Here is a 57671-nt window from a genome sequence, read left to right as displayed (position 1 = left end):
CGGCCACCGCCGCCAGCACGGGTTCGGACCTGAACGGCAAGGCCGCGCAGGCCGCCGCACGCACCGTGCGCGAGCGGCTGGCGCTGCTTGCCGCCGAAAGGCTGGGTGGGGCCGCGGCGGACGTGCGTTTCGAGGCTGGCCGGGCGCATGTCAATGGCCAGAGCCTGAGCTGGGAGGAGCTGGTTCAGAAGGCTTACCTGGCACGCGTGCAGCTGTGGAGCGACGGCTTCTACGCCACCCCAGGCCTGAGCTGGGACCGCGCCACCCTGCAGGGCCGGCCCTTCTACTACTTCGCCCACGGCGCGGCGGTGGCCGAGGTGCTGGTGGACACGCTGACGGGCGAGCACCGCCTGCTGCGCGCCGACGTGCTGCACGACGTGGGCCGCAGCCTGAACCCGGCCATCGACATCGGCCAGGTGGAGGGCGCCTTCATCCAGGGCATGGGCTGGCTGACGAGCGAGGAGCTGGTCTGGCACCCGGCCGATGGCTCGCCCAAGGGTGGCCTGCTGCTCACGCATGCGCCCAGCACCTACAAGATTCCGACCGCCAACGACTGCCCGCCGGAGTTCCACGTGGCCCTGTTCGACCGGCCCAATGCCAAGGACAGCATCCACCGCAGCAAGGCGGTGGGCGAGCCGCCGCTGCTGCTGCCGTTCTCGGTGTTTTTCGCCATCAAGGACGCCGTGACCGCCGCCACCGGACGCGAGCCGCCGCTGATGGCGCCGGCCACGCCGGAAGCCGTGCTGAAGGCCCTGAACAGCCCATGACCCTGCCGCTGGCGCTGCAAGCCGCTGCCCTGCAGTGGCGGGACCAAGGCCGCGCCGGCATGGTGGTGGAAGTGCAGTCGCATCAGGGCTCGGTGCCGCGCGAGGCCGGCACGCGCATGCTGGTGGCGGCGGATGCCGTGCTGGGCACCATCGGTGGCGGGCATCTGGAGCTGCAGGCCATTGAGCGGGCGCGCGAACTGCTGGCGCAAGGGCAAGGCGGTGAACAACGCCTGGCCCTGGGGCCCAGCTTGGGCCAGTGTTGCGGCGGGGCGCTGGTGCTGAGTTATCAGCCGTTGGCGCAGAGCGCGCCCGAGACCTGGTCGCTGCCCGCGCCGCGCTTCCTGCTCGACCTTTACGGCGCCGGCCATGTGGGGCGTGCCATCGTGCGCCTGCTGGCTGGCATCGATTGCCGGGTGCGCTGGCTGGACGAACGGGAGTCCGAGCTCCCCGCCGAGCCGCTGCCGCCCCACATCACCCCGCTCTGCAGCGAAGGCCTGCCGCACGAGCTGACCGCCACGCCCGCCGGCGCCGGCGTGCTGATCCTGACCCACAGCCATGACCTCGACCTGGCCCTCACCGAGGCGGCGCTGGCCCGTGCCGACCTGCCCTGGGTCGGCCTGATCGGCTCCGCCACCAAGCGCGCGCGCTTCCTGCACCGACTCGAAAGCAAGGGCTTGCGCCCCGAACAGTTGGCGCGGCTGTGCTGCCCCATCGGCCTGCCCGGCATCGCCGGCAAGGAACCCGAGGTGATCGCCGTCGCCGTCGTCGCCCAACTTCTGCAACTCTCGTCCACCGGAGACCTCAATGGACATCTTTGACTACGACAACATCCAGCTGCTGCCGCGTCAGTGCCGGGTGAACAGCCGCAGCGAGTGCGACCCCTCGATCGAGTTCGGGCCGCGCCGCTTCAAGATCCCGGCCGTGCCGGCGAACATGAAGACGGTCATCGACGAGCCGATCGCGCGCTATCTGGCGGCGAACGAGTACTTCTACGTCATGCACCGCTTCGACCTGGACACCGTGGCCTTCGCGCGCCGCATGCGCGAAGCCGGGCTCTACGTCTCCATCAGCCTGGGCGTGCAGAAGGCGGACGACGCCATCGTCGAGCAGCTCGCGGCCGAGGGCCTGGGCGCGGACTACATCACCATCGACATCGCCCACGGCCACAGCGACGCCGTGCAGCGCCAGATCGCCCACATCAAGCAGCGCCTGCCGCAGGCCTTCGTGATTGCCGGCAATGTGGGCACGCCCGAGGCCGTGCTGGACCTGGAGCGCTGGGGCGCGGACGCCACCAAGGTCGGCATCGGCCCCGGCAAGGTGTGCATTACGCGCATGAAGACGGGCTTCGGCACCGGCGGCTGGCAGCTCAGCGCGGTGAAGTGGTGCGCACGCGTGGCCAGCAAGCCCATCGTGGCCGACGGCGGCATCCGCCACCATGGCGACATCGCCAAGAGCATCCGCTTCGGCGCCAGCATGGTGATGATCGGCTCGCTGTTCGCCGGACACGAGGAAAGTCCGGGCGAAACGGTGATCGAGGGCGGCCAGCGCTACAAGGCCTATTTCGGTTCGGCCTCGGACTTCAACAAGGGTGAGCGCCGCCATGTGGAGGGCAAGCGCATCCTCGAACCCATCAAGGGCCACCTGGCCGACACCCTGGTGGAGATGCGCGAGGACCTGCAGAGCTCCATCAGCTACGCCGGTGGCAAGAGCCTGATGGACCTGCGCAAGGTCAATTACGTGATCCTGGGCGGCAACAACGCGGGCGAGCATCTGTTCATGTAGGGCATGCAGGGGGTGTGGGGCTGAGGCACCAGTGGCCCGTTCGAGCCATGGCGGCCGCGGGCGAAGCTGACTAAGCTGCGGCCGTGCGCCTGAGAGGCGCGCTGCCGGAGAACCCCCATGCGTTTGCCCGCCGTGCTTGCGGCCTGCTGGATATTGCTGTGCGCGGCGTCTGGCGCGCCTGCCGCCACCGATGCCCGCCTGGTCGAGGCCGAGCGCCTGCGCCAGGCCGGCGCCCTGATCCAAGCCGAGGGCCTGCTGCGCCAAGCGCTGCCCGCCGAACCCGAACTGCAGCGCCGCTGGCGTCTGAGCCAGGCCCTGGTGGCCTTGCAGCTGCGCCGGACGGACGAGGCCGAGGCCCTGCTCGACCCCTTGCTGACAGACGCCCGTGCCGATGAGCGCGCCTTGTTGCTGCTGGCGCAGGGCCAACTGGCCGAGCAGCGTGGCCAGCGCGAAGCCGCGCTGGCCAGCTACAGCGCGGTGGAACTGATCCCTGGTGCCGGCCTGGCGCTGCAGCAGCGTGCCTGGCTGCACAAGGCACGCCTGAGCGGCAAGAGCGAGGAGGTACTGGATGGGCTGGCGGCGCTGGCGCCGCAGCTCAACGAGCCCGACCTGCAGCTGGAGCTCGGCCGCCTGGCCCAGCGCTTCGGCCTGGAGCCCATGGCCTACCGGGCCTTCGAGCGCAGCCTGATGCAGAGCCAGGACCCTCGGCTGCGCGCCGCGGCGCTGGAGGGCCAGGCTGGCCTGTACGAAGCCGCCGGGCGCCGCGACGAAGCCCGCACCCTGACCCTGCACGCGCTGGAACAGCTCAAGGAACTGGATGCCGCACAGAGCGCGGAGATGGGCGTGCGCCTGCAGTTCCGCCTGGCTCGGCTGAACAAGGAAAACCCCGCGGCCGCCCTGGCCGCCTACCAGCGCGCCGTCAGCCAGCTGGAGGCGCTGCGCGCCGACTGGCCGCTGGAAGAGGCCGACGGGCAGTCCAGCCAGCTCACGCTGTTCCAGCCGCTCTACCTTGGCCTGGTGGACGGCCTGCTGCAGCAGGCCCGCGCGCGCCAGCAAGACCAGGACCTGCTGCGCCGTGCCCGAGACGCGCTGGAACAGCTGCGCCAGGCCGAGATCCAGGACTACCTGGGCGATCGATGCGAGGTCGACGCCCTCAAGGGCGGCCAATCCCAGGCCCTGCCCAGCGGCAGTGCAGCCATCTACCCCGTGCTGCTGGACGACCGCCTGGAGCTGCTGGTGGAAGACAGCCGCGGCCTGGCCCTGTTCCGCAGCACGGTGCCGCCGGGCGAGGTGCGCCAGGCCGCCACCCTGCTGGCGCGCCAGCTGCGGGAACGCACGCCGGGCTTTGAACCCGCGGCGCGCCGGCTCTACCAGGCCCTGCTGCAGCCCCTGGAAGGCTGGCTGGCCGAGCGGGGCGTGGGCAACCTCGTCTGGGTCAGCGACGGACCCTTGCGCCTCATCCCCATGGGGGTTTTGCACGACGGCCAGCGCTTCGCGCTGGAGCGCTGGACGCACGCCAGCACCCTGGGCCTGAGCATGACCAACACCCAGGCGCCGGGGCTGCACACGCGGCCCGGTGCCCTGCTGGCGGGCACGTCCGAGTTCGGGCCGGTGGTGCAGCGCTTGGCCGGTGAGGCCTGGGCGCAATCGATGACGCGCGCCCTGGTGCCCGCCGGCCAGGCCCCGGAAACCGTGTCCCGCGAACTGCAGGAGCGCCGCCTAGCCGACGCGCTGCGCCTGCCTGGTGTGGGTGTGGAGCTGGACCGGCTGGGCGACCTGGTGGGCGGCCGCACGCTGCGCGAAGCCGCCTTCACCGTGCAGGGCTTCGGCACGGCCATGCAGGCCGGCAGCCCGCGCGTGGTGCACCTGGCCTCGCACGGGCTGTTCGGCGGCTCGGCCGCCACCAGCTACCTGCTCGCTTACGACGACCTGCTGACCCTTGGCAACCTGCAGACCCTGCTGCAGGGCGAGAACCAGCGCCGTCAGCCCATCGAGCTGTTGAGCCTTTCGGCCTGCCAGACCGCCGAAGGCAACGAGCGCGCCCCGCTGGGCATTGCCGGCGCGGCCATCAAGGCCCGTGCCCGCGCCGTGCTGGGCAGCCTGTGGCCGGTGGACGACGCCGCCACCGTGCGCCTGATGACGGGTTTCTACGCCGCCTGGCTGCAGAACGGCCAGGGCAAGGCCGCCGCCCTGCGCGAGGCGCAGCTGCAGCTGCTGCGCGACCCCGCCACCCGCCACCCCTTTTACTGGGCCTCGTTCGCCCTGATCGGAAACTGGCTATGACCCGCTGCCCCTTCCGAACCCTGGCGCTCAGCGCCGCCCTGACCCTGGCCTGGCCCGTGGCTGCGCAGGCGCAGGTCGCTCCCATCCGCACCGACGGCAGTGCCGGCCCGGTGGTGGACATCCGTGGCCCGCTGATGCTGATCCCGGAAAGCCTGGGCAAGCTGCAGGGCGCCAACCTGTTCCACAGCTTCCAGCACTTCAACATCCCGACCGGCGAGACGGCGCGCTTCACCGTCCAGAGCCCAGGCGTGGCGCATGTGATCAGCCGTGTCACGGGCGGCCTGCCTTCCTTCCTGGACGGCAGCCTGGAACTCAAGGCCGAGCAGGGCAGCCCGGGCTTCTATTTCATCAACCCCGCCGGCGTGGTGTTCGGCAGCGAGGCCCGCATCGACGTGCCGGCGGGCTTTCATGTCAGCACCGCCCAGCAGTTGCAGCTGGCCGATGGCAGCCAATGGGCCACCACGGGTGGCAGCAGCTTCAGCGCGGCCGCGCCGGAGGCCTTCGGCTTCCTGGGCGGCGATCGGGCCGCACCCATCGTGTTGCTGCCGGGGGCGGTGCTGGCGCCGGCGCGCCAAAGCCCAGCCCAACTGGTGGCGGGTGACATCGACTTTTCGGCCGCGCAACTGGTCGGCACCGGCAATCTGCGCCTGGCCGCGGTGGGTGATGGCGCGGTCGTGCTGCCGCTCTCCGGCGCGCTGCCCGGCGATTTGAAGGGCGACATTCGCTTGGGTGAGGGCAGCTTTGTGTTCGCGGCCTCAATCCGGGACTACGCCACCGGCCCGATTCAGATCGCCGCGGGCAACCTCACTCTGAGCGGGAATTCTGCTGTCACCAGCGCCGTGCTGGAGGGCGGCAGCGGAGCCGCGGGCGACGTCGATGTGCGCCTGCGCAACAAGCTCTGGGTCACAGAGGACAGCTACCTTTCCGTCAACACCGACACGGCCGCCGCCGTTGGCGATCTGCGCATCTCGGCGGCCACGGTGGAAATTGATCAGCTCGGCCGGCTGAACGCCTACACGGCCGGCGGCGGGCGCAGCGGCGCCATCCTGATCGATGCCCGCGAGCAAGTGCTGATCCACGACAACGGCAAAGTCTGGAGCAACGCGATCGCCGCAGGCGACGCCAGCGACATCCAGATCCGCGCGCCGCGCATCACCCTGGCCTCGTTCGGCAGCGTGGCGGCCACCACGCAGGACACCGGCAAGGGCGGCTCGATCCGTCTGGAGGCCAGCGACACCCTTCGCCTGGCGCCCGATGGGCATGTGCAGGCGTACAGCGTGGGCTTGGGCAGTACCGGTGCCATTCTGTTGACTGGCAATGATGTGGTGCTGGAACGCGACAGCAATGTTCTTAGCCAGGCGGTTGGTCTGGGCCGTCAAACCGGCGGCGTCGGTATACAGGGGCGGCGCAGCCTGGTGTTGGACGGTGCACAGATCGCCACGTTTGGCCTCCAGGGTGCGGCCAGCGCCGATGTTTTGCTGGCAGGTACGGACATAACAATCCAAGGAAAGTCCGAGATCACCGCCGGCTCGCTCGATGGCACCGGCAGTGCCGGTACCGTGGCCATACTTGCGGACAACTTGCTCCGTGTCAGTGGTAGCGACACTCGCGTGTCAAGCAACACGCATACCGAGGCGGCTGGCGGCTACATCCTCCTCGCAGCAAGAGAGTTGGTGATCGAGGATCACGCCCTTGTACGAAGTGCAACGCTCAGCACCGGCTCTGGTGGTTACATCGATCTGCGGGCGCAGGAAACGCTGCGCCTGAATAGCGGAGCAAGCGTGACGGCCAGTACCACCGGACCGGGAAATGCGGGACTGGTCAAGGCTGAGGCCAAGCACATCGTGCTGGACGGCGGAGCGCGGATCGTTTCCTCTGCGTACCAGGACGAGGAGACCGGCAGCGTAGCGAGCGGGATGGCCGGAGGGGTGGTGCTTCAGGCGGGTGAATCGGTTCGCATGGTGGGCGGCTCCTTCCTGGACAGCAGTGCTTTCACCCCAACATCGGAGGCCGGTGCCATCCTTGTCACGGCTGGTCGATCCATCGAGTTGAGCAGGTCGAGCATGACCAGCTTTACTTTGGGAGCGGGTGCGGCCGGAAAAATTCTGTTGGCAAGCGAGGGACAGATCGCCCTGAATGAGCAGTCCTTCGTTCTCACGTCGACGGCAGGCAGCGGAGTTGCTGGAGAAATTGGCCTCGCGGGCAGCAACATATCAATCAAGGACAGCCGTGTTGCCAGTTCGGCCGTGGAAGGCTCGCGCGGGAACGCAGCTTCGGTGATCCTGGCGGCGCAGGGTTTGATCCTGCTCGACGGCGGCCACGTGTCCAGCGGCACGGAGGGCATCGGGGCGGGAGGCTCTGTCGACATTGGCGCCGGTCAGTTCCGAATGCAAGGGGCGAGTACCGTTGATTCCGAGGCGGGTGCGCAATCGAGCGGCCAGGCAGGCAATGTGCGCATCCAGGCACTGGAGTCGATTGAATTGCGCGGCCAAAGCCTCATCAGCATCGGTAGCTTCGCAACAGTAGCCAACCCTTCCAGCCTCATTTCCACTCGCTTGGAATTGAGTGCCCCGCGCATCAGTTTGCTGAATAGCGCCGCGTTCTCCGACTCCCCAGGCAATGTCTCGGCCAGTGAAGTTCGCGTGACTGCGCCCTTGGGGATTCGCTTGAGTGAGTCGCAAATCAGCACCCGAGCCATGAATGGAAATGGCGGTCCGCTGAGTTTGAGCACCGATGGACGCTTGGAATTGTTCAAAAGTCAGGCCAGTACATCGGTATTCGGTACCCAAGGGAATGGTGGGGATGTATCCGTGCGCGCCCAGATCCTCTGGCTCGACAACGGCTTCGTGCAAGCCAACAGCGCGGCGCAGGGCGGGCAGGGCGGGGTGGTCAATCTGGATGTGGGCGCGGTGGTGGCCAGCGGCAATCGCGTCACCCTGGGCGGCCAGGTGCCGCTGGCCTTTGCGCAACCGCGCCAGGCCTACAACGCCATCCAGGCCGTGGCGCCGGACGGGGTGAACGGAACGATCCAACTGGCCAACCCCCTGCAGGACCTGAGCGCCAGCCTGGCCCTGCTGGACGCCCGCCTGCCCGACCCGGCCCGCCTGGGCCAAAGCCCCTGCGACCGGCGCAGCGGCAGCAGCCTGGCGCTGAGCGGGCGCGGCGGCCTGGCCGGGCAGGCCCTGCCAGGCGGGCCGCCCGGGCGGCCCGCCCACGTGCTGGCCGGGAGCTGCCCATGAAGGCGCTGCGCATGAGCTGCCTGCTGCTGCCCCTGCTGGCCGCCGCGCAGGAACGCCTGCCACCGGTACCGCCAACGGCGGTGGCGCCCAGCAAGGCACGGCTCATCGAGCGGCTGGAGCTGCAGGGCGTCAAGGCGCTGCCGCTGGCCCTGTTCGAGAGCGCCGCCAAACCCTGGCTCGGGCGGCCGCTGGATGAGGGTGAGATCGAGGCGCTGCGCCAGCGCCTGACACGGGTCTACGTGGAGCACGGCTTCGTCAATTCCGGCCTGCTGCTGCTGCAGGAACAAGGTAGCGGCCCGGTGCTGCGCCTGCAGGCCATTGAAGGGCGGCTGACGCAGGTGCAACTGCGCGGTCTGGCCGGCCTGAACCCTGAGCATGTGAAGGCGCGCCTGGGCGGCACGGAGGGGGCCCTGAACATGGACGCGCTGCGCGAGCGCTTCCAGCTGCTGTTGAACGACCCCCTGCTGGCGCGCGTGCAGGCGCGCCTGCTGCCGGGCGAGCGCCTGGGCGAGGCGGTGCTGGACATCGAGGTGGAGCGCGCGCGCCCCTGGAAGCTCAGCGCCTTTGCCAACAACCATCGCCCGGTGTCGGTGGGCGAGGGGGCGCTGGGCCTGCGCGGGCAGCTCAGCAACCTCAGCGGTCAGGGCGATCAGCTCGATGCGCTGCTGCTGTGGCCGCTGGAAGGGGAGGGCTCACGCAAGGGCCAGCAACGCCTGGACTGGCGCACGCCGCTCACCGCCTGGGGCGCCCCGTTCACGCAGGTGAATGTGGCGGCCGAACGCAGTGATTCGGCCATCGTGGAAGAACCGGTGCGCCAGCTTGACATCCGCAGTGCCACGCGCTGCTGGGAGCTGGGCGTCAGCCAGCTGTGGAGTGAAAGCACCGAGCGGCGCCACAGCAGCGGTCTGCAGGCGCAGGCGCGCCGGCAGCGCAGCACGCTGCTGGGGGAGCCGTATTCCTTCACCGCCGGTGTGCCCGACGGCCGCGTGCGCGAAACCGTCTGGCGGCTGTGGCACGAAACCCAGTGGCGCAGCCCGCAGCAGGTGCTGGTGCTGCGCGCCAACTTCAACTGGGGCCACAACAACGTGCAGCGCGAAGCGGCCGTCCCCGGCCTGGAGGGTGCGCCGGCGCCGAGCTTCGAGTTCGCCACCTTACAGGCGCAGTGGCTGCGCAAGCTGGGCCCTGAGGGCTTGAGCCTGAGCGCACGCCTGCTGGCCCAGGCCAGCCGCGACCGCCTGCTGCCCAGCAGCGGCATCGCCCTGGGCGGGGTGAACAGCGTGCGTGGCCAGCGCGAGAACCAGGCGGTGCGGGATGAAGGCTGGGTCGCCAATCTGGGCCTGCCCTGGGTCTGGAAGGACGGGCAGGGCGGCGGCCTGCGGGTGGAGCTGGAGCCCTTCTACGACCACGGCAGGGTGCGCAACCGCGGGCAGGCCTGGGTGGAGCTGGCCTCCGCCGGCCTGGCGCTGAAGCTGGGCTGGCGCGGCGCCCTGCTGGAGCTTGCTGCCGCCGAGCGGGTGCGCGGTGATGCCGGCTCTGCGCAGAACAACAGCCTGCAGGACCGCGGCGTGCACGCCCAGCTGACCTACAGCTTCTAGGCGTGCAAGACCACCAGCAGCCCCACCGCCAGTTCCGGCCCGGGGTTGCGGATGGCATGGCTTTGGTCGGCCGCATAGCGTGCGGTCTCGCCCAGGCCGAGCAACTGGCGCTGACCGCCGGTTTCCACCACCAACTCGCCGCTCAGCACCGACAAGTGCTCGCGCGAGCCCGGTTCGTGTGCCTGGGAGGCCAGCACGCCGCCGGGCTGGACGATCAGCTCGTACCACTCGTACTGCCCGGCCAGCTCGATCGGACCCAGGATGCGCAGCCGCGCCAGGCCGTCCGGGCTGGCCAGCGAAGGCGTGGCGTGCGCGGGCACGAACTCGATGCCGCTCTGCGCCGGCTTCGCGCCCTCCAGCAGCTCGGAAAGTTCCACGCCCAGCGCGTGCGCCAGGCGCCACACCACGGCCACCGTGGGGTTGGCCTGGTTGCGCTCGATCTGCGACAGCATCGATTTCGACACCCCGGCGCGCTGGCTCAGGGCGTCCAGCGTCAGCTGGCGCTTGGCCCGCAGCGCCGCCAGGGCTTCCCCGAGCTGGGGCGGTTGGGCAAGATCGGTGTCGCTCATGCGAATCCCTTGATTCAGTGAACAACTGTTCGATATAGTGAACGCCGTTCGATAAACCGCATTTTGCGGCAGGAGACTGAACATGGCCAGCAGCGCCGACTTCTACGCCCATATCCGCCAGGAACTGGCGGGCATCGAATCCGCCGGCCTGTTCAAGCGCGAACGCATCATTGCCACGCCGCAAGGCGCCGTGGTCCGCACCACCGACGGGCGTGAGCTCATCAACTTGTGCGCGAACAACTACCTGGGCCTGTCCAGCCACCCGAACGCGATTGCGGCGGCGCACAAAACGCTCGACACGCACGGCTTCGGCCTCTCCTCGGTGCGCTTCATCTGCGGCACGCAGGACATTCACAAGGAGTTGGAGCGCCGCATCGCCGCTTTCGTGGGCTGCGAGGACGCGATCCTTTACGCCGCAGCCTTCGATGCCAACGGCGGCCTGTTCGAGCCCCTGTTGGGCGAGCAGGACGCCATCATTTCGGACGCCCTGAACCACGCCTCCATCATTGACGGCATCCGCCTGTGCAAGGCCGCGCGCTACCGCTACGCCAACAACGACTTGGCCGATCTGGAAAAGCAGCTGCAGGACGCGCGCGCCAAGGGCGCCCGCCATGTGCTGGTGTTCACCGATGGCGTCTTCAGCATGGACGGCACGATCGCCCAGCTGAAGGAGATCCGCGCCCTGTGCGACCAGTACGGCGCGCTGCTGGGCATCGACGAATGCCATGCCAGCGGCTTCCTGGGCAAGACCGGCCGAGGCACGCCCGAGCATTGCGGCGTGTTCGGCCAGATCGACATCATCACCGGCACCTTCGGCAAGGCCCTGGGCGGCGCCAGCGGTGGCTTCACGGCGGCGAAGAAGGAAGTGGTGGAGCTGCTGCGCCAGCGCTCGCGCCCCTATCTGTTCAGCAACACGCTGGCACCGGCCATCGTGGGGGCCTCGCTGGCGGTGCTGGACCTGATCGAAGGCTCCACCGCGCTACGCGACAAGCTGGAAGACAACACCCGCTTCTGGCGCGCTGGCCTGGAGGCCGCCGGCTTCGACATCAAGCCCGGCACCCACCCCATCGTGCCGGTGATGGTCTACGACGCCGTCAAGGCGCAGCAGCTCTCGGCCCGCCTGCTGGAGCTGGGCGTGTACGCCGTGGGCTTCTTCTTCCCGGTGGTGCCGAAGGAGCAGGCGCGTATCCGCACCCAGATGAGCGCGGCGCTGGACCGCCACCACCTGGAAAAGGCGCTGGCTGCCTTCACCCAGGCTGGCCGCGAACTTGGCTTGATCAAGGGCTGAACCATGACGACCAAGATCCTCCTCATCGGCGCGAATGGCCAGATCGGCACCGAGCTGGCCGCCGCCCTGGCCGAGCGCCACGGCAACGAAAACGTCATCACCAGCGACATCTCGCCCCAGGGCCGCTTGCCGCAACTGCGCCACGAGATGCTGGACTGCACCGATGGGGCGGCCGTTACTGCCATCGTCGAGCGGCATCACATCACCCAGGTCTATCTGCTGGCCGCCGCGCTGTCGGCCACCGGCGAGAAGCACCCGCAATGGGCCTGGGACCTGAACATGAAGGGCCTGCTGAACGTGCTGGAGCTGGCGCGCACACACAAGCTGGAGCGGGTGTTCTGGCCCAGCAGCATCGCCGCCTTCGGCCCCAGCACCCCACAGGACCACACGCCGCAATCCACCGTGATGGACCCGACGACGGTGTACGGCATCAGCAAGCAGGCCGGCGAGCGCTGGTGCGCCTGGTACCACCGCATGCATGGCGTGGACGTGCGCAGCCTGCGCTATCCGGGCCTGATCAGCTGGAAGACCCCGCCCGGCGGCGGCACCACCGACTACGCCGTGGACATCTTTCACCAGGCGCTCAAGGCCGGCCATTACAAGTGCTTCCTGCAGGCCGACCAGCGCCTGCCCATGATGTACATGCCCGACGCCATCCGCGCCACGCTGGAGCTGATGGAAGCGCCCGCCGCGGCCATCCAGGAGCGCGGCAGCTACAACCTGGCCGGCTGCAGCTTCACGCCGGAAGAAATCGCCGCCGAAATCCGCCAGCACCTGCCGGGCTTCGAGATGGTGTGCGAGCCCGATTTCCGCCAGCAGATCGCCGCCAGCTGGCCGCGTTCCATCGACGACTCGGTGGCGCGCGCGCACTGGGGCTGGAAGGCCGAGTTCGGCCTGAGCGAGATGGTGGCCGACATGCTGGCCAATCTGCGCGGGCGGGTTTGAAGCGCAGCAGGTAGGCTTCGGCCATGCGCCGCCTCCTACCTGCCCTCCTGTTGCCCCTGCTCGCCAGCCCGGTGCTGGCGCAAGAAGTCGAGCTCTTCTCCGGAGCCAAGCTGTCGCTGATCGGCCTGCGGGTCGGCAATTCCCCGGTCTATCTGGGCCAGAGGGACCGGGGCTTCGACCTGCGCCCCGTGGTTGCCCTGCGCTGGGGGCGGGTGCGCATCAGCAATTCGGGCGGCAGCTCGCTGCTGAGCGAACGCGGTACCGGCGGAGCGAGCACCGATCTGCTCGACGACGACGACTGGCGCCTGACGGTCGGCCTGCGCTTCGACCGCGGCCGCAATGTCAGCGGCATCGAGCGCCTGCGTGAGCTGCCCGATGTGCGCACCACGATCCGAGGGCGCGTGGGCCTGACCTGGCATCAGACCGACACGCGGGACTGGACCCTGGCCGTCAACCCCGATCTGCTCGGCCGCGGCGGAGGCCTGCTGCTGCAGCTCAGCATGAGCCAGCGCCTGCCCGAGTGGGAGCAGGCCTTGCCGATGGGCGGGCAGTGGACGGCGCTGGTCAGCCTTGCCGCCGCCGATCGGCGCTACCAGCGCAGCTACTTCGGCGTGCCGGCCGGGCTGACGACCTTTCAGGCCTACGAACCCGGGGCCGGCCTGCGCAGCCTCACCGTTGGCCTGACCTGGCAGCGCGAGTTCGGCCGCCACTGGGTCGGGTTCGGTGGCGGCAGCCTCAGCCACTTGCTGGGGCCGGCCGCCGATGCACCCTTCATCGAGCGCAACCTCGACCTGGGACTCAACGCTGGCCTGGCCTACCGGTTCTAGGGCCGCAAGGCCGCTGCCAGCGCCTCGCGCAGGCCCTCGGGGTCTTCCTGCATCAGGGCATGGCCGCAGGGCAGGCTCACCGTGCGGGCCTTGAGCGCCTCGGCCAAGGGCTTGGCTGCGCGCGGCGGCGTCATCTGGTCCAGGCTGCCCATCACCACGGTGCTGGGGCAGCTGAGCTTGGCCGCGGCTTCCAGCGCACCGGTATAGCCATTGCAGAGCTGGAAATCCTGCAGGAACAGATTGCTCCCGGGCCATCCGGCTTGCGTGCGTTCCATCAGCGCCTGGTTGGCGCCGTGCAGCCAGGCACCCGGGCCGGGGTAGGCCGGCTTGGCCGCGATGCCGCTGTGGCTGAAGGTGTTGACCATGCGCATCGCCGCCACCGGCTCGCTGGCTGCGGTCTGCAGCAGCGCGTCGCTCACGGCCATCGGCGCCGCCGTGCCCAGCAGGGCCAGGTGCCAGGCGCGCTCGGGTGCCTGCGCGGCGGCTTCCAGGGCGATCAACGAACCCATGCTGTGGCCCACCCACGCGGCCTTGCTGGCGCCCGCAGCATCCAGGCAGGCCAGGGCCCAGGCGCCGGCCTCGGCGATGCTGACCAGCGGCGGGCCCTCGCTGCGGCCATGTGCGGGCAGGTCCAGCGCCAGCACGGCGAAGCCCCGGTGCGCAAAGCTGCGCGCCAACAGGGTGAAGACCGAGTGGTCGTGCAACGCGCCGTGCAGGAAGACGATGCAGGGCAGGGCGGCGTCAAAGGTCTTGCCGCCGGTGTAGGCGTAGACGCGGCGGTTCTGTACGGTCAGTTCCATCACTTGAACGCCGCTTTCAGGGCGGTCTTGAGGTCGGCGATCAGATCGGCCGGGTCTTCCAGGCCGATCGACAGGCGGATCGTGCCGGGGCCGATGCCCGCGGCCACCAGCGCGGCATCGTCCATGCGCGAATGCGTGGTGCTGGCCGGGTGGATGACGAGCGAGCGCGCATCGCCCACATTGGCCAGATGGCTGAAGAGCTTGAGGGACTCGATGAACTTCTGGCCTTGCGCGCGGCTGCCGTCCAGCTCGAAGCTGAACACTGCACCCGAGCCACGCGGCATCAGCGTCTGCGCCCTGGCATAGCTGGGGTGGCTGGGCAGGCCGGGGTAGCCCACCGCCTTGACCTGCTTCTGTGAGGACAGGAACTCGGCCACCGCCTGGGCATTGGCCACATGCCGGGCCATGCGCAGTGGCAGGGTCTCCAGGCCTTGCAGCAGCAGCCAGGCGGTGTGAGGGCTCATGCAGGCGCCGAAGTCGCGCAGGCCCTCGCGGCGCGCGCGCAGCAGAAAGGCGGCGACCGTCGATTCCTCAGCGAACACCATGCCGTGGAAGCCGTCGTAGGGTTCCGTCAGCTCCGGGAACTTGCCCGACTTCAGCCAATCGAAGCGACCGGAGTCGATCAACACCCCGCCCACCACCGTGCCGTGGCCGCACAGGAACTTGGTGGCCGAGTGCATCACCAGGTCGGCGCCTTGCTCGATGGGGCGCTGCAGCCAGGGCGTGGCCAGCGTGGCGTCCACCAGCAGGGGCAGGCCGGCGGCGTGGGCCACCGCACTGACGGCCGGGATGTCCAGCACCTCCATGCCCGGGTTGCCGAGCGACTCGCCCAGCAGCAGACGCGTCTCGGGCCGGATGGCCGCCTTCCAGGCGTCCACCTCACCGGGGGCCACGAAGGTGGTCTGGATGCCCAGGCGCGGCAACGTGTAGGCCAGCAGGTTGTGCGAGCCGCCGTACAGCTGCGAACTGGCCACGATGTGGCCGCCGGCGCCACAGATCGTCACGATGGCCAGCCACAGCGCGGCCTGGCCGCTGGCGGTGGCGATGGCACCCACACCGCCTTCGAGCGCGGCCATGCGCTCCTCGAACACGGACGTGGTGGGGTTGGAGAGGCGCGAGTACACATGCCCGCTGCGCTCCAGATTGAACAGACCGGCGGCATCCGCGCTGCTGTCGAACACGAAGCTGGTGCTCAGATGCAGCGGGGTGATGCGTGCGCCGGTGGCGGGGTCGGGGGCGGCCCCGGCGTGCAGGGCCAGGGTGTCGAAGCCAGGGTCTAGGGGTCCGGGCATGCCTTGAACTAGGGTGCGCCCCGGAGAGGGCGGGGCGGGCATTGTGTGCTATGTTGCCCGCAATCCCCCTCTGCTCTCCATGGAGAACGCCATGAAGGTCACCGACATCCTGAAGGTCAAGGGCAGCACCCTGTTCACCGTTGCCCCCGACACCCCGCTGGCCGAGGCCGTGGCCACCATGGCGGAGCGCGACATCGGCTCGCTGGTGGTGATGGAGCTGGGCGACCTCGTGGGCATGCTGACCTTCCGCGAGGTCATCCAGGCCGTGGTGAAGAATGGCGGCACGGTGGGCAACAGCCAGGTCCGCTCGGTGATGGACGACCATCCGCTGACCTGCACGCCCGAGACCGAGATCGACGAGGTGCGCCGCATGATGCTGGGCCGCCACGCGCGCTACATGCCGGTGCTCAACGGCAAGACGCTGATGGGCGTGATCTCCTTCTACGACGTGGCCAAGGCCGTGGTCGATTCGCAGGACTTCGAGAACCGCATGCTCAAGGCCTACATCCGTGATTGGCCGGTGGGGCAGGAAGAAGAGTCCAGCGAGCCGAAGCTCTAAGTAGGTCTTCGTGCACAGAGAAGGGCGGCAGTGATGCCGCCCTTTGCCTTTCTAGAATCCAGAACATGCAACCCCCAGTCTCACTTCGTTCGCCACCCCCCGAGGGGGCGCTTGCCCGCTTGGGACGGCCCGGCGCCGGGCACTCATGAGTGGATCCACATTCGGGCGCTGGTTCGCCGTCACCAATTTCGGCGAAAGCCATGGCCCGGCGATCGGTTGCGTCATCGACGGCTGCCCACCCGGGATGGCGCTCAGCGAGGCCGACATCCAGCCCGATCTGGACCGCCGCAAGCCCGGCACCAGCCGGCACGTGACGCAGCGCCAGGAAGGCGACCGCGTCGAGATCCTCTCCGGCGTCTATGAGGGCCTGACCACCGGCACGCCGATTGCGCTGCTGATCCGCAACGAGGACCAGCGCAGCAAGGACTACGGCAACCTGCTCGACACCTTCCGCCCCGGCCATGCCGACTACACGTACTGGCGCAAGTACGGCCTGCGCGACCCGCGCGGCGGCGGCCGCAGCTCGGCCCGCCTGACCGCGCCGATGGTGGCAGCCGGCGCGGTGGCCAAGAAGTGGCTGCAACAGGCCCATGGCACCACGGTGCGCGGCTGCATGGTGCAGCTGGGTGAAATCGAGATCCCGATCGAGGACTGGGCGCAGACCGCACACAACCCCTTCTTCGCCGCCGGCACGCGCGAGTTGGAGCGCCTGGAGGCGTACATGGATGCGCTGCGCAAGAGCGGCGATTCGGTCGGCGCCAAGCTGCGTGTAGAGGCCCAGGGCGTGCCACCGGGCTGGGGCGCGCCGCTGTTCGACAAGCTCGACGCTCAGATCGCCTACGCCATGATGGGCATCAACGCGGTCAAGGGCGTGGAAATCGGAGACGGCTTCGGCGTCGTCGCCCAGCGTGGCAGCCAGCATGGCGACGAGATCCACCCCGACGGCTTCGCCAGCAACCATGCCGGCGGGGTGCTGGGCGGCATCTCCAGCGGGCAGGATCTGGTGGTGAACATCGCCATCAAGCCGACCAGCTCGATCCGGCTGGAGAAGGCCAGCATCGACCGCAGCGGCCAGCCCAATAGCGTCGTCACCCACGGCCGTCACGACCCCTGCGTGGGCATCCGCGCCACGCCCATTGCCGAAGCCATGCTGGCCCTGGTGCTGATGGATGCGGCGCTGCAGCAGCGGGCGCAAGGCGGCGACGTGGAGCTGCCGATCGCGCCGGTGCCGGCAAGGCGCGGCTGAACCGGTTCTCGGAGACTCCAGGATGACTGTCTCGCAACGCCACCCCGAAGGCTGGGCCGTCGGCATCGTCGGCGCCACGGGTGCGGTTGGGCTGCTGATGCGCCAACTGCTGGCCGAGCGCGATTTCCCCGTGCGCTCGCTGCGCCTGTTTGCTTCAGCACGCTCGGTAGGGCGGCAACTGGACTGGAAAGGCCACCAGCTGCCGATCGAGGACGCCGCCACGGCCGATTTCCGCGGTCTGGATCTGGTGTTCTTCTCGGCCGGTGGCGACACCGCGCGCGAACTGGCACCCCGGGTGGCAGCTGCCGGTGCGGTGGTGATCGACAACTCCTCGGCCTGGCGGGCCGACCCCGACGTGCCCCTGGTGGTGGCCGAGGTCAACCCGGACGATCTGCGCCGCCGGCCCAAGGGCCTGATCGCCAACCCGAACTGCACCACCATGGCGGCCATGCCGGTGCTCAAGCCCTTGCACGATGCCGCCGGCCTGAAGCGCCTCACCGCCAGCAGCTACCAAGCCGTCTCGGGTGCCGGCGTGGCGGGCGTGCAGGAGCTGGTGGATCAGATGCGGGCCGCAGCCGATCGGCTGGAGGCCCTGGTGTACGACGGCCGTGCCGTCGACTTCCCGCCGCCGCGCAAATGGGCGGTGCCGATCGCCTGCAATGTGGTGCCGCTGAACTATGTGCTGAAGGACGATGGCTTTACCGAAGAAGAGCTGAAGCTGCGCCACGAGACCCGGCGCATCCTGGGTCTGCCCCAGCTGCCGGTCGCGGGCACCTGCGTTCGGGTGCCGGTGCTGTGCGCGCACTCGCTCAGCCTGCATGCCGAGTTCGAACGGGCCATCGAGGCCGCCGAGGCCGAAGCCCTGCTGCGCCAGGCGCCGGGCGTGCGCCTCTGCGCCGTGCCCAATGCGCTGGACGCCACCGGCATCGACGAGGTGCTGGTGGGGCGGGTGCGGCGCGATCCCACGGTGCCGCATGGGCTGATCCTCTTCGTCAGTGGCGACAACCTGCGCAAGGGCGCAGCGCTGAACGCGGTGCAACTGGCCGAATGCCTGTGGCAACAGGCCGAAGCGGGCGGCGGAGCCGGCTGAGGCCCCCTGCTGAAGGTCATGCCGCGGCCGAGCCCAGGGCCCGTGCCGAACGACGACTTTGCAGCTGACCCCCTCAAGGGTGCATTTCGTCGCTTTCTAAACGCACCCGCAGCCTTCGCTTCCTAGCATGGCCGCCGTTACTCAAAAACGGGGCCTGCCATGGAGCTGCACAAGACTTCTTCTCGATTCAACAAGCGCTGGTGGCTGGGCGGCGGCCTGAGTGCCGTGGCCCTGGCCATTGCGGCCGGCGTAGCGGTGAATGCCAACGGCGCGGACGCGGGCAGCAAGCCTGACGCCAAGGACAGGAAGGACGCGCCCAAGACCCTGCGCTTCACCGCCTCGGAAGTGGTGCAGCCGCAGCGCCAGGCCCTGCGCGCGGTGGTGGAGTTCAGCGGCCCGCTGGTGGCACCCAACACCGCCATCGTGCGCGCCAAGGGCGGCGGCACGCTCTTGAACCTGGCCGCGCCCGAGGGCAGCCGCGTCAAGGCGGGTCAGTCGCTCGGCACCCTCGATCTGGAAGACCTGCGCCAGCGCGTGAACGAGCGCCAGGCCGCCGTGGAAGCCTCGCGCGCCCAGGCTGCGCAGGCCGAGCGCACGCATCTGGCCAACGAAGGCTTGGCGCGTCAGAACTTCATTGCCCCGACGGCTCTGGACAGCAGCCGCGCCCAGCTCGACAGCGCCCGCGCCAACCTGGCCGCCGCGCGCGCCCAGCTGGAGACCGTGCAGGTGGCGCTGCGCCAAGCCACGCTGACGGCGCCCATCAGCGGCTGGGTGGCCAAGCGCCATGCCGTGCCGGGTGAAAAGCTGCAGCTGGAGCAAGCGGTCGTCACCGTGGTGGACCTGAGCCAGCTGGAGCTGGCCGGCCTGGTGGGCACGCACGAGGTCTCGCGCCTGAAGCCCGGCATGGCTGCCACCTTGCGCATCGAAGGCCACACCGAACCGGTGGCTGCCAAGATCGCCCGCATCAGCCCGGCGGCCGAGCCGGGCACGCGCTCGATCGGTGTCACGCTCAGTCTTTCCAACCCAGGCGAACAGCTGCGCGCCGGTCAGTACGCGGTGGCCTCAGTCACCTTGGACGACCCGGAACCTCGCCTGACCTTGCCGCAGACCGCCTTGATGGGCAGCAGCGGCCAGCAAGCGGTGTGGGTGATCGATGGCGGGGAACTCAAGCGCCGCTTGGTGACTGTGGGCCGCCAGGATGCCAAGGAGGGTCGGGTCGAGATCCTCTCCGGCGTGGACGCCAAGGCCCAGGTGCTGGCCGCGCGCTATGACAACCTGCGCGAAGGCACCAAGGCCGAGATCGACGCCGGCAAGGCCAAGGTGGCCGCCGCCGCGGTACCGGCCACTGCGCGCTGAAGGAGCCGGCCATGTGGATGACCCGCGTCTCAATCAACAACCCGGTCTTCGCCACCATGGTGATGGTGGCGCTGTGCGTGCTGGGCTTGTTTGCCTACAACCGCCTGGGTGTCGAGCAGATGCCCGAGATCTCGCTGCCCGGCGCCTGGATCGACACCCGCTACCCGGGCGCCAACCCCGAGGCCGTGGAGCGTGAAGTTGCCAAGCCGCTCGAAGAGGCGGTCAACACCATCGCCGGCGTCAAGCGCATCCAGTCGCGCAGCTTCGAGGGCCGTGCGCAGATGAGCGTCGAGTTCACGCTCGACACCAATATGGATCGCGCGATGCAGGACCTGCGCGACCGCGTGTCGCTGGCCCAGGCCGGCTTCCCGCGCGACGTGAAAGCGCCGCTAATCAACCGCTTCCAGGAGGGCAACCAGCCGGTGGTGGTGGCGGCCCTGCTGAGCAGCACCCGCAGTGCGCGTGAGCTCTCGCTGATCGCCGAGCAGACCGTGGCCAAGCGCCTGCAGCGCGCCGAGGGCGTCGCGGTGATCGGGCTCTCGGGCCTGGCCAGCCGCGAGGTGCGCATCGACCTGGACCCGCAACGCCTGCGCGCCTATGGCGTGACGGTGGCCGAGATTGCCCAGGGCCTGCGCGAGGCGAATGCCGACCAGGCCGTGGGCCTGATCTCCGACAGCCAGATTGAAAGCTCGCTGCGCGTCGAAGGCCGCGTCAAGGACCCGCGCGCCTTTGCCAATGTGGTGGTGGCCAAGCGCGGCAATCTGGCGCTGACGCTGAACGACTTGGGGCAGCTGACCGAACGTGAGCGCGAGCCCGACAACCTTTCGCGCATCAACGGCCAGCCCGCCGTCACCTTCAACATCTTCAAGCAGCAGGACGCCAACATCGTGCGCACCGGCGAGGCCGTGCAGCAGGCCCTGGCGGAACTGCGCAAGAACCTGCCGGGCGACATCGAGCTGCGCGAGATCTACTCCACCAGCGACTTCGTCAAGGGCTCGCTGGACGGCCTGAAGCACACCCTGATCGAGGGTGCGCTGCTGACCGTGGCCATCGTCTTCCTGTTCCTGCACAGCTGGCGCTCCACCGTCATCACCGGCCTGACGCTGCCGATCGCGGTGATCTCCAGCTTCAGCGCCGTCTACGCCTTCGGCTTCACGCTGAACTTCATGACCATGATGGCGCTCAGCCTGGTGATCGGTCTGCTGATCGACGACGCCATCGTGGTGCGCGAGAACATCGTGCGCCATGTGGCGATGGGCAAGAGCCACCGGGACGCCGCCTTCGACGGTACCAACGAGATCGGCCTGGCCGTGCTGGCCACCACCTTCGCCATCTGCGCGGTGTTCGTGCCCGTGGCTTTCATGGGCGGGGTGATCGGCAAGTTCTTCTACCCCTTCGGCATCACCGTGGCGGTGGCGGTGCTGGTCAGCCTGTTCGTCAGCTTCACGCTCGATCCGATGCTGTCGGCCGTCTGGCACGACCCGGGTGCCGCCCCGATGCGCCGCTGGCGCGTAGTGGGCCCGCTGATCGGCAAGCTGCTGGACGGCAGCGACCGCGCGATGGACGTGCTGCACCGCGTGTACGAGCGCAGCATCCGCTGGGCCCTGAGCGGCCGCCGATACCGAGTGTTCGTGCCGCCAGTGCCGGTGTTCGCCCGCCCGTTCGACGCCGCTGGCCAGCGCGACAAGACCCAGAAGCGCCGCCTGCGCCTGGCCACGCTGACCGCCCGTGGCCTGGTGCTGTGGGGGGGCTTCCTGAGCTTCGTGGGCGCCATCGTGTTGGCCGGTTTCGTCGGCAGCGAGTTCGTGCCCGAAACCGACCAGGGTTTCACGCAGATCAATCTGCGCATGCCCACCGGCTCCAGCCTGGAGCGCACCAATGCCAAGGCGCTGCAGGTCGAGTCCATCGTGGCGGCGATGCCCGAAGTCAAGACCGTGTCGACCACGGTCGGTTCGAGCGGCGAAGGCTTCTCCACCGGCCGTGCCCAGGCCAGCCTGGCCATCGCCCTGAAGGACAAGAAGGAGCGCAAACGCAGCCAGAAGGAATTCGAGGCGGCCGCACGCAAGGCCATCGAACAGGTGGCCGGCGTGGAGCTGAGCGTGGGCTTCGGCAAGCCCATCTACGTGGCCATCCTGGGCAATGACAGCGACCAGCTGGCCAAGATCGCCGAGGAGTTCGCCACCAAGCTGCGCAAGATCAAGGGCGCGGTGGACGTGGAAACCACCTCCAAGCCCGGTCTGCCCGCCTATGCGGTGAAGCTGAAGGACTCGTCCGCGCGCGAACTGGGCCTGACCGCCCCGCAACTCGCCGCCGCGCTGCGCACCTTCGTGAACGGCGACGCCGCCACCTACTGGACCGCTCCCGACGGCGCCCAGGTGGAAGTGAACCTGCGCCTGCCCAAGGACATGCGCGAGCGCATCGACCAGATGGCCAAACTGCCGGTGGCCTATGCCAAGGACGGCTCGCCGATCGCGCTCGATCAGGTGGCCACCATCGAGCCGGTCTTCAACCCCGAGGTGATCCGCCGCCAGAACCTGCAGCGCCGCGAGGCCATCATTGCCGGCGTGGACGGCCGCTCGCTGGGTGAGGTGAGCGCGGAGGTCAACAAGCTCATCAAGGAAACCCAGCTGCCCCCGGGCTTCAGTTTCGATGTGGGGGGGCAGAGCCAGGAACAGGCCGAGGCCTTCAAGGGCCTGCTCTCGGCCATGGCGCTGGCGGCGATCTTCATCTACATCGTGCTGGCCAGCCAGTTCGGCAGCTTCATTCAGCCCATCGCCATCATGGCCAGCCTGCCGCTGGCGCTGATCGGCGTGATGCTGGCCCTGCTGCTGTGGCGCTCCACGCTGAACGTGTTCTCGATGATCGGCCTGGTGATGCTGATGGGCCTGGTGACGAAAAACGCCATCCTGCTGGTGGACCGCGCCAACCAGATGCGCAAGGCCGGCCTGTCGGTCACCGAGGCGCTGGTGGAAGCGGGCTTGACACGCATGCGCCCGATCGTCATGACGACCATGGCCATGGTGTTCGGCATGCTGCCCCTGGCCTTGGCGCTGAATGACGGCGGCGAGATCCAGGCGCCCATGGGCCGGGCCATCATCGGCGGCGTCATCAGCTCCACGGTGCTGACCCTGGTGTTCGTGCCGGTGCTCTACAGCTACCTGGTGCGCAGCCGCAAGCCCAAAGTGCAGCACCAGGCCCATACCGAGGCCCTGCCGGTTTCGCTGGGCGCCGCCCCGGCTGACAAGGAATAAGTTCCAGCTTCTGCCCTTGTTTGCAGCGCCCGCCTTGGCGGGCGCTGTCGCGCTTGAGGTAAGGTGTCGGCCTCCATGAACGACGCTGGCGATTCCATCTTCGAGGACCCCAACGCCTTGCCGGGCGGCACCCGGTTCGGCGAGTTGGAGATCATCCGCACGCTCGGCGTCGGGGGCTTCGGCATCGTCTACCTGGCGCAGGACCACGCGCTGGAGCGTCGCGTCGCAGTCAAGGAATACATGCCGGCGCAGCTGGCGCAGCGCGGCAATTCCGATCTGGTGTCGGTGCGCTCGGCGCAGCACCGCGAAACCTTCGAACTCGGCCTGCGTTCCTTCGTCAATGAAGCGCGCATGCTGGCGCGCTTCGATCACCCCTCGCTACTGAAGGTCTACCGCTTCTGGGAGGCCAATGGCACCGCTTACATGGTGATGCCCTATCTGCAGGGCAAGACGCTCAAGCGCATCCGTGATGGTCTGGCCGATCCGCCGTCGGAGAGCTGGATCCTCAAGCAGGTGATGCCGCTGCTGGACGCGCTGGCGCTGCTGCACGACGAGAAGGTCTACCACCGCGACATCTCGCCCGACAACATCCTGCTGCCCTCGGATGGCGGTGACCCCATCCTTCTGGATTTCGGGGCCGCGCGCCGGGTGATTGGCGATCGCACGCAGACCTTCACGGCGATTTTCAAGCCCAGCTACGCGCCCATTGAGCAGTACGGTGAGACCACCCAACTGCGTCAGGGCCCCTGGACCGACATCTACGCGCTGGGTGCGGTGCTGCACTTCCTGCTCACCGGCACGCCGCCCCCGCTGGCGACGACGCGAGCTGTCATCGACGAATTCGTCCCGCTGGCCAACCGCTCCGACTGGCCCGGTCACTCGCGCCATTTCCGCTCTGCCATCGACTGGGCGCTGGCGGTGCGCCCCGCCGACCGGCCTCGCACCGTGGACGAACTGCGCAAGGCCTTGCTGGGCGAGCGCACCATGCCGCTGATCAAGGCCAACGAGGCCCAGGGCTTGGACGGCGACGACTCGACCGTGGTTCTGGAACGCCCCAAGCCGCGCGCCAAACCCGACCCCGCGGTGCCCGGCGACGCCTTTGCACCCACGCAGCTGGTGGCGCCGCCGCGCCCCACGGTGGAGGCGGTGCCGGTCCCCAGCGACAAGGAGCGCACCCAACCGCTGGGGACTGAGTCGGGCTTCGAGCCGACCCAGCCCCATCCCCTGGCAGACGCAGCCAGCCCCGCAGCGCCGAAACCGCGCCAGCGCGCCGCCGTCAAGCCCCCCGCACCGGCGCTCGAGGCGGCGGGCACCGGACCCACGCGCATCGGCGGACGTCAACGCCTGTGGCTGGGTCTGGGCCTGGGGGTCGCGGCCGTGATGCTTGGCGGCTTCTGGTGGCTGCTGCAAGGGCGGCAGGCGCCGTCGGGTCCGGAAGGTCTGGTGGTCAGCATCGAGCCCGCCGCGCGGGCGTCCGAAGCCGGCCTGGCGGCCTCGCAGGCCACTTCCGCAGTAGCCGATGCGGCCACTGCACTACCCGGCGTCACGGCGGCTTCGGTGCCGCCCGATGCCGTGCCTGCGCAGGGTTCCGCACCGGACTCGGCCATCCCCGTGCGTCCGGCGCCACCCCGGCCGGTGGCGGCGGCCTCCAAACCGAGTGTCGTGAGCGCGGCCCCGCCGCCGCGGCCGGTGCGCCAGGAATCCCCATCGCCGGAGCCGGCTGCTGCGGCGCGAACCGAAGCACCTGCGCCCAGCCTGCCCATTCGACCGGCCGGTCCGCAGGATCCGCGTGCCGCCTGTGGCGACCGCGTGCTGTTCGCGCTGTGGCGCTGCATGGAGCAACGCTGCGAGGAGCCGGCCTTCGCCGAGCACCCCGAGTGCCGTCAGTTGGCGGAGCGGCGCGAGCGGCGGCGCGAGCAGCGCGGCCACTGAGGCGGGCCGGTCCGCGTTCAGCCGCCTCAGCCGATCTCAGCCCCGTTCCACGGTCTGCTGCGAGCGCAGCAGCACCACGGTCAGCAGGACCTCGCCCTTGGCCTCGTCGGTGTCCACCACCACGCCGCCGCGCTGGGCCTCGGCCAGGCGCTTGGCGGCGTAGGCGGAAGGGCCGATGGCGTCCGAGCGCTTGCCGAAGAACTGCAGACGCTCCGTGGCCGTCAGAGCGGCGGGGTAGCGCAGCACCACCCGCAGCGGGTCTTCCGCGTGGACCTGCAGGCTGACTGCGGCCTGTGAGGGTGCCGCCTCGCACGCCAGCTGCAGCAGCTGCTGGAACAAGGTGTGGCAAAGCAGGGGGTCGCCGCTGGCCAGCAGGGTGCCGGGCCCGCGGTCGGGGCCGGGCACGTCCAGGCTGAGGCGCAGTTCCTTGTGCGCATAGGCCTCGGCGCCCAAACGCAGCACGCGCTCCAGCACCCGCCGCAGGGGCACGCCGCGTGTGCGCAGCTGGAACTGGCCGGATTCAATGCGCAGCAGCTCGGTCGAAAGGTGCAGCGCGTCCAGTGCTGCCAGCAACTGTTCCTCGACGGCCAGCAGGTCATCCCGCGCACCGTCCTCGGCGGCCGCCAGCAGCGGCTGCAGCAGGCCCAGGGCGCTGGCCAGCGGGCTGCGTACATCCTGGCCGGCTACCAGGCTGGCGTCATCCTCCAGCTTGGCGCGCTCCAGCATCGCGTCCACCTCGGACTGCATCTGGCGACGCAGCTCGACATAGCGCATGAAGTTGCGGATGCGCAGCAGCAGCTGCTCGGGTTCGACCGGCTTGTTGACGAAGTCGATCGCGCCCAGCTCCATGGCGCGCCGGCGCACATCCTCGGCGTCCAGCGCGGTGACGAAGATGACGGGAATGTGCTCGCTGGCCGGGTGGGCGCGCAGGCGCTTGGCCACCTCGAACCCATCCATGCCCGGCATCATGATGTCCAGCAGCACCAGGTCGGGGGCCGACTCCGTCTGGCACAGCTGCAGCGCCCGCTCGCCGTTGGCCGCCACCTTGACGCGGAAGTCATTGCGCAGCATCTCGGCCAGCAGCTGCAGGTTCTCCGGCACGTCGTCCACCACCAGTACGGTGGAACTGTGCGGGCCGCTGCGGCCCGCCGCCGCCTGGCCGAGGCCTGCCGCCTTGGGCCGCGCGGCAGCAGCCATGGCGCGGCGGATGCGGTCGGCCAGCGTGGCGGCGCTGTAGGGCTTGACGAGGATGTGGCTGGCACCGGCGCTGACGGCGTGCTGCAGCACGGCCCGGTCGGTTTCGCCGGTGATGAGCACGAACGGCAGCTGGCGGAAGTTGTCGCTGGCGCGCAGGCGCTCCAGCAACTGCAGGCCGTCCATGCCGCGCAGCTGCCAGTCGCAGAGCACGATGTCCACGCGCGCCTGGGCCAGCGCGGCCAGGGCCTGTTCGGCATTCGAGGCGTCCAGCAACTGCTGCACCCCGAGCTGGCTCAGCAGCGCCCGCGAGACCCTGCGCATGGCCTCGGTCTCGTGCACCAGCAACACATGGGTGGCGGCGAAGAGCCGGGCTTCCTGGGGGGAGAGCAGGGCGGTCATGGCTGGCAGCCTAGCTCACGCGCCCTGTTTTGCCACCCCGGTGTTGCGGGCAGGAGCCGAATTCAGACCGGCAGATAGGGCAGGCCGTCCTGTGCCAACCCGATCAGGTTGATGTTGAGGGCGTTGAGCTCGAGATCGGTGGCCATCTGCGCCAGGCTGATGGCCGTGAACTCGCCGCGCTCCAGCGTACCCACCCAGTAGGCCAGCTCCTGGCTGTCGGGGGCGCGGCCAACGAGGTTGCGGAACAGCAGGTCCACTTCCGCGCTGCGGCTGTAGCCGGGCCCCAGCCGGGTGTCGAGGGCCAGGCTCATCAGGTCGGGCAGGGCCATGCCGCCGTCCAGCAGGCTCAGGCCGATGCCGGCGTACTGCGCATTGGCCACTGCGGCCGGCCCAAACACCGAACCCAGGATGCGTGCGACCGTGCCGGCGTGTCCGTTCAGGTCGAAGGCGAGGGCCTGATCGGCGAACAGCAGGCGCTCGATGCCGTCGAGGCTGTCCTTGCCCTCCGTGCCGGACTTGGCCTGCACCTGGAATGCGCCCGGGGTGACGGTGTAGTCGGCCCGCACTCCGGTGTAGCGGGCCTTGTCCAGCCCGGCGCCGCCAATCAGGCGGTCGTCCCCGCCACCGCCCTGCAGCAGATCGTTCCCCGCCCCACCGTCGAGGCGGTCGGCAAAGGCGCTGCCGGTCAGGGTATCGGTGCCGCTGCTGCCGACTTGCACGCCCAGCACGGCGAGCGAGGGCAATGAAGCGACCGATTCGGCCGTGCCATGCCCGTCGGTGTAGCGCACCAGGGCCCGCAGCTGCATGCCGATCACGCTCTCGCCGAGACTGAGGCTGCTGGATGTTGCGCCGGCCACGGCCGTCCAGGTGCTGCCATCGCTGGAGCGCTGCCACTCGAAACTGAAGGTGCCGAGGCCATCCGCATCCTGCACGCCGGCCGTGGCACTGAGGCTTTGGCCTTGCTCGGCCAGACCTGCGAGCGTGACGCTGCCCAACGGCGCGTCGTTCAGGTTGGCGACCACGGTCGCGCTGGACAGCACGGTCTCGGCGCTGCCGCGGGCATCGGTGTAGCTGGCCTGCAGGCGCAGCTGCTTGCCCACCTGGGCCTCTCCCGGGGTGTAGCTGGAACCGGTGGCCAGTTCGGTCCACTGCTGGCCATCACTGGATAGCTGCCAGCGCAGCGTGAACGTACCCAGCCCGTCGGCGTCGGCCAGCTGGCTGGTGTTGGCCTGCAGCGTTTCGCCCTGGCGCACGGTGCCGGTGATCAGCAGGCTGCCGGTCGGGGCGTCATTGCTGTTCGCGATGGCCGCCGTCGGCAGGCTGGTGACGGCCTCAGCCGTGCCGCGGGCGTCGGTGTAGTCGATGCGGGCGCGCAGCAGGCGACCGACCTGGGCTTCGGTCGGCGTGAATCGATCCGTCGTCGCGCCGGCAATGTCGGTCCAGGTCTGCCCGCCGTCAGCGGAGCTCTGCCAGCGCAGGTTCAGCGGGCCGATCCCGTCGGGGTCGCTCAGATCGTTCTGAGCGTTCAATACGGCGCCCTGTCGGGCGTCGCCAAAGATGGCGACCACGCCGCTGGGCGGATCATTGACATTGGCGACCGCTGCGCTGGCCGGGCCCGTCACCACTTCTGCGGTGCCGGCGGTATCGGTGTAGCGCACCACCACGCGCAGGCGTGCACCTACCTGGGCTTCCTGGGGCGTGAAGCTGCTGCCGGTGGCGCCGGCGATGTCGACCCAGTTGCTGCCCGATTCCATCTGCCAGGTGTAGGCCAGGCTGCCCAGGCCGTCCGCATCGGCAATCGTGGAGCTCGTGCTCAGGGCGATACCCTGCGTCGGCGTGCCGGTGATGGTGATGGTGCCGGTGGGTGCGTTGTTGCTCCCGCCTGCCGAGAGCACGACGACCTGGTCGTTGAACTGGAGGCGCTCGACGCCGCCCAGCGTGTCAGTGCCATCCGGACCGCTGACCGTGGTGGTGGCGCCCACCGTGGTGATGGTGTAGCCGGCCCGGTTGCCGCTGAAGCGGGCGGTGTCGGTGCCGCTGCCTCCGGTCAGCGCATCGTTGCCCAGGCCCCCTTCGAGCAGATCGTCCCCGGCGCCGCCCGTCAGCGTGTCGGCCGCCGTGGTGCCCGTGATGTAGCGGCCGGCAGAACTGAAGCCCAGCGCCCCACCCAGGCCGTCGTTGCCGTACAGATAGCGCAGCGCGGCGATGTCGTAGGGGTTGTAGTTGCTGTACGGCCCGCCCACATCGGTGTACGACATCAGGGTGTTGGCCGTGTTGTCCTGAGCACCCGGCAGCACCACCGAACCGGAGAAGGGGTGTTTGAGCCCCATGGCGTGGCCCAGCTCGTGCAACAGCACCTCGAAGCCCGAGGTGCCCGGCGATGGCGCGCTGGTGCCGGCGGCATGGTTGACGTTGTCCAGGTAGATCCAGGCGTCGGCGCGGTAGCTGGTGATGGTGTTGCCGGAGATCGAGTAGCTGGAGCTCCAACTGCACAGACCGATGCTCTGTACTTCGATGATGTCGGCTGCGCAGAAGTGCAGGTCGGCCTGGTTCGCATCGGCGGTCAGCGCGAAGGCGATACCGGTGATTTGCGTCAGCACCGCCAAGGCGGACACCGCAGCGGCCTGCTGGGTGGCATTGAAGGCCGAGGTGGCGCCGGTGATGGAGCCGCCCGCGTTCGGGTTGGGCGCCGCCAGCGAGAACGTGTAGTAGATCGTTGTCCGCGCGGGGGTGAGCCAGTTCCAGCCCGGGCCGCTGTCCAGCAGTGCATCGATATGCACCAGGCCCGAGGACGGCTGGGTGGTGACTTCGGTGAGGGTTGCCATGGGCGATCTCCAGCAGCGGTGGAGATCGATTGTGGGGGTGGGCGGGGCGGCTCGTCACGCCGCCGCCACCCCTACCTCCCGCTTGGGGGATCGATGGGCCGTGCTTGCGAGAGCTTCTGCACGGAGCCGGCCCCGCCACGGCGCCCAGGGCTGGCCTGGGGCCCAGGCCTCAGCACTCGACGATGTTGACCGCCAGGCCGCCGCGCGCCGTTTCCTTGTACTTGGTCATCATGTCCGCGCCGGTGTCGCGCATGGTCTTGATGACCTTGTCCAGGCTGACGAAGTGGGTGCCGTCGCCGCGCAAGGCCATGCGCGCGGCGTTGATGGCCTTGACCGAGGCGATGGCGTTGCGTTCGATGCAGGGGATCTGCACCAGCCCCCCGACCGGGTCGCAGGTCAGGCCGAGGTGGTGTTCCATGCCGATCTCGGCGGCGTTTTCCACCTGCTCGGGCGTACCGCCCATGACCGCGCACAGGGCGCCGGCGGCCATCGAGCAGGCCACGCCCACTTCACCCTGGCAGCCCACCTCGGCGCCACTGATGCTGGCGTTCTCCTTGTAGAGGATGCCGATGGCAGCCGCGGTGAGCAGAAAGTCGAGCACGCCCTGCTCGGTGGCGCCATGTACGAAGCGCGAGTAGTAGTGCAGCACCGCCGGCACGATGCCGGCCGCGCCGTTGGTCGGCGCGGTAACGACGCGGCCGCCCGCGGCGTTCTCTTCGTTGACGGCCAGGGCGTAGAGGTTGACCCAGTCCATCACCTGCAGCGGGTCGCGCAGCGCGGCTTCGGGGTTGGCGGTCAGCTGGGCATGCAGATCGGCGGCGCGGCGCTTGACCTTGAAGCCGCCGGGCAGGATGCCCTCGGTACGGCAGCCACGGCTGACGCAGTCCTGCATCACCTGCCAGATCTTCAGCAGGCCGGCGCGGGTTTCCTCATCGGTGCGCCAATGGCCCTCGTTGCGCCGCATGATCTCGGCGATCGAGAGGCCGTACTTCTTCGTCAAGGCCAGCAACTCGTCACCGGTCTTGAAGGGGTAGGGCAGCACGGTCACATCGGGTGCGATGACCTTTTGCTTGCTGCCGTCGGCCGCCACTTCGTCGCTGACGATGAAACCGCCGCCCACCGAGTAGTAGATGCGGTTGGCGATCTCGGCGCCGGCCGCATCAAAGGCGAGGCAGCGCATGCCGTTGGCATGGAAGGGCAGGGACTCGCGCCGCTTGAAGACCAGGTCGGTGGTCTCGTTGAAGCCCAGCGCCTTCTGGCCGACCAGGTTGAGCTGGCCGGCACGGATCGTGGCCAGATAGCCCGGAATGGCCTCGATGTCCACCGTGTCCGGCTCATGCCCCGCCAGGCCGAGCAGCACGGCCTTGTCCGAGCCGTGGCCCTTGCCGGTGGCGCCAAGCGAACCGTAGAGGATCACCTGGACGCGGGCGGTCTGCTCCAGCAGGCCCTCGGACTGCAGGCGCAGGCCGAACAGGCGTGCCGCCCGCATCGGGCCCACGGTATGGCTGCTCGATGGGCCGATGCCGATCTTGAACAGGTCGAAAACCGACACGGCCATGGTGCTTACTCCTCGCTGAACGCGCTCATCGGCACGCAGCTGCAGAACAGGTTGCGGTCGCCGTAGACGTTGTCCACCCGGCCGACCGGCGCCCAGTACTTGGCGCGGCGCAGGCTGGGCACCGGGAAGGCGGCCACTTCGCGGCCATAGGCGTGGGTCCACTCGTTGGCGCCGCAGACCAGGGCCGTGTGCGGAGCGTTGACCAGCGGGTTGTCCTCGCGGCTCCACTCACCGGCCTCGACCATCTCGATTTCCTGGCGGATGGCCACCATGGCATCGATGAAGCGGTCCAGCTCGTAGCGCGACTCGCTCTCGGTGGGTTCCACCATCAGCGTGCCGGCCACCGGGAAGGAGAGGGTGGGGGCGTGGAAGCCGTAGTCGATCAGGCGCTTGGCCACGTCCTCGGCGGCCACGCCGCTGCTGTCCTTCAGCGGGCGCAGGTCCAGGATGCACTCGTGCGCCACGCCACCGCCCTTGACGCCGGCAATGCCGCCACTGAAGTGGATGTCGTAGTGGTCGGACAGGCGCGCGGCGATGTAGTTGGCGCTCAGGATGGCGGTTTCGGTGGCCTTGGTCAGGCCATCGGCGCCCATCATGCGGATGTACATCCAGCTGATCGGCAGCACGGCGGCATTGCCCAGCGGCGCGGCCGAGACGGCGCCGATGTTCGTCTCCTTGCCCAGGCCGGCCGTGCGGTGCGCCGGCAGGAAGGGCACCAGGTCTTCCACCACGCAGACCGGGCCGACGCCCGGGCCGCCACCACCGTGCGGGATGCAGAAGGTCTTGTGCAGGTTCAGGTGCGAGACATCGCCGCCGAACTGACCCGGCGCAGCGACGCCCACCAGGGCGTTCATGTTGGCGCCGTCCACGTACACCCGGCCGCCATGCGCCTTCACCATCGCGCAGATCTCCTTCACATGGGTGTCGAACACGCCATAGGTGGAGGGGTAGGTGATCATGATGGCGGCCAGGTTGGCGGCGTGCTTCTCGCACTGCGCCTTCAGGTCGGCCAGGTCGATGTTGCCTTCCTTGTCGCACTTGGTGACGACCACGCTCATGCCCACCATCTGGGCCGAGGCCGGGTTGGTGCCGTGCGCGCTTTCAGGGATCAGGCAGATGTTGCGATGCGCCTCGCCGCGGCTCTCATGCCAGGCCTTGATGGCCAGCAGACCGGCGTACTCGCCCTGCGAGCCGGCATTGGGCTGCAGGCTGACGCCGGCGTAACCGGTGGCCTGGCAGAGCCAGCCGGTCAGCAGCGAGTTCAGCTCGGTGTAGCCAGTCAGCTGGTCCTGCGGGGCGAAGGGGTGGATGTGCGCGAACTCGGGCCAGGTGATCGGAATCATTTCCGACGTGGCGTTGAGCTTCATCGTGCAGCTGCCCAGCGGGATCATGGCGCGGTCCAGCGCCAGGTCCTTGTCGGAGAGGCTGCGGATGTAACGCAGCATCTCGGTTTCGCTGTGGTGGGTGTTGAACACCGGGTGCGTCATGAACGCGCTGCTGCGGCGCAGGTGTGCAGGGATCAGGCTCTCCACGCCTTGCGCGTAGTCGGCCACCTTCGGCAGCGCGGCCCCGGCCGGAGCCAGCCAGGACCAGAGGGCCTCGATGTCGGCACGCGTGGTGGTCTCGTCCAGCGCGATGCCCACATGCGTGGCGCTGAGCTTGCGCAGATTGGCGCCGGCCTGCACGGCGGCCGCCAGCACGGCCTCGGTGCGCGTACCGGTTTCGACCAGCAGGGTGTCGAACACATGCGGCGTCACGACCTTCAGGCCCATCGACTGCAGGCCGGCGGCCAGGATGGCCGTGTAGCTGGCCACGCGCTCGGCAATGCGCTTCAGGCCTTGCGGGCCGTGGTAGACCGCGTACATCGAGGCCACGACGGCCGGCAGCACCTGTGCCGTGCAGATGTTCGAGGTGGCCTTCTCGCGGCGGATGTGCTGTTCGCGCGTCTGCAGCGCCAGGCGGTAAGCCGGGTGGCCTTGGGCGTCCTTCGACACACCGACCAAGCGGCCCGGCATGGAGCGCTTGAAGGCGTCCTTGCAGGCCAGGTAGGCGGCGTGCGGGCCGCCAGCGCCCATCGGCATGCCGAAGCGCTGGGTGTTTCCGACGACGATGTCGGCGCCAAACGCACCGGGCTCCACCAGCAGCGTCAGCGCCAGCAGGTCGGCGCAGACGATAAGGGCGGCGTCCTTGCCGTGAGCCTGGTCGGCGAATGCCTTCAGGTCATGGATCAGGCCGGTGGTGCTGGGGTACTGGCAGACCACGGCGAAGTAGTCGCCCTGGTTCATCAGCTCGGGCGCCATGCCCACGTCCACCGTCAGGCCGATGGGTGCGCAGCGGGTGCGGATCACCTCAATCGTCTGCGGGTGCACGTCGCCCGCCACGATCAGGCGGTTGCTCTTGCTCTTGACCGAGCGCTTCGCCAGCGTCACGGCCTCGGCGGCCGAGGTGGCCTCGTCCAGCATCGAGCCGTTGGCGATGTCCATGCCGGTGAGGTCGCAGACCATGGTCTGGAAGTTCACCAGCGCTTCCATGCGGCCCTGCGAGATCTCGGCCTGGTAGGGCGTGTAGGCGGTGTACCAGGCGGGGTTCTCGAGGATGTTGCGCAGGATGACGCCCGGCGTGTGGGTGCCGTAGTAGCCCTGGCCGATGAAGCTCTTGAAGACCTTGTTCTTGGCGGCGATGCCCTTCAGCTCCGCCAGCGCCTGCTGCTCGGTGCAGGCGGCGGGCAGGTCCATTCCCTGGCCGCGGCGGATGCTGGCCGGCACCACCTTGTCGATCAGCGCGGCGCGCGAGGCCACGCCGATGGCGGCGCACATGGCGGCTTCGTCGGCGGCGTCGGGGCCGATGTGGCGGGCGTGGAACTCGGTGGCGTCTTCAAGCAAGTGCAGCGGCGTGGGCATGGTCGATCTCTTCGGAAGATGGAACTCGGCCCGCTCCCAGAGCGGGCCGAGAAGAGCAGGGCGGGGCTTAGCTGTTCTTGAGCAGTTCGTCGTAGGCGGTGCTGTCCATCATGGAATCCAGCTCGCCGGCATTGGCCATCTTGACCTTGAAGAACCAGCCCGCGCCCAGCGGGTCGCTGTTGGCCAGCGAGGGGTCGGCGCGCAGCCCTTCGTTCACTTCGACGATCTCGCCGGTGATCGGCATGTAGACGTCGGCCGCCGCCTTGACGGACTCGACCACGCCGGCGATCTCCTTGGGCGCGAAGCTCTTGCCCACTTCGGGCAGGTCCACGAACACCACGTCGCCCAGCGCGTCCTGCGCGTGGTGGGTGATGCCCACGGTGGCGGTGCCATCGCCGTGAACCTGGATCCATTCGTGGTCGGGGGTGTACTTGATGGTCATGGGAGCGCTCCTTGAAAGATGGGAATGGATCAACCGCGGAAATAGCGATGGGGTGCGAAGGGCATGGCGGCCACCGTCATGGGCACGCGCTTGTCGCGCACCAGGGCGAACACTTCGGTGCCGAGGGCGGCGTGGCTGCTGGCCACGTAACCCATGGCGACCAGGTGGCCGACCGTGGGGCCCAGCGTGCCGCTGGTGACGGCGCCGAGTTCGTTGCCGGCGCCATCCACCAGCTTGGCGCCCTCACGCACCGGCATCTTCTCGTTCGACACCAGGCCCACGCGCTTGCGCGTGGCCGGCTTGGGGCTGGATTGGGTGTTGGGCAATTGCGGGTCGATCACCGCATAGCCCGGGTAGCCACCGGCGCGCGCGCCACCGCTGCGGCGCACCTTCTGGATCGCCCAGGTCAGCGCGGCCTCGGCCGGTGTGGTGGTGGTGGTGATGTCGTGGCCGTACAGGCACAGGCCGGCTTCCAGGCGCAGGGTGTCGCGCGCGCCCAGGCCGATGGGCTTCACTTCGGGCTGGTCCAGCAGCAAACGCGCCACGGCCATCGCGTCGCGCTCGTGGATCGAGATTTCGTAGCCGTCTTCACCGGTGTAGCCGCTGCGGGTGATGAAGGCCTCGAAGCCCTCGATCTTGAAGAAGCCGCCGTCCATGAACACCATCTTTTCCACGCCAGGCGCCAGACGCGAAAGCGCGGTGACCGCCTGCGGGCCCTGCAGCGCCAGCAGTGCGCGCTCAGGGCATTCGATGACCTCGCAGCGGCCGCTCAGGTGCTTCTTCAGGTGCGCGGTGTCCTGCACCTTGCAGCCGGCGTTCACCACCACGAACAGGTCATCAGGGCGGCGGCAGACCATCAGGTCATCCAGGATGCCGCCACTCTCATCGGTAAACAGCGCGTAGCGCTGCTTGAAGACGGGCAGGTCGACGATGTCCACCGGCACCAGGGTCTCCAGCGCGGCGGCGGCATCGGCACCCACCAGGCGCAGCTGACCCATGTGCGAGACATCGAACAAGCCAGCGGCGGTGCGGGTGTGGCGGTGCTCGGCGAGGATGCCCTCGCGGTACTGCACCGGCATGTCATAACCGCCGAAGGGCACCATCTTGGCGCCGAGTTCAACGTGCAGCGCGTGCAGCGGGGTCTTCAGAAGAGGAGTGGAGCTCATGGCGGATCCTTGGGACAAGTCATCACGATGGCCGATTCCCGTGGAGGAATCAACCCGGCTTGCCCTTGCTGTCCGCTTTACCTGAGAGATTGGCGGAATGTTCCCCGCTTGCCCCTTCGGTGGGCGGCCCGTCGTCTGCAACGACCAGCGCGCCTCTCTCCAGCTCGGAACCCATGCGCCGCAGCGCCCGGGTTTACCCAGTCCTTTTGCCTGAGCGTTCGGCATCCTTGCGGACGCCTGCGCCTTCGGCGGCCCGCCAACGTCACGGGCTCTCTCCTGAGCGGCGCGGATTCTAGGGGTGCGGATCTAAGCTGTGCGCATGAACGAAACTTTTTCTCCGCCTGACTGGACCGGCCGCGCCAAGTTGTTGACGGGGCCCGGCTGGTTCGGCGTGCCCATCGATGGCGCCGATGCCAATGAACTCCAGCGCTTTCTGGAAGCCAACCCGGACTACAGCCGCCTTGTGGCCGGACGCGACTGGCTGCCCGGCGAGGCACTTAGCGAGCTGAAGGAGCGGCCGCCGGCCGACTGGCCGCAGGGGCCCGTGCGCCACCTGGCGGTTTTGGATGCCGAGAGCGGAGCCTGGCGCGGCTATCTGAACTGGGTTGAGGACCTGCTGGCACCGGGGGTCTGGCACATCGGCCTCTTCCTCATTGACGCACGCCAGCACGGCAAAGGCCTGGCCGGCCGGGTGTTTGACGCCTGGGCCGCGCACGCCCAGGGGCAGGGCGCGCGCTGGCTGCGCCTGGGCGTGGTGCTGGGCAATGCGCGGGCCGAAGCCTTCTGGCGGCGCCTGGGCTACCAGGACGTGCGCTTGCGCGAAGGCATCCCGATAGGCCTGCTGAGCCAGCGGGTGCGCGTGATGGTGCGCCCACTGGGCGGCGCCGATCTGGCGAGCTACCTGCTGGCGGTGCCGCGGGACCGCCCGGACGCGTCTTGAGCGAGGGGCTTGACGCGCCACAAGGCGCACCCGCGCCAAGGCGCGATGCTTGTCAGGTTCAACAGGAGGGCGCATGCAGACGGTGACGATCCGGATCGATGGACAGGCGGTGGAGGCCCGGGCGGGCGAGTCGGTGCTGGAGGTGCTGCAGCGTCTGGGCCATGCGCCGCCCGCGCTCTGTCATGACCCGCGCCTGCCGCCTGCGCCGCGTTGCCGCCTCTGCAGCGTCGAGATCGAAGGACAGCACGATCCCGTCAACAGCTGCGCCTTGCCGGTGAGCGAAGGCCTGGTGGTGCGCAGCGACAGCCCCGCCTTGCAGGCCTACCGCCACCAATGGCTCGAAGCCCTGGGCGCGCATTGCCGCACCGAGGACCTGGAGCGCCACCCGCAGAAGGCCTTGCACCAGGCGCTGCGCGCCCAAGGCATTGCGCCGAGCGGGCAGGGCAGTCGCGTGGATGACTCCCACCCGTTGATCCACGTCGACCTGGCGCGCTGCATCAGCTGCCAGCGCTGCGTGCGCGTCTGCCATGAGCTGCAGGGGCAGGATGTCTGGCACCAGCTGGGCCGCGGCGAGGGGGTGCAGCTGGTACCGGACTCCGGTGGCAGCCTGGGGGCCAGCCATTGCGTGGCCTGCGGCGCCTGCGTGGACGCCTGCCCAACGGCGGCCTTGGTTGACGCCGGCGGCCTGCAGCCCGAGCGCGCCGAGCGCTGGACGCGCAGCGTCTGCTCCTACTGCGGTGTGGGCTGCGAGCTGGAACTGGGCACGGTGGATGAGCAGGTTGTGGGCGTGCGTCCGGTGCTGGCGGCGCCCGTCAACAAGGGGCATCTGTGCGTCAAGGGCCGCTACGGCCAGGGTTTTGCGCAGTCGTCGCGCCGTGTGCTCACGCCCATGCTCAGGCGCGAAGGCGGCTGGGAAGCCTGCAGCTGGGACGAGGCCCTGGACGAGGTGGCGCGCCGCCTGCTGGCGCTGCAGGCCGCGCACGGCGCCGACAGCTTGGGCGTGCTGGGCTCGGCCCGCGCCACGAACGAGGACAACTACCTCACCGCCAAGTTCGCCCGCCACGTGCTGGGCACGCACAACGTTGATTGCTGCGCCCGCGTGTGCCACGCGCCCTCGGCCGCCGCGCTCAAGACCCTGCTGGGCACCGGTGCCGCCACCAGCTCCTACGACGACATCGAGCGCACCCGCCTGTTCCTGGTGGCCGGTGCGAACCCGAACGAGAACCATCCCGTGGTGGGCGCGCGCATCCGCCAACAGCTGCGGCGCGGTGCGGCGCAGGCCATCGTCATTGACCCGCGCCGCACCGAACTGGCCGAGTTGGCCAGCGTGCATCTGGCGCTGCGGCCTGGGACGAATCTGCCCTTGCTTCTGGCGATGGCCCAGGTGGTGCTGGCCGAGGGCCTGCACGATCGTGATTTCATCGCCCGGCGGGTGGATGGGCTGGAGGCCTTCGCTGCCTCGGTGCGTGAGTGGACGCCGGAGCGCGCCGCGGTGATCTGCGGCGTGGAGGCGGAGGCCATCCGCCACGCCGCGCGCCTGTATGCCGGGACGCGGCCGGCGCTGTGTTTCCATGGCCTGGGCATGACCGAGCACGGCCAGGGCACCGAGGGCGTGATGGCGCTGATCAACCTGGCGCTGCTGTGCGGCCAGATCGGCCAGCCCGGTGCCGGCCTGAACCCGCTGCGTGGCCAGAACAATGTGCAGGGCTCGGCGCACATGGGCTGCGAGCCGGGCTCGTTGGCGGGCGGCATCGCCATCGAGGCCGGACGCACCAGAACCGAGCAGGTCTGGGGCCGGGCGCTGCCGCAGCGCCCGGGCATGAACCTGATGCAGATGCTGGATGCCGCCGAAGAAGGGCGCGTGCGCGGCCTGCTGGTGCTGGGTTACGACCTGGCGCTCAGCCTGCCGGACAGCCAGCGCAGCTGGCAGGCGCTGGAGCGCCTTGACCTGCTGGTGGTGCAGGACCTTTATCTGAACGAGACCGCGGCTCGCTTCGCCCATGTATTCCTGCCGGCCTGCAGCTCGCTCGAGAAGGAAGGCACCTTCATGAATGCCGAGCGGCGCGTGCAGCGCGTGCGGGCGGCCTTGCGGCCGCGCGGCCAGTCGCTGCCGGACTGGCAGATCCTCGGTGCGCTGGCCGCACGCATGGGGCGCGGCGAGGGCATGCAGTTCGCCAGCGCTGAGGCGATCTGGGATGAGGTGCGCCAGGTCTGGCCTGATGGCGCCGGCTTGAGCTACGCGCGGCTCGATCGGGGTGGTCTGCAATGGCCTTGCCGCGACGAAGACGATCCGGGGACCCGCCTGCTGCACGCCGAGCGCTTTGGCCACGGCGTGCGTACAACCCTGCGGCCGCTCGACTACCGGCCTTCGCCCGAAGTCTGTGACGCCGATTACCCCTGGCTGCTCAGCACCGGCCGGAACCTTTACCAGTTCAACGCCGCGACCATGAGCGGCGCCAGCGCGGTGCAGTCGATGCGACCCACCGACACGCTGGATCTTTGCGCCGCCGACGCCGAGCGCCTGGGTTTGCGCGAGGGCGAGCGCGTCCGCGTGCGCAGCCGGCGTGGCAGTGCGGAGTTGCCGCTGCGCATCGATGCGCGGCTGCGGCCCGGGCAGCTCTTCGCCACATTCCACGATCCTGCGGTGCTGCTGAATCGGCTCACCAGCTCGGAGCGGGACCGCTGGGTGCATGCGCCGGAATACAAGGTCTGTGCGGTGCAGCTCGAGCGGGTGCCGGACTGATGGGATGGCCGCGGGGCCGTGGCAGGTCGTGGGGAGACTTTTGGGTGGCTCCGGTGAGCTTCCCGTTCGACGACTTTAGCGGTTCACATAATGCACATTGTCGGCTTTATGGCGGGCAAAAAGACGGCCCCGCAGGGCCGTCAAATACGCAGGGAACTGGAGTCGAAACCTGCGTCAATGCGCCTCGTCGCTTGCCGCGCCAGCCTGAGCATCCCAATCCTCGTCGTCGTCCCACACGCTGGTGCGGTGCACGGTGGGAATGAGCGGCTTGTCGAGCGGGCGGCACACGCGCCGGCGCAGACGCGCCAGGCGTTCGGAATGGGCGACGGCCTGGGCCACGCGATCCGGGTCGACCAGCAGCGTGAAGGCGTCGATGGGGCTGAAGTCGGTGTGCGCCATGGCAATCTCCAAAGTGATGGCTGCACTCTAGGGAGCTGCCGCAGGCGCGGCCAGTCGCTGGCGGCCGAAGCCGCTGTCAGGGTTTTTCTGACACGCCTGTCGGGCGCAGGCCCATGCGCTGGGCAGCGTCACTGCGGCCGGCCTTGCGGGCAAAGTCCCAGGCGTCCAGGCCAAGGTCGTTGCGCAGCGTGGTGTCCGCCCCGCGCTTGAGCAGCACATCGGCGCTGTCCAGGCTGCCGTACCCAAAGGCCATCATCAGCGGCGTGCTGCCGTTCTCGCTGCGGGCGTTGATGTCGGCCCCCTGATCCAGGAGCCAGGCGCTGACGCCTTGACCCGGTCCGCTGCAGGCGTAGTGCAGCGCGCCCCAGGTCTTCCGCCCGCGCTTGGGCTCTACCGCGGCGCCGCGCCGCACCAAAAGCTGAGCCCAGGCCAAGCGGCCGCGCAGGGCCGCAAGCATCAGCGGCCGCTCGCCACTGGCGTTCTCGGCCTCGACATCGGTACGCGGGTCGGCCAGCAAGCCATCCAGGGCCTGGCCGGACTCGTGCATCAGCGCCCAGTGCAAGGGGCGCTGGCCGTTGGGTGCCAGCACGTTCGGGTCCATGCCGCGCAGCAAGGCCTCCAGCACCGCGCTGCGGCTGTCGAGCTCGATCATGCGGAAGAACTCGCGCAGCGGGTCCTGCTGCTGGGCACTGGCTGCCAGCGGCGCCAATGCCCACAGCAGGGTCAGCCGGCGCTTCAGCATGCGGCGGCGGGCTCCGGCAGGCGGAACAGTCGCTGGGTGTTGCGCGTGGTGAGGGCCGCCACCTCTTCCACCGGCACCCCCCAAATCTGCGCGAGCTGGGTGGCCACATGGGGCACGTAGGCCGGCTGGTTGAGTTTGCCGCGGTACGGCACCGGCGCCAGATAGGGGCTGTCGGTCTCGATCAGCACACGCTCGCGCGGCAAGGAAGCGGCCACCGCGCGCAGATCCTCGGCGTTCTTGAAGGTCAGGATGCCGCTGAAGGAAATGTGGAAACCCAGATCCACCGCGGCAGCGGCCACGGCCTGGTCTTCGGTGAAGCAATGGAAGACACCGCCCACCGTCTGGGCGCCCTCCTCCTTCAGGATCGCCAAGGTGTCGGCCGCGCTGCTGCGCGTGTGCACGATCAGCGGCTTGCCGCAGGCTTTGGCGGCACGGATGTGGACACGAAAGCGCTCGCGCTGCCATTCCATCTCGGCCACGCTGCGGCCATTCAGGCGGTAGTAGTCCAGCCCGGTCTCGCCGATGGCCAGCACCTTGGGATGCGCGGCCAGGCGCAACAGATCGGCAACGCTAGGTTCCAGCACGTCCTCGTTGTCTGGGTGCACACCCACGCTGGCCCACAGCACCTCATGCTGCTCGGCCAGGCCCAACACAGTTGGGAATTCCTCCAGCGTGGTGCAAATGCAAAGCGCCTGCTGCACCTGCGCTTGGCGCATGGCAGTCAGCAATTCGGGCAGGCGCTCGCGCAGCTCCGGGAAGCTCAGATGGCAGTGGGAATCAATGAACATGGCTAGCCGGCCCGACTGGGGCCGCGGCGCTCAGAGCGTCTGGGTGGGCTTGGACGACGAGATGCTGGTGCCCAGCAGCTCCTCGATCTTGTGCTTGACCTGGCGCGTCTTCTCGTCGTTCGGGAAGCGCACGCCCACGCCCTGGGTGCGGCCACCGGCCGCGTTGGGCGGGGTGATCCAGGCCACCTTCCCGGCCACCGGGTAGCGGGCCACGTCGTCGGGCAGCGAGACCAGTAGGAACACGTCCTCGCCGAGCTTGTATTCCCGCGTGCTGGGCACGAACAGGCCGCCATCGGCGAACAGGGAGATGTAGGCGGCATAGAGCGCGCCCTTCTCCTTGAACACAAGCTGGATCACACCGCCGCGACCGGGGGCGGAGGCGGCTTGGGCCAGGGCGGCGGCTTGGGGCTTGGCTGGGATGTCGCTCACGGCGTCGAGTGTAGTGCGGGCCTTTTGTCGGCAGCAGCGGGCCGAACATCGGATTTCAGGGCTCTTTGTGCCTGTGCTGCCAGGCTCTCCATCCACAGGCCGGGCACCAGGGGGTGCTCGCCCTTGGCGCGGGCCTCGCGCAGCTCGGTGGCCCAGCGCTGCAGGCGTGCACTGGCGGTGGGCGGCGGCAGGTGCGCGGCGCTGAAGTAGAGCGGCTCCTGACCGTGGCTGCGGCGCAACTGGTCGTGCGCCAGCCGGCCCAGCAGGTCGACCACCAGCGTCGGCCCCAGGGCTTCCCAGCCGCCTAGCTCGCCGCGCAGCATCAGCTGCGGCAGCTCGGCCAGGCGGTCGGCGCTCAGGCCGGCGCGGGCCCACTGCAGGGCCTGGCCGGGCCGGCCACCGGCCAGGCGCAATAAGGCCGTCGCATCGGCTTCGCCCAGGTCCTGTTCCCGCAGCCAGGCCAGCGCCAGCGCGGGCTCGGGCACGCCCAGGCTCAGGGTCTGGCAGCGCGAGCGGATGGTGGGCAGCAGCTCCTCGGGCGCGCCGCAGCTGAGCACGAAGCGCAGCGCGCTCCCTGGTTCCTCCAGGGTCTTGAGCAACGCGTTCGCGGCCACGGTGTTCATGGCCTCGGCGGGGTGGATGGCCAGTACCTTGGCCTGCCCCCGGCCGCTGGTGGATTGGGTGAAGCTCTGCAGGCCGCGCACTTCGTCGATGCGGATTTCCTTGCTCGGCTTGGCCTTGCCCTCGCCCGGGGCTTCCTCGAAGCCCAGTTCGACGCGCAGGGCGGCCGGCATCAGCCAGCGCAGGTCCGGGTGGCTGCCCTGCTCCACCAGATGGCAGGAGGGGCAACGCCCGCAGGCTGGTTGACCGGCGGACTGGGTTTCGCACAGCCAGGCCTGGGCCAGGGCGCGCGCCAGTTCCAGCTGGCCAAGACCCGCCGGGCCGCTGAGCAGCACCGCATGGGCGCGCCCCAGGGCCAGGGCGCGCGCCAGCGCGGGTTGCAGAAAGATCGGCAGGCTGCTCATGCTCACCAGCCGCGGCGCTGCAAGGCGGCCGCCAGTTGCGCGGCCACGCCGTCCAGACTCTGGCCCGCGTCGATGCGCTCGAACCGCTGGGGCTGCTCATCCAGCCGACGTGCGTAGGCAGCGCGCACGCGGGAGAAAAAGTCCAGGTCTTCGGCCTCGAAGCGGTCGGCGCTCCGCGCCGCGGCACGGCGGCGCGCGGCTTCGGCGGGGTCCAGGTCGAACCACAGCGTGAGGTCGGGGGTGCGGCCGGCCACGGTCCATTCCTCCAGCGCCTGCAGCTGAGCCCAAGCCACGCCGCGGCCACCACCCTGGTAAGCGAAGCTGGCGTCGGCAAAGCGGTCACACAGCACCACCTGGCCGGCGGCCAGCGCGGGCTGGATGACCTGCAGCCAATGCTCGTGGCGCGCGGCGAACACCAGCAGGGCCTCGGTCAGCGGGGCCATGGGCTGGTTCAGCACCATCTCGCGCAGGGTCTCGGCCAGCGGCGTGCCGCCGGGCTCGCGGCTGCGGCAGACGCTGGCGCCGGCCGCGCGCAGGCGTGCCTCGGTGCTTTCCAGATGCGTGGACTTGCCGGCACCGTCGATGCCTTCAAAGCTGATGAAAAGGGGACGGGTCACGGCTTGCTGAGTTGGTAGCGCTGCACGGCGCGATTGTGGTCTTCGAGGGTGGCGCTGAACTCGGAACTGCCATCGCCGCGCGCCACGAAGTACAGGGCGCTGCTGCGCTCGGGCAGCACGGCGGCGCGCAGGGACTCGCGCCCCACCAGGGCAATCGGCGTGGGCGGCAGGCCGCGCCGGGTGTAGGTGTTGAAGGGGGTGTCGGCCTGCAGATCGCGCTTGCGCAGATTGCCGTCGAAGGCCGCGCCCAGGCCGTAGATGACGGTCGGGTCGGTCTGCAGCGGCATGTTTGCGCGCAGGCGGTTGTGGAACACGGCGGCAATTCGAGCGCGCTCGGCCGCCCGGCCGGTTTCCTTTTCGACGATGGAGGCCAGGATCAGCGCCTCCTCGGGCGTTTTCAGCACGCTGTCCTGCGGCCGCAGCGCCCAGGCCTTGAGGAGTTCGCGCTCCAGCGCGTGGTGGGCCTCGCGCAGCACGGTCAGGTCGCTGACGCCGCGGCCGTAGCGGTAGGTGTCGGGGAAGAAGCGGCCTTCGGCAGCCTGACCAGGTGCGCCCAGGCGGGCCATCAGCTCGGCGTCGCTGAGCGCGCCGAGGGTCTGGCGCAGCCCGGGCGCGCGGGCCAGCGCGCCACGCAATTCGCGCATCGTCCAGCCCGGAATCAGCGCCAGCGATTCGAGCTGCTCCTCACCGCGCACCATCTTCTGCAGCAGGCGCTCCGGGCTGTCGCCGCGCTCCAGCGCATAGCTGCCGGCGCGAATCAGGCGCGCCTGGCCGCTGAGCCGGAAGCCCAGCCACAGCAGGCGCTCGTCCGTCTGCACGCCGGCCGCCACCCAGGCCTGGGCCACCTGGCGCGGGCTGCTGCCGGCCTCGATGGTGAGCTCGACCGTGTCCTGGCTCAGGCCCAGCGGCGCGCGCCACCACTGCCAGGCCAGGGCGGCTGCGGCCAGGGCCAGCAGCAGCGGCGGCAGGAGGAGAAGCAAGAGGCGTTTCATGGGGGCGCGGAGTTTGGCATGGCCGGCGCCGGCCTATGGGCTTGGGGCGCTTCTGATAATGCCGGCATGAGCACCCTCCCCCATGGCGCCTGCCGCCTCGAAGACTGGGGTCTGATCCGCGCCGAAGGCCCGGATGCAGGCGCCTTCCTGCATGGCCAGCTGACCCAATCGGTCAGCGATCTGCCCGCCGACCAGGCCCGCCTGGCCGGTTACTGCTCGGCCAAGGGCCGGCTGATGGCCAACTTCATCCTGCTGCGCGAGGGCCCCGAGGCCTTTGCGCTGCTGCTGCCGCGCGAGCTCGCGCCCGCGCTGGCCAAGCGCCTGTCGATGTTCGTGCTGCGCGCCAAGGCCAAGGTGCGCGACGCCAGCGACGAAACCCCGCTGCTGGCCGTGCTGGGTGCCCAGGTGCCGGCGGACCTGCCCGTCTGGGGCCACCGGGCCGGCTTCGTGCGCCTGCCCGATGCCCTGGGCCAGCCGCGCGCCCTGCACCTGGGCGAACTGGACGGTGCCGCCCTGCCCCGCGCCGCCTGGGACTGGAGCGAGCTGCACGCCGGCCTGGCCTGGGTGCGCAGCGCCACCGCCGAGCACTTCGTGCCGCAGATGCTGAACTGGGAGCTGGTGGGCGGCGTGAACTTCCAGAAGGGCTGCTACCCCGGCCAGGAGGTGGTGGCGCGCAGCCAGTACCGCGGCACCGTGAAGCGCCGTACCCAACTGCTGCTGGGCGCCAGCGCGGCGCCGGGCAGCGAGCTGTTTGCCGGGCCCGAGCGCGAGCAGCCGGTGGGCGAGGTGGTGATGGGCGCCTGCTGGGAAAACCAGGCCGGCGTGCTTGCCGAGGTGCAGCTGGCCGCCTGGGAGTCGGAGGCCGTGCTGCAGCTGGCCGATGGCCGCACGCTGCAGCGCGCCGCCCTGCCCTATGCCGTGAAGGCCCCGGAGTGAGCGCCGCCACCCCCCGCATGGCCAGCCCGGTGCGCCTGCACGTCTACTTCAAGCTCGATCTGCAGGAGGCCGAGGCCTGGCGCGGGCGCTGGCGCGCCGCCGCCCGCCAGGCCGCCGAGGCCGTGCCGGGCGTGCACCTGGTGCTGAGCGAGCGCCCCGAGGAGCGCATGACCTGGATGGAGAGCTACAGCGGCCAGAGCCCGCAGCAGATGGCCGATGCCGAGGCCATGGTGGCGCGGGCCATGGCCGAGCTGGCGCAGGAGCGCCACCGCGAGGTCTTCGTCGAGACCTTCCGCACCTGACCTGTTCAGATGGTCTTGAGCATCTCCTGGTGCTCGATGCCCGCCTCTTCAAACGGCAGCCCGCGCGGCGCAAAGCCGGCGCGGCGGTAGAAGCCCACGGCGCTGGCCTGGGCGTGCAGCAGCACCTGGCGGTAGCCCTCGCGGCGCGCGGCCTGCATCAAGGCTTCCAGCACCTGGGCGCCCACGCCGGTGCCGCGCGCGGCGGCCAGCACCGCCATGCGGCCGATCTTGGCCGTGCCCGGCACATGCTCCAGCAGGCGGCCGGTGCCCAGGGCCTGGCCGAGGCGGTTGTAGGCCACCGCGTGCGTGCACGCGGGGTCGGCCTGGTCCCATTCCAGATCGGCCGGGATGCCCTGCTCGCGCACGAAAACCGCCTGGCGGATCGGCTGGGCGTCCGCCCCCAGCTCGGCCCAGCCGCCTACCTGCACGGCCAGCATGGGCTCGCCCGCCTCAAAGGCCTGCAGCGCGGCGCGCAAGCCTTCGGGCACGGGCACGGGTTGCAGCGCCGTGGCCCCCTCGCGCCCCACCATCACATAGCGCAACCGGGCCTTGAGCAGGCACTGCGCGCCGCGCAGCAACTCGGCCTCGAAACGCAGGCTGGTGCGGCCGGCCTCGACAAAGCGCAGCCGACCCTGCAGCACCTCGTCGAAGCGTGCGGGCGCCAGGAAGTCGAGCTCGGTGCTGCGCAGCACCAGGTCGGCGCCCAGGCGCTCGAAGGCGCTGGGGTACGGCAGGCCCAGCATGCGCCAGTAGCCGCTGCTGGCGGTGTCCAGGTAGTTCAGGTAGTGGCCGTTGAAGACGATGCCCTGGGCATCGACCTCGCTCCAGCGCACGCGCAGGGTTTCGGAATGGCGGAAGCTCATCGGCGGTCTCCAAAGGCCTCGCGCAGGGCCCGGGCGGCCACGTCCTGGGCGCTCAGGGCCTCGGGAATCATGCGGCCCATCTTGATGAAATCGTGCGTGACGCCGCGGTACAGCTCCAGCTCCACCGGCACGCCAGCGGCGCGCAGGGTGTCGGCGTAGGCCAGGCCTTCGTCCACCAGCGGGTCGGCCTCGGCCAGGATCACGCAGGCCGGTGCCAGGCCTTCGTGGTCCTGGGCATGCAGCGGGGCGAAGCGCCAGTCGTCCTTGTCGGCATCCTCGATGTAGTGGGCGAAGAACCAGGCGATCGCCTCGGCGTCGAGCAGATAGCCCTTGGCGAAGCGCGCGTGGCTTTCCGTGTCGGCGCGGGCGCAGGTGCCGGGGGTGATCAGCAGCTGCAGGGCCAGGGGCAGGCCAGCGTCGCGCGCCATCAGCGCGCACACCGCCGCCAGCGTGCCGCCGGCGCTGTCGCCCCCCACCGCGAGGCGGCTGCCGTCCAGCCCCAGCGTCTCGGCCAGGGCCGGCAGCCCGCGCAGCGCGGCAAAACTGTCATCCACGGCGGCGGGGAAGCGGTGCTCGGGGGCCAGGCGGTAATCCAGCGCCAGCACGGCGCAACCGGCGCGCAGCGCGAACTGGCGGCACAGGCTGTCATGGGTTTCCAGGTCGCCGATGGTGAAGCCGCCGCCGTGCAGGTACAGCAGCACTGGCAGGCGCGCCGCACTGGGCGCATAGAGCCGGGCTGCCAGCGCTCCCGCGGGGCCGGGCAAGTGCAGCTCCTCCACGCGCGCCAGCGGCACGCGCGGCAGGTCGAGGATCTCCGCCCCCATCCGGTACGCGATCCGCGCCTGTTGCGGGCTCATCGAGTGGTAGGCCGGTCGGTTGGCGCGGTGGATGCGGGCCAGCAGTTCGGCCATGCGCGGCGTCAGCATGGCGGGGTGGGATCCAGGTGCAAAAGCGGGGCCGCATTGTGCGGCCGCGCGCTCCGGGCTCACTCGATCTGCGGGCCACCCAGGGCGCGGGCGTCGTAGAAGGCTTCGAACTGCGGCTGCTGCTGGCTGCGCAGGGGTTCCGGCAACCAACGAATGTAGGCCTCGCGGTAGCTGCGCGAGGCAGCGGCCTGGCGGATCGCCAGGTCAATGGCGGTGATGGCCGCGAGCCCCCAGGGCGTGCGCGGGCAGGCCACATAGCCCAGCCCCCAATCACCAGCCTCCTGCAACGGCAGCGCGGCCAAGGGTTCGCGCAGACGGCCCTGACGGCGCAGGTATTCGATGGTGTGTGCGAAGTCCAGCGTGTAGTCAACACGCCCCGCCGCCACCATCTCGGCCATCTGGCCGATACGTGAAGTGGAGTCGCGCGGCAGCGCCCGCGAGCCGACCAGCAACGGATCCAGTTGGGAGCCATAGCTGCGATCGACTTCCAGCCTGCCGCGCAGATCGGACCGCTCCAGCAAGGCCTTCAGCGAGGCACGACCGTCCGCACCCAGGTACCGCTCCGCACCCTTGGCCCGCACCACCAGCACCGGCGGTGCCACCCGCAGATGCGGCGTGAAGTAAGCCAGCGCGATGCGTTCGGGCGTCTTGAGTGCGGCTGCGCTGCACAGCGGCCGACCTTCGGCCATAGCACGCCACAGGCGGCGCGAATTGAGCGCCTCAAAGCGGTGTTGGTAAGCGGGCAAGCGTGCGATCAGCTCCGCCATCACTCGGTCGACCTGCCCCTCGCCCAAATCGGCCGGCTGACTGGGTGGCTGGCCCTTGGCGAAGATGAAGAGCGGCGGCCAATCCGTCACGAACCAGCTCAGCTCCGGCTGTGCATGCGCCACCAGTGGCAGCCAGGCGGCCCACACCAGCCGCAGGGCGCGCTTGAGAGTGGACGAGGGTCGGATGCCCATGGCTGGCCTGGCAATCTGAAGGGCCAATGATGCCCGAAGCCCGCTCACCGCACCTCGACGCGCCGGTGCTCAAAACGCCCCGCCTCGTCCACCACGCTGAGCCGGTGACGCCCCGGCGTGAGCTCCAGCTGCACCGCGCTGCCCACCGGGCCGCGCGCCACCAGGCGATCGTCCAGCAGCCAGTACAGCGCCCCGCCCTGCCCCAGGGTGCGCAGGGCCAGCTTCACCGTCGCCTGGCCGGGGGTGGGCCGCAGGCGGGCGCCGTCGTCCAGGCCTTCGAGCTGCCAGGCGCGCGCCTGGGCGCGGGCGCAGGGCGGTGCAGGCGGGGGTTGCTGCTCGGCGCTGAGCCAGGGCGCCAGCGCCAGCGGCCAGCGCAGCCACACGCCGCAGGGCAGTTCCTGGCGCAGCGGGCTGGGGTCCAGACGGTCGGGCAAGGTGGGCGGGGCGCTGTGCTGCAGCAAAAAGGCGCTGCGGCGCTCAAGGCAGTCGGTCGGGGCGGCGGCACTGGCCAGGCCGCCCAGCGGCCAGCAGATGAGCGCCTGCCCCACCGTGGCGGGCGGCGCGGGGCGCGGGCCTTGGTCTTCGGGCAGCACGGCCAGCAGCTCGTGCAGCAGAGGCGCGGCGGTGTTGGCGCCGAAGTGGCCGGGGTTGGGCGTGCCATCGGGCCGGCCCACCCACACGCCCACGGTGAAGCGCTGCGTCACCCCGACGGCCCAGGCGTCGCGAAAGCCGAAGCTGGTGCCCGTCTTCCAGGCCAGGCGCCGCGGCTGTTCCTGGAAGGGGCGCCCCGGCTGGCCGCCGGTTTCCAGGATCTCGCGCACGATGAAGGCCGCGCCCTCGCTCATCAGCCGGGTTTCACGCCGGGGGGCTTGCGGGTGCAGGCGTGGCTGGCCAGCCAGGCCACCGCGCGCCAGCGCCCGGTAGGCGCCCACCAGTTCTTCCAGCGTGGTGCCGGCACCACCCAGGATCAGGCTGAGGTTGGCCTGGGCCTGGCGGCTGGGCAGGCGCAGGCGCAGGCCGGCGCTGCGCAGATGGCTGGCAAAGCGCTCGGGGCCCAGGCGCTCCAGCAGGTCCACCGCCGGCACATTGAGCGAGCGGCGCAGCGCCTCGGCCGCGCTCACCGGGCCGGCGAAATCGGCCTGGAAATTGCCCGGCGCATAACCACCGAAGCTCTGCGGCGCGTCCACCAGCAGGCTTTCGGAGTGGATCAGGCCGTCGTCCAACGCTAGCGCGTACAGAAAGGGCTTGAGCGTGCTGCCGGGCGAGCGCACGCCGCGCACCATGTCCACATGGGCGGCGCGGCTGGGGTCGCTGAAGTCGGCGCTGCCGGCGTAGGCCAGCACCTCCAGGCTGTCGTTGTCCAGCACCAGGGCGGCCATCGAGACCTTGGCCGGCAGGCTGGCCACGCGGTCGGCCAGCAGGCGTTCCACGCCGGTCTGCAGTTCGGGGTCCAGGGTGCTGAGCACGCGGCCGGCGCGGCGCTCGGCCAGCGGCGCCTGGCGGCGCAGGCGCTCGGCCGCCAGCGGGGCCAGCCAGCGCGCGCGCAAGGGAGCCGCTGCCACCTGCTCCTGGCGGGCCTCGGCCACGGTCTGCGCGTCCCAGATGCCCTGCTCCTGCAGGCGCGCCAGCACACGGTCGCGGGCGGCCTGGGCGCTGGCGGCGGCGCGGTCCGGGCGAAGGCGGGTGGGCGCGCGCGGCAAGGCGGCCAGCAAGGCGGCTTCGGCGTGGCTCAGCGTGCGGCTGGGCCGGCCCAGGTAGAGGCGGCTGGCCATCTCCACGCCCTCAACGATGCCGCCCATCGGCGCATGGTTCAGGTAGAGGGTCAGGATCTCGCGCTTGGACAGGCGCAGTTCCAACTGCAGCGCGCGCAGGATCTGCAGCGCCTTGGCGCGCACGCTGCGTTCGGCCAGGCGCGGCTCCAGGATGCGCGCCACCTGCATGGTGAGCGTGGAGCCACCCGAGACGATGCGCCCGGCGCGCGCCCACTGCCAGCCCGCCCGCGCCAGCGCCCAGGGGTTGACGCCGGGGTGCCCGTAGAAGGCCTGGTCCTCATAGCCCAGCAGGGCCTGCAGATAGAGCGGCGAGACCTCCTCCAACTGCACCGGCTGGCGCCAGGCGCCATCGCGGCTGGGCCAGGCGCGCAGCGGGCTGGCGTCGCGCGCCAGCACCACCAGGCCCTGGCCGGCCCCGGCCTGCTCTTTCGGCAGCGGGGGCGGGAACAGCAGGTCCAGCGCCAGCAGCAGGGCCAGCAGGGTGGCCAGCGCCAGCTCCCACCGGCGCGCGCGGGTCATGCCGGCTTCATGCCTGCGTCAGCTCGCCCCAGCGGTGGCGCGCCAGGCGCAGCAGCAGCAGGGCGGCGACCAGGGTCACGCCCAGGGTCAGGTAGCCCAGAAGGTTCTGCATGGTCTCGGTGCCCACCCCGGTCCAGCGGCCCAGCGGGGCCGGGAAATTGCGCGCATAGATCAGCAGCAGGCCCAGCGCCACCCAGGGCGCCACGCGCAGCGCGGCCTCGCGCGCCAGCAGTGCGCAGGCCGCCAGCAACACCAGGGCCGCCGCCACGAAGCCCACGGTGAAGAAGGTGTTGACGATGCCCTGCGCCGCCCCCAGATGGCTGCCGGCAAAGTGGAAGGCCCACCAGGCCAGGCAGATCGCCGTCAGGCCCCAGCAAACCCAGCGCGCACGGCGGGCGGCTGAATCCGGACCTTCCTCGCCGGCCTTGGGCGGGCGGATCCACAGCAACACGACCAGGTTCAGCAGGCCCACCGCCGCGTCGATGTAGAGCGTCTTGGGGTAGCCCACGGCCTCGGCCGCGGCGCCCTGCCAGGTGGCGCTGTAGGCGATGGCCAGATTGGCCAGCGCCATGTAAGCGGTGAACTGGGTGGCCGCCACCTTGGGGTTGGTGACGTCCATCATGATGGCCGAGCGGGTGCCGTACATCAGGCCCAGGAAGAAGTTGTAGACCAGCGTGGTGGCCCAGAGCGCGCTGACCAGCACCGCATCCACCGGTGCGCTACCGGGCGCACGCGGCATCACATAGCCCTGGCGCTCCAGCACATAGGCCATGTACACCGCCGGCAGACTCATCAAGCCCAGGTACACGAACAGGGTGCTGCGCCGGCCCAGTTTGTCGGACAGCCAACCGCCGGCCACCATGGCCACGGCGGAGATCAGATTGCTCCAGAACTCGAGCTGCGCCGTCTGGTTTTCGTCCAGCCCAAACTCCGCCGAGAGGCTGGAGCGCAGCGAAAGCCCCAGTGCCATGGCGCCAGCCGGCAAGAGCGAGAACCACACGCCGGCAAAGGCGCCACGCGTACCCAAGAACGACTTGAAGGCTTCGACCGAGAAGGCCTTCATTTCGGCGGCGGCCTTGCGCAGGCCGCGCGCTTGTTCGCCAAACTGGTCCGCCGCCTGACCGGCGGCCTGCACCACCGCCTCCTTCATCGGCCACACCACCAGGCCGGTGACGCTGAGGATGGCCAGCGCCACGAAGAAGTAGGTGGCCTGGAAGCCGGTGTAGGGCACCAGGAAGAGCACCCCGCTGCCGCCGATGGCCTGACCCACCGCCGCGCCGGCAAACATCAGGCCATTGGCCAGGCCGCGCTCGTCTTCCTGCAAGGTGTTGCAGGCCAGCGCGTCGATGGCAACGTCCTGCATGGCCGAAAAGGTGTTGTGCACCAGCAGGATGGCGGTGAACAGCCAGAGCTGGTCCGGCAGCTTGACGCCCACCAGCACCGCCAGCGTGGCCGCCATCACCAACTGCGTGCCCAGGATCCAGGCACGGCGGTGGCCGAAACGCCGCGAACGGAACACGTCCACCAGCGGGCCGAAGGCCCACTTGAAGGCCCAAGGCAGGTAGAACGAACCCACAAAGGCCCCGATCTCCGCCGGGCCCACCCCGAGCTTGCGCAGGTAATAGGCCACCGCCGTGGCCGCAAAGCCAAGCGGAATGCCCTCGGTGACATAGAGCGCAAAAAAGGCCGCGAGGCGGCCTTTGCGGGTGGCGAGCAGATTGGGAAGCATCGGGAAGGTGCGGCAAGGGCCGCTGAAGTGCTGTCGCGCGAGGCGCGAAAGACGCAATTTTCGGGCGGCGCCCGGGGCTGGATGGGGCGGGCTTGCCCGGGGCTCCTTGCCCCGGCCTGGCCCGCCCGGTGGATCAGCGCCGCAGGTCTTCGATCACCACCGTGCCGCCGCTACGGCCCACGCCGCGCAGCTCGGGGCGGTACATGTCTTCGGCAAAGGGTGCCGGCACCGTGAAGCGGCCCGGGCTCACCACCCGCAGCAGGTAGTACACCGTCACCCAGTCCGGCCCCAGTTCGGCGGCAGCCACGTAGCGGTCGTCGCGGAACTCGCGGTGCTTGATGCGCTGATCCTGCGCGGCTTCGAGCAGCTGCTGGCCGTTGGCCACCATCGATTCGACGCCGCCCTGGCTGAGATTGAGGTTCTCGATCTCCAGCCCGGCCGGCACGTGGTCGACGATGAGCGCGTCTTTGATGGCCGTCTTGCTGCGCGCCTGCACGCGCACCAGCAGCATCTCGCCAACCTTCAGCGTGCGGCCGTTGTAGGCGCGGCCATCGGCCTCCAGCCATTGGCGGCTCAGCTCGATCACATCGTCGCGGAAGGTCGGCGCCTGCAGCGGGAAGCCGCTGCCTTCCAGCTCGACGAAGAGCGGGCTGGCGCCGCTGTTGCTCAGGCTTACGCCGGCGGCGATCTGGGCCGGCTCATACGTGCGCATCTCGGTGCTGCGGCTTTCCAGCGCCTGGCTGGACTCACCGGCCTTCAGCAGCGCGGTCCACGGACCTTCGCGCTTCAGGCCACCAGCCGCGCGGGCGGCCTGCACCAGCGCGATCTTTTCCTGCGTGCTGCTCCAGTGCCGATTGCCCAGGCGGTCGGCGGCGTCGAACAGCAGCTGCTCGCGCTGCGGGTGCTGCAGCTCGTGGCGATGCATCAGCGCGTAGGCCATGGCGTAGTCGCGCACGGCGGAGCCGTAGTCGCCCAGCCATTCACTCCACCAGTAGCCGGGCAGGTCGCGCGGCAGGATGCCGTAGGACCGCTTCATCGCGTCGTCCAGCGCTTCCTTGGCACGGCGCTCGTCGCCCATCAGCTTCAACGCGGCCGACAGGTGCAGCAACGGCAACGGCGAGCGCGCACGGTCGCGCACGTTGTCGTGCAGGTAGCGCAGGGTCGAGAGCGGCGCCTTCTGCTCGCGCGCGAGCTGGTAGCCGATGTGGGCCAGCTCGGCAAAGCGGCGGTGGCTGTCGCGCACCAGCTCGTAATCGCGCCAGTTGAAGCTGGCGGCATTGCCCTTGGTCAACAGATCGAACTTGAGCTCCTTGGGCAGGCCGGGGAAGCGGTTTGGCGCCTGCGCCAGCTCGCCCTGCATCCACTGAATGGCGCGGGTCTGCAGGCTCTCGGGCACCTTGAAGCCGGCCGCCTTGGCGTCCTGCAGGAAGCCCAGCACATAGGCGCTGATGTAACCCTCGTAGTAAGAGCCACTGCCCCACAGGGTGAAGCCGCCATTGCTGGCCTGCATGCCGGCGATGCGGCCCAGCGCCCCTTCCACGAACGCCTGGCGCTCGGCCAGCGTGCGCGGCTTGAGGCCCCAGGCCTTGGCCGCGGCCTCGTCCACGAACAGATGCGGGTAGGCCGCGCTGGTGGTCTGCTCCAGACAGCCGTAGGGGTAGTCCAGCAGGCCCTGCACGAGCTTGCCGATGTGCAGCGGCGGGTTGTCGCTGACGCTCATCGACACCTGGCTGCTGCTGGGGTGGAAGCGCTGGATCAGGCTGGTGTCCAGACGCGTGCTCTCGCCCTGGGCCAGACGCAGGCGTCGGCCCTCGCGTTCCATGCTGTACGGCGGCTGCACCTGCAGCCAGCTCTCGCGCTTGAGCTTGATGCCACTGGCGGTACTGACGTTCAGCGTGATCTTGGCCAAGCCATAGGGGCCGTTCGCCTCCACCGGGAAGCGCAGGATCTGGCGCTGCTTGTCCTTCAGCTGCAGCGGCGCCGAATTGCCGCCGAGCTTGAGCGGTGCGGCGCCTTCGATGGCCACATTCACCGTCTGCGCCTGGCCGCTGAGGTTGGTCACGTCCAGCGCAATCTGCGCCTGGTCACCCGGGGCGATGAAACGCGGCGTGCTCAGCTCGGCCACGATGGGCGCGGCGCTCACCAGCTCGGCCTGTGCCTTGCCGTAGCGCTCGCCGTTGGCGGCCACGGCCATCAGCCGCAGCGTGCCGTTGAAATCGGGGATGTCCAGCATCACCGTGGCCTCGCCCTTGGCGTCCAGGTTCACCGGGCCACTGAACAGGTCCACCAGCTTGACCTTCTTGGGCAAGCTCTGCGTGTCGCGCGCGGCGGCGTCGCCACCCCACTTCAGGCGCGCCAGCTGGCCGTCCATCTTCTCGATCAGCTTGCCGTACAGGTCCAGCCATTCAGGCGCGAAGCGGTGCTTGCCGAAGAAGAAGTCGAAGGCGTCGGGCGTGGCGTAGCGGGTGATGTTGAGGATGCCCACATCCACGGCGGAGACGGTGACCCAGGCCTCCTTCGGGGCGCCTTCCACCTTGATCTTCACCGGCACCTTGCGCTCGGGCTCGGTCTTGGCCGGCGCCTGCAGGGCGATCTTGAGCTTGCGGTCCTCGCGCGCCAGCGGCAGGTGCAGCAGGCCCACGGCGCGCGCCGGGGTCACGCGGTCGCCCTGGCTGCCGGGGCGGAAGGCGGTGACGGTGGCGTAGAGGTCGTGGCGCGCCCACTCGGGCTTGGTGTCGATGGGAATCTGCACCTCCGAGCCGCTGGCCGACACGCTGATGCGCTTCGTCCACAGCAGCGCGTCGCCGCTTTGCACCGTCACCAGGGCTTCGCCGTCGTGCGGGGGCTTGATCTTCAGCGTGGCACTCTGGCCCGCCTGCAGCGGCGCCTTCACCCACTGCAGCTGTACACGGTCGGGGCGGTTGCCCAGGCGTTCGGCTTCCTGTGCGCCCCAGCCGGCGTAAAAGCGGTAGCGCGCCGCCAGACCCGTGGCTGGGTCCTGCAGCTCCAGGCGGTAGCGGCCGTACTTCACCGGCAGCAGCAGGGGCGTACGGGTGGCGGCCAGGTCCAGGCTCTGGCTCTGAACCAGCTCATCGGTCTCGATGAAGCCGCTCTGCCAGCCGCGGTTCTCGTCAAAGCGCCAGTGGTATTGGCGGTCTTCGCGCAGCAGCTTGAGCTTGATGCCTTTCAACGGCTGTGGCTTGCCCTGCGGGTCCACGCGGATCAGCTCGAAGCCGGCCTTGCTGTCCTCGCCCGCCACCTCGCTGTCGAACAGCGGGCGGATGCCGATCAATTGCGCGGCGGGCCAGACCTGCCGCTCGATCGAGCGCACCACCGGCCGGCCGCCCGACTCCAGCAGGCTGAAGCTCCCCAGCACCTTCATCGGGCTCTTGGCCTCGGCCGGCACCGGCAGGGTGATCTGGGCCTTTCCTTCGTCGTCCAACGCCTCGTCGCTGACCTGCTGGCGGCTCTTGTGGCCATCGTCGGCAAAGTCGCCAAAGTAGAAGCCCGGCCAGGCCTTGGGCAGGGCCTCGCGCTGGCGCTCGGCGGCGGCCTGCACGATCAGGCGGTTGCCGGCGGCCGGGGCGCCGTAGAGGTAGTCGCCCTGCACGGCGACCACAAAGTCTTCGCCCGGGGCCAGCACCTGGGCCTCGTTCTTCAGTTCGAGCTTCATGCGCTCAGGCAGGAACTCCTCCACCTGGAAGCTCCAGCTGTGCATGGGCTCGGTGGCGGCCGGGTCGAGGCGCAGCTCGGCCGTCCAGCGGCCGGTCTGGGCATCGGCGCTGAGCTGCACCGCGTGCTGCAAGTAGCCGGGGCGCTTGGGGTCAGGCTGCCAGCTTTCCTGGCTCACCGTGCGGCCGTCGGGGCGCTTCAGCGTCACGGCGATGGGTTGCGGCGGCAGCAGCTTGCCGTCGGGGTCGCGCGCCAGCACCGAAAGCGTGAACCGCTCTCCGGGGCGATACAGGTCGCGCCCGGCGTAGGCAAACAGCTTGGCATTGCGCGAGGCATGGCCGCCGATGTCGAACTCGCTCAGGTCCAGGCCGGTCTCGCCCAGGCGCAGCGCGCTCATCTCGTTGCCGCGGCGCGCCACGGCCAGCACGGCGTCGGCCGGCACGGCGGGGAAGCGGGCATGGCCATCGCCATCCACCGGCGCAACAGCGCGCACGCGGGCGTGTTGATCGAGCAGCTCCACCCGCACATCGCCCAGCGCCTTGCCGCTCTTCAGCGAGGTGGCAAACGCACTCATGCCGCCGCCTTGGCGCTGCAGTTGCAGGCCGATGTCGCTGACGTAGAAATGGCTCACCTGGTACTGCTTGCCAAAGCGCCCGGGCTCGCTCATCACGGCGATGTAGACGCCGGGCTGCTGCAGTTCCTTGATGTGCTCCACCGGCAGGAAGCTGACGCGGCGAGCCTCGGGCTTCGCTTCAGTCTGATAGCGAGCCAGATGCACCGGCTCGGTGATGGCCTTGTACTGGTCGATCTGCCAACCCGTGGCACTGCCCTTCAGGCTGCTTTCACCGCCGCCGTAGTCGCCTTCGTAGTACTCGCCCTCGCCCTCCCCCTCGCCGCGGCTCTGGCCGCCGGCCACGCGCTCCAGGAAGCGCGGCAGGGCCTGCGGCAGCACGCGCAGGAACTGCACGTCCACCTCGGGCACGTTGATGGTGACGATGGGCAGGCCGCCGTTCTGGCCGGCCGGCAGCACCGTGCCGCGGCTGGCGAAGTAATAGGCCGGGGGGGTCGACTCGATCGCCAGCTCGCAGCTCTTGGCAGCGGCCACGGGTTTGGCGTCGATGGACTTCAGCGTGGCCGCCACCTCGATGCGGTAACGGCGCTGCGGCTGGATGTTCGGAAAGAAGGCAAAGCGCGGGTTCTCACCCAGCGTCCAGCTGCCCTGCACGATGCGGCCCTCCACCGCTTGGCCTTGCGCCTGCACCGGCGCCTTGGCGGCCTGCGTGCCTTGCTCGGCGCCGTCCTGCCCCTGCGTGGGGCCGAGGTCCAGCACGCGCACATGCTTGTCGATCTCGCTCTTGGCATCCAGCGGTTGCGTGAAGCTCAGCGCCAGGGCGGGCCGCTCGTCGAAGGGGCGCACCGCGCATTCATGGGCGGCAAAGGGGGCGTCTGGGGGCAACTCCATCGTGCCGCCACCGGCCTGCGCCTGGGTTGCGGTAGGGCCGCGCGTTTCGAGGGCACGAAGCCCCAGCACGGCGCCGGCCAGAGCCGCCACCACCAACAGACCGCCAATCAATTGTTTTTTGCCGTCCATGTGCTCTCCCATGAGTCGGGCGGCATTGTGGGGCGGCAAAGACAACGGCCCCGGCTGGGGCCGTTGAATCGGGGGATCAGGGCCGGGCGGTTTGACCAACAGTCAGGGACCTGCCAGCAATTGGCCGAACTGGATGCACAGATCGAAACCCAATTGCAGCGCTTGCACCAAGCGCGGCGACAGCTACCTGGTCGGCCCTGAACAACTCAGTTCGCGCCGACTGGCACCATTGGGTCGGGCGCTAATCGCGAGCTGAGCACGCACTCGGCCAGTGCCACGACGCCGAACAAGGCCAGCAAAAGCACCCGCAGGTGCGCCAGGATCAGCCGCAGGTTGTGCCCGGCACCGCACAACAAGGCATGCATTGCGTCGCCCAGGCTGCCCTTGAGCCAGTTCCGGCGCAGCAACCCGTCGTTCTT

Annotated in this window: 41 protein-coding genes, 1 pseudogene and 2 riboswitches (1 of these 44 running past the window's edge); of the genes and pseudogenes, 19 read left to right on the top strand and 23 right to left on the bottom strand. The window is 69.7% G+C overall.

Annotated elements, in window-relative coordinates:
- The 6 genes from xdhB to ACE3QP_RS17000 all read left to right on the top strand — a co-directional run.
- A protein-coding gene (xdhB, locus tag ACE3QP_RS17025) for a xanthine dehydrogenase molybdopterin binding subunit (RefSeq protein ID WP_374437680.1) crosses the window boundary here: on the top strand, positions 1 to 767 show its end. Its footprint begins 1555 nt before the window's first position; only the last 767 of its 2322 coding nucleotides appear in the window; the start codon falls outside the window, past its left edge; the stop codon is at positions 765 to 767.
- Entirely contained in the window at positions 764 to 1585 is an 822-nt protein-coding gene (gene xdhC / locus ACE3QP_RS17020) for a xanthine dehydrogenase accessory protein XdhC (protein ID WP_374437679.1), read from the top strand. The genes xdhB and xdhC overlap by 4 nt, the downstream gene beginning before the upstream one ends.
- Entirely contained in the window at positions 1572 to 2549 is a 978-nt protein-coding gene (locus ACE3QP_RS17015) for a GMP reductase (RefSeq protein ID WP_198109288.1), read from the top strand. The genes xdhC and ACE3QP_RS17015 overlap by 14 nt, the downstream gene beginning before the upstream one ends.
- Before the next feature lie 117 nt (positions 2550 to 2666).
- Positions 2667 to 4832 carry a CHAT domain-containing protein gene (locus ACE3QP_RS17010; RefSeq protein ID WP_374437678.1) on the top strand — a complete coding sequence of 722 codons (2166 nt, stop codon included), beginning with the start codon at positions 2667 to 2669 and terminating at the stop codon, positions 4830 to 4832.
- Entirely contained in the window at positions 4829 to 8071 is a 3243-nt protein-coding gene (locus tag ACE3QP_RS17005) for a filamentous hemagglutinin N-terminal domain-containing protein (protein WP_374437677.1), read from the top strand. The genes ACE3QP_RS17010 and ACE3QP_RS17005 overlap by 4 nt, the downstream gene beginning before the upstream one ends.
- Positions 8068 to 9666, top strand: a complete 1599-nt coding sequence (locus ACE3QP_RS17000) for a ShlB/FhaC/HecB family hemolysin secretion/activation protein (RefSeq protein ID WP_374437676.1) — start codon at positions 8068 to 8070, stop codon at positions 9664 to 9666. Before ACE3QP_RS17005 ends, ACE3QP_RS17000 begins: the two co-directional genes overlap by 4 nt.
- Here the strand turns inward: ACE3QP_RS17000 and ACE3QP_RS16995 are convergent.
- Positions 9663 to 10235 (bottom strand): helix-turn-helix domain-containing protein, encoded by a 573-nt coding sequence (locus ACE3QP_RS16995; protein ID WP_374437675.1) that lies wholly within the window; start codon positions 10233 to 10235, stop codon positions 9663 to 9665. The genes ACE3QP_RS17000 and ACE3QP_RS16995 overlap by 4 nt on opposite strands.
- Before the next feature lie 82 nt (positions 10236 to 10317).
- Between ACE3QP_RS16995 and kbl the strand changes: the two genes are divergently transcribed.
- From kbl to ACE3QP_RS16980, 3 genes are read left to right on the top strand one after another with little or no spacing between them, the layout of a single operon-like run.
- Positions 10318 to 11523, top strand: coding sequence for a glycine C-acetyltransferase (kbl, locus tag ACE3QP_RS16990; RefSeq protein ID WP_374437674.1), 1206 nt, complete (start codon positions 10318 to 10320; stop codon positions 11521 to 11523).
- A gap of 3 nt (positions 11524 to 11526) precedes the next feature.
- Positions 11527 to 12468, top strand: a complete 942-nt coding sequence (locus ACE3QP_RS16985) for an NAD-dependent epimerase/dehydratase family protein (RefSeq protein ID WP_374437673.1) — start codon at positions 11527 to 11529, stop codon at positions 12466 to 12468.
- Between the two features lie 50 nt (positions 12469 to 12518).
- Entirely contained in the window at positions 12519 to 13295 is a 777-nt protein-coding gene (locus ACE3QP_RS16980) for a MipA/OmpV family protein (RefSeq protein ID WP_374437672.1), read from the top strand.
- On the opposite strand, the gene ACE3QP_RS16975 is transcribed toward ACE3QP_RS16980, so the two are convergent.
- Positions 13292 to 14095: an alpha/beta fold hydrolase gene (locus ACE3QP_RS16975; RefSeq protein ID WP_374437671.1), complete on the bottom strand. Its 804-nt coding sequence runs from the start codon at positions 14093 to 14095 to the stop codon at positions 13292 to 13294. The two genes, ACE3QP_RS16980 and ACE3QP_RS16975, sit on opposite strands and share 4 nt — an antisense overlap.
- On the bottom strand, positions 14095 to 15387 hold the full coding sequence (locus ACE3QP_RS16970) for an O-acetylhomoserine aminocarboxypropyltransferase (protein ID WP_374437670.1): 1293 nt from the start codon (positions 15385 to 15387) through the stop codon (positions 14095 to 14097). Before ACE3QP_RS16970 ends, ACE3QP_RS16975 begins: the two co-directional genes overlap by 1 nt.
- A gap of 91 nt (positions 15388 to 15478) precedes the next feature.
- Here ACE3QP_RS16970 and ACE3QP_RS16965 point away from each other — a divergent pair, with 91 nt between their 5' ends.
- The 6 genes from ACE3QP_RS16965 to ACE3QP_RS16940 all read left to right on the top strand — a co-directional run bounded on the left by ACE3QP_RS16965 (position 15479) and on the right by ACE3QP_RS16940 (position 24821).
- Positions 15479 to 15946, top strand: a complete 468-nt coding sequence (locus ACE3QP_RS16965) for a CBS domain-containing protein (RefSeq protein WP_198109265.1) — start codon at positions 15479 to 15481, stop codon at positions 15944 to 15946.
- A 145-nt stretch (positions 15947 to 16091) separates the two neighbouring features.
- Positions 16092 to 17192 carry a chorismate synthase gene (gene aroC, locus ACE3QP_RS16960; RefSeq protein ID WP_374437669.1) on the top strand — a complete coding sequence of 367 codons (1101 nt, stop codon included), beginning with the start codon at positions 16092 to 16094 and terminating at the stop codon, positions 17190 to 17192.
- A 22-nt stretch (positions 17193 to 17214) separates the two neighbouring features.
- Positions 17215 to 18282: an aspartate-semialdehyde dehydrogenase gene (locus tag ACE3QP_RS16955; protein ID WP_374437668.1), complete on the top strand. Its 1068-nt coding sequence runs from the start codon at positions 17215 to 17217 to the stop codon at positions 18280 to 18282.
- A 159-nt stretch (positions 18283 to 18441) separates the two neighbouring features.
- Positions 18442 to 19638 carry an efflux RND transporter periplasmic adaptor subunit gene (locus tag ACE3QP_RS16950; RefSeq protein ID WP_374437667.1) on the top strand — a complete coding sequence of 399 codons (1197 nt, stop codon included), beginning with the start codon at positions 18442 to 18444 and terminating at the stop codon, positions 19636 to 19638.
- An 11-nt stretch (positions 19639 to 19649) separates the two neighbouring features.
- Positions 19650 to 22889, top strand: coding sequence for an efflux RND transporter permease subunit (locus ACE3QP_RS16945; RefSeq protein ID WP_374437666.1), 3240 nt, complete (start codon positions 19650 to 19652; stop codon positions 22887 to 22889).
- Between the two features lie 75 nt (positions 22890 to 22964).
- A complete protein-coding gene (locus ACE3QP_RS16940) occupies positions 22965 to 24821 on the top strand; it encodes a protein kinase (protein WP_374437665.1) in 1857 nt (618 codons plus the stop codon).
- A gap of 36 nt (positions 24822 to 24857) precedes the next feature.
- Here the strand turns inward: ACE3QP_RS16940 and ACE3QP_RS16935 are convergent, their stop codons facing one another.
- From ACE3QP_RS16935 to gcvT, 6 genes are all read right to left on the bottom strand, one after another.
- Positions 24858 to 26417, bottom strand: coding sequence for a response regulator (locus tag ACE3QP_RS16935; protein WP_374437664.1), 1560 nt, complete (start codon positions 26415 to 26417; stop codon positions 24858 to 24860).
- Between the two features lie 62 nt (positions 26418 to 26479).
- Positions 26480 to 29242: a reprolysin-like metallopeptidase gene (locus ACE3QP_RS16930; RefSeq protein WP_374437663.1), complete on the bottom strand. Its 2763-nt coding sequence runs from the start codon at positions 29240 to 29242 to the stop codon at positions 26480 to 26482.
- Positions 29243 to 29411: 169 nt separating this feature from the next.
- Positions 29412 to 30800 (bottom strand): L-serine ammonia-lyase, encoded by a 1389-nt coding sequence (locus ACE3QP_RS16925; protein ID WP_374437662.1) that lies wholly within the window; start codon positions 30798 to 30800, stop codon positions 29412 to 29414.
- A gap of 5 nt (positions 30801 to 30805) precedes the next feature.
- Positions 30806 to 33700: an aminomethyl-transferring glycine dehydrogenase gene (gene gcvP / locus ACE3QP_RS16920; RefSeq protein ID WP_374437661.1), complete on the bottom strand. Its 2895-nt coding sequence runs from the start codon at positions 33698 to 33700 to the stop codon at positions 30806 to 30808.
- 67 nt (positions 33701 to 33767) lie between these two features.
- Entirely contained in the window at positions 33768 to 34142 is a 375-nt protein-coding gene (gene gcvH / locus ACE3QP_RS16915) for a glycine cleavage system protein GcvH (protein ID WP_374437660.1), read from the bottom strand.
- A 29-nt stretch (positions 34143 to 34171) separates the two neighbouring features.
- A complete protein-coding gene (gene gcvT, locus ACE3QP_RS16910) occupies positions 34172 to 35308 on the bottom strand; it encodes a glycine cleavage system aminomethyltransferase GcvT (protein WP_374437659.1) in 1137 nt (378 codons plus the stop codon).
- 58 nt (positions 35309 to 35366) lie between these two features.
- A riboswitch (glycine riboswitch) is annotated at positions 35367 to 35481 on the bottom strand.
- Between the two features lie 15 nt (positions 35482 to 35496).
- Positions 35497 to 35597, bottom strand: a riboswitch (glycine riboswitch).
- 30 nt (positions 35598 to 35627) lie between these two features.
- Here gcvT and ACE3QP_RS16905 point away from each other — a divergent pair.
- Positions 35628 to 36248: a GNAT family N-acetyltransferase gene (locus ACE3QP_RS16905; RefSeq protein ID WP_374437658.1), complete on the top strand. Its 621-nt coding sequence runs from the start codon at positions 35628 to 35630 to the stop codon at positions 36246 to 36248.
- Between the two features lie 73 nt (positions 36249 to 36321).
- On the top strand, positions 36322 to 38991 hold the full coding sequence (gene fdhF / locus ACE3QP_RS16900; RefSeq protein ID WP_374437657.1) for a formate dehydrogenase subunit alpha: 2670 nt from the start codon (positions 36322 to 36324) through the stop codon (positions 38989 to 38991).
- A gap of 174 nt (positions 38992 to 39165) precedes the next feature.
- On the opposite strand, the gene ACE3QP_RS16895 is transcribed toward fdhF, so the two are convergent.
- From ACE3QP_RS16895 to mltG, 7 genes are all read right to left on the bottom strand, one after another.
- On the bottom strand, positions 39166 to 39390 hold the full coding sequence (locus tag ACE3QP_RS16895; RefSeq protein WP_198109251.1) for a hypothetical protein: 225 nt from the start codon (positions 39388 to 39390) through the stop codon (positions 39166 to 39168).
- A gap of 76 nt (positions 39391 to 39466) precedes the next feature.
- On the bottom strand, positions 39467 to 40132 hold the full coding sequence (locus ACE3QP_RS16890; RefSeq protein ID WP_374437656.1) for an ankyrin repeat domain-containing protein: 666 nt from the start codon (positions 40130 to 40132) through the stop codon (positions 39467 to 39469).
- A complete protein-coding gene (locus ACE3QP_RS16885; RefSeq protein ID WP_374437655.1) occupies positions 40126 to 40920 on the bottom strand; it encodes a TatD family hydrolase in 795 nt (264 codons plus the stop codon). The genes ACE3QP_RS16890 and ACE3QP_RS16885 overlap by 7 nt, the downstream gene beginning before the upstream one ends.
- Before the next feature lie 30 nt (positions 40921 to 40950).
- A complete protein-coding gene (locus ACE3QP_RS16880) occupies positions 40951 to 41340 on the bottom strand; it encodes a PilZ domain-containing protein (protein ID WP_374437682.1) in 390 nt (129 codons plus the stop codon).
- A gap of 5 nt (positions 41341 to 41345) precedes the next feature.
- Positions 41346 to 42374: a DNA polymerase III subunit delta' gene (gene holB, locus ACE3QP_RS16875; RefSeq protein WP_374437654.1), complete on the bottom strand. Its 1029-nt coding sequence runs from the start codon at positions 42372 to 42374 to the stop codon at positions 41346 to 41348.
- Between the two features lie 2 nt (positions 42375 to 42376).
- On the bottom strand, positions 42377 to 42991 hold the full coding sequence (gene tmk, locus ACE3QP_RS16870; protein WP_374437653.1) for a dTMP kinase: 615 nt from the start codon (positions 42989 to 42991) through the stop codon (positions 42377 to 42379).
- Entirely contained in the window at positions 42988 to 43983 is a 996-nt protein-coding gene (gene mltG, locus ACE3QP_RS16865; RefSeq protein WP_374437652.1) for an endolytic transglycosylase MltG, read from the bottom strand. The genes tmk and mltG overlap by 4 nt, the downstream gene beginning before the upstream one ends.
- A 66-nt stretch (positions 43984 to 44049) precedes the next feature.
- Between mltG and ACE3QP_RS16860 the strand changes: the two genes are divergently transcribed.
- Together ACE3QP_RS16860 and ACE3QP_RS16855 are read left to right on the top strand one after the other, a co-directional pair.
- Positions 44050 to 44919, top strand: coding sequence for a folate-binding protein YgfZ (locus tag ACE3QP_RS16860; protein ID WP_374437651.1), 870 nt, complete (start codon positions 44050 to 44052; stop codon positions 44917 to 44919).
- Positions 44916 to 45221 carry a DUF4936 family protein gene (locus tag ACE3QP_RS16855; RefSeq protein ID WP_374437650.1) on the top strand — a complete coding sequence of 102 codons (306 nt, stop codon included), beginning with the start codon at positions 44916 to 44918 and terminating at the stop codon, positions 45219 to 45221. Before ACE3QP_RS16860 ends, ACE3QP_RS16855 begins: the two co-directional genes overlap by 4 nt.
- A gap of 5 nt (positions 45222 to 45226) precedes the next feature.
- Here the strand turns inward: ACE3QP_RS16855 and ACE3QP_RS16850 are convergent, their stop codons facing one another.
- From ACE3QP_RS16850 to ACE3QP_RS16820, 7 genes and pseudogenes are all read right to left on the bottom strand, one after another.
- On the bottom strand, positions 45227 to 46084 hold the full coding sequence (locus ACE3QP_RS16850) for a GNAT family N-acetyltransferase (RefSeq protein ID WP_374437649.1): 858 nt from the start codon (positions 46082 to 46084) through the stop codon (positions 45227 to 45229).
- Positions 46081 to 47010 carry an alpha/beta hydrolase gene (locus ACE3QP_RS16845; RefSeq protein ID WP_374437648.1) on the bottom strand — a complete coding sequence of 310 codons (930 nt, stop codon included), beginning with the start codon at positions 47008 to 47010 and terminating at the stop codon, positions 46081 to 46083. Before ACE3QP_RS16845 ends, ACE3QP_RS16850 begins: the two co-directional genes overlap by 4 nt.
- A 59-nt stretch (positions 47011 to 47069) precedes the next feature.
- On the bottom strand, positions 47070 to 47969 hold the full coding sequence (locus tag ACE3QP_RS16840; RefSeq protein ID WP_374437647.1) for a TIGR02285 family protein: 900 nt from the start codon (positions 47967 to 47969) through the stop codon (positions 47070 to 47072).
- 44 nt (positions 47970 to 48013) lie between these two features.
- Positions 48014 to 50260, bottom strand: a complete 2247-nt coding sequence (gene pbpC / locus ACE3QP_RS16835) for a penicillin-binding protein 1C (RefSeq protein ID WP_374437646.1) — start codon at positions 50258 to 50260, stop codon at positions 48014 to 48016.
- Between the two features lie 7 nt (positions 50261 to 50267).
- A complete protein-coding gene (locus tag ACE3QP_RS16830; protein ID WP_374437645.1) occupies positions 50268 to 51989 on the bottom strand; it encodes an MFS transporter in 1722 nt (573 codons plus the stop codon).
- A gap of 133 nt (positions 51990 to 52122) precedes the next feature.
- Positions 52123 to 57252, bottom strand: a complete 5130-nt coding sequence (locus ACE3QP_RS16825; RefSeq protein ID WP_374437644.1) for an alpha-2-macroglobulin — start codon at positions 57250 to 57252, stop codon at positions 52123 to 52125.
- A gap of 206 nt (positions 57253 to 57458) precedes the next feature.
- Positions 57459 to 57671: pseudogene (locus ACE3QP_RS16820) on the bottom strand (hypothetical protein); the annotation flags it as partial.

Origin of the sequence: Inhella sp., assembly GCF_041912635.1 — a bacterium.
Taxonomy (GTDB): domain Bacteria; phylum Pseudomonadota; class Gammaproteobacteria; order Burkholderiales; family Burkholderiaceae_C; genus Inhella.
Note: the sequence above shows the minus strand (reverse complement) of the source record. Positions and strands in the feature narration are given on the sequence as shown.

What these genes read in the sequence shown, in the direction of transcription:
- xdhC (WP_374437679.1), top strand. Translation starts at nt 764, where the DNA reads ATGACCCTGCCGCTGGCGCTGCAAGCCGCTGCCCTGCAGTGGCGGGAC.
- ACE3QP_RS17015 (WP_198109288.1), top strand. Translation starts at nt 1,572, where the DNA reads ATGGACATCTTTGACTACGACAACATCCAGCTGCTGCCGCGTCAGTGC.
- ACE3QP_RS17010 (WP_374437678.1), top strand. Translation starts at nt 2,667, where the DNA reads ATGCGTTTGCCCGCCGTGCTTGCGGCCTGCTGGATATTGCTGTGCGCG.
- ACE3QP_RS17005 (WP_374437677.1), top strand. Translation starts at nt 4,829, where the DNA reads ATGACCCGCTGCCCCTTCCGAACCCTGGCGCTCAGCGCCGCCCTGACC.
- ACE3QP_RS17000 (WP_374437676.1), top strand. Translation starts at nt 8,068, where the DNA reads ATGAAGGCGCTGCGCATGAGCTGCCTGCTGCTGCCCCTGCTGGCCGCC.
- ACE3QP_RS16995 (WP_374437675.1), bottom strand. Translation starts at nt 10,235, where the DNA reads ATGAGCGACACCGATCTTGCCCAACCGCCCCAGCTCGGGGAAGCCCTG.
- kbl (WP_374437674.1), top strand. Translation starts at nt 10,318, where the DNA reads ATGGCCAGCAGCGCCGACTTCTACGCCCATATCCGCCAGGAACTGGCG.
- ACE3QP_RS16985 (WP_374437673.1), top strand. Translation starts at nt 11,527, where the DNA reads ATGACGACCAAGATCCTCCTCATCGGCGCGAATGGCCAGATCGGCACC.
- ACE3QP_RS16975 (WP_374437671.1), bottom strand. Translation starts at nt 14,095, where the DNA reads ATGGAACTGACCGTACAGAACCGCCGCGTCTACGCCTACACCGGCGGC.
- ACE3QP_RS16970 (WP_374437670.1), bottom strand. Translation starts at nt 15,387, where the DNA reads ATGCCCGGACCCCTAGACCCTGGCTTCGACACCCTGGCCCTGCACGCC.
- ACE3QP_RS16965 (WP_198109265.1), top strand. Translation starts at nt 15,479, where the DNA reads ATGAAGGTCACCGACATCCTGAAGGTCAAGGGCAGCACCCTGTTCACC.
- aroC (WP_374437669.1), top strand. Translation starts at nt 16,092, where the DNA reads ATGAGTGGATCCACATTCGGGCGCTGGTTCGCCGTCACCAATTTCGGC.
- ACE3QP_RS16955 (WP_374437668.1), top strand. Translation starts at nt 17,215, where the DNA reads ATGACTGTCTCGCAACGCCACCCCGAAGGCTGGGCCGTCGGCATCGTC.
- ACE3QP_RS16950 (WP_374437667.1), top strand. Translation starts at nt 18,442, where the DNA reads ATGGAGCTGCACAAGACTTCTTCTCGATTCAACAAGCGCTGGTGGCTG.
- ACE3QP_RS16945 (WP_374437666.1), top strand. Translation starts at nt 19,650, where the DNA reads ATGTGGATGACCCGCGTCTCAATCAACAACCCGGTCTTCGCCACCATG.
- ACE3QP_RS16940 (WP_374437665.1), top strand. Translation starts at nt 22,965, where the DNA reads ATGAACGACGCTGGCGATTCCATCTTCGAGGACCCCAACGCCTTGCCG.
- ACE3QP_RS16935 (WP_374437664.1), bottom strand. Translation starts at nt 26,417, where the DNA reads ATGACCGCCCTGCTCTCCCCCCAGGAAGCCCGGCTCTTCGCCGCCACC.
- ACE3QP_RS16930 (WP_374437663.1), bottom strand. Translation starts at nt 29,242, where the DNA reads ATGGCAACCCTCACCGAAGTCACCACCCAGCCGTCCTCGGGCCTGGTG.
- ACE3QP_RS16925 (WP_374437662.1), bottom strand. Translation starts at nt 30,800, where the DNA reads ATGGCCGTGTCGGTTTTCGACCTGTTCAAGATCGGCATCGGCCCATCG.
- gcvP (WP_374437661.1), bottom strand. Translation starts at nt 33,700, where the DNA reads ATGCCCACGCCGCTGCACTTGCTTGAAGACGCCACCGAGTTCCACGCC.
- gcvH (WP_374437660.1), bottom strand. Translation starts at nt 34,142, where the DNA reads ATGACCATCAAGTACACCCCCGACCACGAATGGATCCAGGTTCACGGC.
- gcvT (WP_374437659.1), bottom strand. Translation starts at nt 35,308, where the DNA reads ATGAGCTCCACTCCTCTTCTGAAGACCCCGCTGCACGCGCTGCACGTT.
- ACE3QP_RS16905 (WP_374437658.1), top strand. Translation starts at nt 35,628, where the DNA reads ATGAACGAAACTTTTTCTCCGCCTGACTGGACCGGCCGCGCCAAGTTG.
- fdhF (WP_374437657.1), top strand. Translation starts at nt 36,322, where the DNA reads ATGCAGACGGTGACGATCCGGATCGATGGACAGGCGGTGGAGGCCCGG.
- ACE3QP_RS16895 (WP_198109251.1), bottom strand. Translation starts at nt 39,390, where the DNA reads ATGGCGCACACCGACTTCAGCCCCATCGACGCCTTCACGCTGCTGGTC.
- ACE3QP_RS16890 (WP_374437656.1), bottom strand. Translation starts at nt 40,132, where the DNA reads ATGCTGAAGCGCCGGCTGACCCTGCTGTGGGCATTGGCGCCGCTGGCA.
- ACE3QP_RS16885 (WP_374437655.1), bottom strand. Translation starts at nt 40,920, where the DNA reads ATGTTCATTGATTCCCACTGCCATCTGAGCTTCCCGGAGCTGCGCGAG.
- holB (WP_374437654.1), bottom strand. Translation starts at nt 42,374, where the DNA reads ATGAGCAGCCTGCCGATCTTTCTGCAACCCGCGCTGGCGCGCGCCCTG.
- mltG (WP_374437652.1), bottom strand. Translation starts at nt 43,983, where the DNA reads ATGAAACGCCTCTTGCTTCTCCTCCTGCCGCCGCTGCTGCTGGCCCTG.
- ACE3QP_RS16860 (WP_374437651.1), top strand. Translation starts at nt 44,050, where the DNA reads ATGAGCACCCTCCCCCATGGCGCCTGCCGCCTCGAAGACTGGGGTCTG.
- ACE3QP_RS16850 (WP_374437649.1), bottom strand. Translation starts at nt 46,084, where the DNA reads ATGAGCTTCCGCCATTCCGAAACCCTGCGCGTGCGCTGGAGCGAGGTC.
- ACE3QP_RS16845 (WP_374437648.1), bottom strand. Translation starts at nt 47,010, where the DNA reads ATGCTGACGCCGCGCATGGCCGAACTGCTGGCCCGCATCCACCGCGCC.
- ACE3QP_RS16840 (WP_374437647.1), bottom strand. Translation starts at nt 47,969, where the DNA reads ATGGGCATCCGACCCTCGTCCACTCTCAAGCGCGCCCTGCGGCTGGTG.
- pbpC (WP_374437646.1), bottom strand. Translation starts at nt 50,260, where the DNA reads ATGACCCGCGCGCGCCGGTGGGAGCTGGCGCTGGCCACCCTGCTGGCC.
- ACE3QP_RS16830 (WP_374437645.1), bottom strand. Translation starts at nt 51,989, where the DNA reads ATGCTTCCCAATCTGCTCGCCACCCGCAAAGGCCGCCTCGCGGCCTTT.
- ACE3QP_RS16825 (WP_374437644.1), bottom strand. Translation starts at nt 57,252, where the DNA reads ATGGACGGCAAAAAACAATTGATTGGCGGTCTGTTGGTGGTGGCGGCT.